Here is a 57,671-nt window from a genome sequence, read left to right on the forward strand (position 1 = left end):
GCTACAACCTTGGCGCTATCAAGAAAAACGGCAAGTCCAAGAGCTGGCATTTCATTACCAAGACCCACAGCGCCCTATTGATACCGTCAGTCATTTGGTAATGAACATGCAGCATTATGCGCCAACCGATCTTCTGTACGGCGACTACATGATGACAGGGTTCGATCGCCACCAGATTCAAGCCATGCTGCAACATATGAGCGTCGATAACCTTCGCGTGATGCTGGTTGCCAAAGGGCAACATTACGATCAGCGCGCCGATTGGTATCACACGCCTTACGCGGTGAAACGGTTTTCTGCGCAACAAATTGCCAAATGGAAAACGGATTACATTTCACCGGCACTGACACTGCCTGACCCCAACCCGTATATTGCTGATGCCCTGCACCCAATAGCTATCGAGCAAGACGCCAGTGAGGAACCAAGCTTAATTGAAGAGCTGCCTGGCTTTCGCCTCTGGCATGGCCAAGAGTCACACTTTAGCGTGCCCAAAGGCCATATCTATATCGCCATCGATAGCCCACATGCCGTGGCGACGGTGAAAAACATTGTCATGACCCGCTTAAGTGTCGAAATGTTACTCGAAGCCCTGAATGAGCAAGCCTATCAGGCTGAAATTGCGGGAATAAATTACAATTTATACGCGCACCAAGGTGGGGTGACGCTGACACTTAGTGGCTTCAATGACAAACAGCCGCTATTGCTCGAACTTATCTTGAAAACCTTCTCTCAGCGCAGTTTCAACCCTGAGCGCTTCGAGACCATAAAAGCGCAGCTGCAACGCAGCTGGGAAAACGCAGAAAAGAACAAGCCGCTGAGCCAATTATATAACAGCATGACCGGGCTACTTCAGCCTAATAACCCACCGTACCACGCCCTTTTAGCGGCATTGGACACGGTGACCCTGAGTGACTTACCTGACTTTGTCGATGCCATGCTCGCCACCTTGCATGTCGATATGTTTGTGTATGGTAATTGGCACCGCCATCATGCCAAAGCCTTAGCGGAAACAGTGAAAGATAGCCTGCGTGTTAAGAACCAAGTGTATCAAGAATCTGTGCGCCCACTGATGTTGCTCAAAGATGTTGGCACCGTGAGTGTGGAACGAGCACTCTCCCACCCCGAATCGGCACTGTTGGTCTATTACCAAAGTCCATCCACCGATCCTCAGGCAGTGGCAACCTACACATTGGCCAACCACCTGATGTCCGCAACCTTTTTTAACGAGTTGCGCACCAAGCAGCAACTAGGTTACATGGTCGGTGCCAACAACTTACCGCTAAACCGCCACCCTGGACTCATTTTTTATGTCCAGTCCCCCATGGCAGGTCCTAACCAGTTAATGGCAGCGATTGATGATTTTCTGAATGCCTTTTTCATGGTGCTGTTGGAAATGACAGAAGCGCGCTGGCAAAGCAGTAAACAAAGCTTATTGGCGCAAGTGAGAGAGCCGGATAATAACCTGCGCGCCCGCGCTCAACGTTACTGGATCAGTATTGGCAACAAAGACTATCAATACCAACGTCGCGAGCAGGTTGCGGAGGCGATGGCGACACTCAGCCGCGCGGATATGGTGCGGTTTGTGGTCAACACACTCAAACCGAGAACCGCAGATAGGTTAGTGATGCACAGTTGCGGGACCGACCATCAACAAGACGCGCACTTAGATGGGACCTATCCGATTGCGGACATCGCAGCCTTCCGCGCGTTATGTCAGCGTAGTGAAGACTGAGCGCCCCGCAAACAGAAAGGGCAGCCACTGGCTGCCCTTGTATCTTCCACTTGCGTTGCCTTACCCCTCGGGATAAAACACCTGTCCCTCTTTGGCCATCACGGTTAAACGCTCACAGGGTGCAAAGCGCTCACCATAACGATTTTGATGCTCGTTGAGCAAGTTGACCACACGGTCGATGCCGATATGGTCCATATAGCGGAAAGGTCCACCCAAGAACGGCGGGAAACCGATACCAAAAATCGCACCGATATCACCGTCACGCGCAGAGCGAATCACGCCCTCATCGAGGCAGCGAGCCGCTTCATTGAGCATCATTAACGCACAACGTTGCGCCACCTCATGACCGGACAACTGGGCGTTTAGGGTGATATTCAGCAAGCTATAAACTTTCTTATCCACCTGCTTGGCCTTGCTGCCTTTTTTGCTGGCATCGTAGCGATAGAAGCCCTTACCTGTTTTACGTCCTTTGCGGTCGTCATTCAGCAGCACATTGAAGACATCTGGCGCTTCAAAACGCTCACCCAGCTCTTGCGTCAGGATAGGCGCTATCTTAGCGCCAATATCAATGCCCACCTCATCAAGCAAAGTGATTGGCCCAACAGGGAAACCAAAGTCCAATAGCGCGGTATCGATATGTTCAATCGTTTCGCCTGCCAACAACACACGCGCGGCCTCATTCATATAAGGGGCAAGGATCCGGTTAACGTAAAAGCCTGCGCTATCACCCACTACAATCGGCGTTTTACCTTGCTGACGCGCCAGCTTAACCACAGTCGAAATCGTCTGATCACTGGTGTTTTTATGGGGGATCACCTCCACCAGCGGCATTTTTTCGACCGGGCTAAAATAGTGCAAGCCCACAATGTTTTCTGGACGCTGGCTTCCTTCAGCGATTTGATGAATCGGTAATGACGAGGTATTGGTAGCAAAAATAGCGTCGTTACCTGTGATTGATTCCATCTCCTCGACCATGCGGTGTTTGAGCGATAAATCTTCAAATACCGCTTCGATCACCACATCCGAGTTAGAGAGGGTTGTCGCCTGTGTATCACCCGATAGCTGCATCATGGTGGCTTGCAACTCGGCTTTGCTAAGCTGTTTGCGCTTGCGCTTTTTGTTCAGCAATTTGTAGCTATACCGCAGCGCATTCAATATGCCATCTTCGCTCACATCTTTCACGCGTACCGGGTAACCGGCCTTCGCGACCGAAACATGCGCGATCCCGGCGCCCATCAAACCACCGCCAAGCACACCAATACGACTGATCTCACCCGGCTCAGCATCAGCCCCGTTTTCTTTTTTCATCGCGGTGGTGGCGAAGAAGATGCTACGTAGCGCTTTAGACTCCGGCGTCATCACCAGCTCACCAAACTGGCGTGCTTCTTCCTCAAATCCGGCTTTCAAGCCTTTATCGAGCCCCTTTTTCACCACAGATAAAATGGCATCAGCGGCGGGATAATTACCACGGGTTTTCGCTCGCGCTTTTTTGCCCGCTTGATCAAAGACGATATTACGCCCGACCGCATTGCCATTCAGCATCCAACTTTGCCAGCTACGGTGGCGTTTTGGTTTCGATTTCTGCGCCAGCTGCTCGGCCACGTCGAGCAAAACGGTATCCGGCACACAATCATCCACCACACCCAGCTTTTTCGCTTTTTTGGCGCGTAACTGTTTGCCGGTTAGCATCATATCCAGTGCGTCTGGCACGCCGATAAGACGTGGCAGTCGCTGTGTACCGCCCGACCCGGGCAATAAGCCTAATTGTACTTCTGGCAGACCAAGGCGAGTTTTATCCCAGTCGGTGGCCACACGGCTGTGACAGGCCAGCGCGAGTTCAAGCCCACCACCTAAGCAAGGACCATGAATCGCCGCCACCACGTGAAATGGCAGCGTCTCAATGCGTGAAAATAAAGCCTGACCTTGCGCGGCAATATCGCGGGCTTGCTCGGCGCTGTCACAGGCTTCAAGCATGCGCACGTCCGCACCGGCCACAAAGTTATCGGGTTTACCCGAGTGAATCACTAGCCCTTTGACGTTTTTATCATTTTCGAGTTGGTCTAATACCGCGGAAACGCCCTCGACAAAGCTTGCCTGCAGGGTATTCATGCTCTCACCCGGCACATCTATGGTCAGCCAGGCGATTTGGTTATCAGCAACCGTTAAATGAAAGGCTTGTTGGGTTTCTGTGGTCATTATTCTGCCTCCAAGATCATTGCTGCGCCTAGACCACCTGCTGCACAGGCTGTGTTCAATGCTAAACCGCCGCCACGACGTTTTAATTCACGTAAGGTTTGGGTGATCATCCGTGCACCTGTCGCGGCAAAGGGGTGACCATAGGCGATTGACCCCCCTAACACGTTGAATTTATCCATATCGATGTCACCAATCGCACGGTCACGGTTTAAATGCTCACGCGCAAAGGTATCAGAGGCGAACATTTTCACATTAGACAAGGTTTGCGCGGCGAACGCCTCGTGCATATCAATCAAGGTTAAATCCGCGAGAGAAATACCCGCGCGGTCAAGCGCAAGTGGTGTGGCATAAGAAGGGCCCATCAGCATGTCTTTTTCCACCCCGATGGCGGAGAACGCATACGAGCGAATGTAACCGAGCACCTCAAGCCCTAATGCTTTCGCACGACTTTCTGGCATCATCAATACCGCAGCTGCACCGTCGGTAAGCGGCGTGCTATTCGCTGCCGTGACCGAGCCATGCTTGCGGTCGAAAGCAGGCCGCAGCTTGGCGTAGTCTTCTAGCGTGGAGTCAGGACGCAGGTTATTATCTTGTGCAATCCAGGCTTTGTAGGGCTCGGGATAGGCAGTCATCACTTCATCACTGAGCAGGCCTTCATCCCAGGCTTTGCTCGCCAGTTGGTGCGAGCGCAGCGCCAGCGCATCTTGCTCTTTACGTGGGATCTGATGCGACTTTGCCATTTGCTCGGCCGTTTGCCCCATGCTCAGCCCCGTCGAATATTCAGCCACCGCAGGCGGAACCGGTGCCAGATCTTTCACTGAAAGCTTACTGAGCAGCTTTAATCGCTTGCTCATGGTTTTCGCTTTGCTTAAATCCAATAATGTCCGCGCCAGTTTTTTGCTGACGCCGATGGGTAATACAGATGATGAATCCGCGCCACCAGCAATCCCCACCTGAATGTTGCCTGCGACCATGCTCTCTGCCACATTGGCGACCGCTTGAAAGCTGGTCGCACAGGCACGTGTGACACTGTAGGCATCGGTGTGGATATCCATGCCGGTACCCAGCACGATTTCGCGAGCGATGTTTGGCGCTTCAGGCATTTGCACTACCTGTCCAAACACCACTTGATCAATTTCTTTCGGGGAAATACTGCTTCGGTTGAGCATCTCTTGTACCACCATTTTGCCGAGATCGACCGCTGGCACATCAGTATAAGCGGTTGATTGGCGGGCAAAGGGTGTGCGTAGCCCAGACACAATAGCAATGCGATCACCATTGCTGGTTTTGAGGTGTTGCTGAGACGTCATCACTGCTCCTTAGGATGTTCTACAGGTCTGACCACGAGTGTAACCAAATTGTTACCAGCTTAAAACATCCGTTTTAATTGAATGGTAAGATTGCCAACAGGCGCACAGATCCGCTCCCCGTGTCACCACAATGGTTCATGGTAAACAAACGAAGAAGCAAAAAGAAAAATAAAAAAAAGGGGCCTTGCGCGAACGCAGGCCCCAAAATATTGGAAAGCAAAACGATAATCTGGGAAGTGTGCAGTGCTTTTCCCGCACCCAGATCCGAACAGAAAGTCATATCATTCAAAAAGGAAACGCCGTTCACTCAACCTCACGAGTGTCGACACATGGCCGATAACGACAGGAGTCACTTTACCGACTTGCGGTGTTTTAATATTGAAACAGATCAAACTTGTGCCGATTTTTCACCTAAGATGAAATAAAGTGACAAATCACTCGGTCTCTATAGACTGATGCAATCCATGGATAAAGGCTCATCCGGTATGACCCGACAAGCACGATACGAGGCATTGGTGCGCGCATGGCATCGTGACCTCTACCGCTATGCCTACTGGTTAGCAAAAGATCCGCATATCGCGGAAGATTTGGTGCAAGAAACCTGCTTACGCGCTTGGCGCTCGTTAGACAGCTTGCAAGATGACAAGGCAGCCAAAGCCTGGCTCATCACCATTTTGCGCCGAGAGAATGCAAGACGCTTCGAACGTAAGCAGTTTGACCATGTGGACGTTGACGATGGCGAACTGGAAGACAAAACCCGCCCCAGCGAAGAAGCGTCCATGGAGCAGCGCTGGCTACACCGACAAATTGCCGCGTTATCACCGGAATATCGTGAGCCCTTGGTCTTGCAGGTGATTGCCGGCTTTAGTGGCGACGAAATCGCCCAAATCTTGGACTTAAACAAAAACACGGTGATGACTCGCCTCTTTCGCGCTCGCGCTCAACTTAAAGAAGCACTGGACACCACCGCAACTTCAGGAGGCCAACAGTATGGACGATCTTGAATTTCGCCGCCGCCTACTTGCAGACCCTTATGATACCGATCCTGAGTTGCAAGCCGCCAAGGCCGAGTCTGAACGTCACCAAAGCTATGCGGACGATATCGCAGAGTTGGACAGCAAAATCGACCAGGCGCTTCGTGTGGAGGTACCGGAAGATTTGGCCGATAAAATTTTGTTTTCGCAAACCACCGATGTGGAACAAGGAGTCAAACGCCCGCGCTGGCATCTCGCCATTGCCGCCTCGATTGCCTTTGTGTTTGGTATTGCACTTGGTCAGTTTAACTGGGGGCACGCGACGCTGGACCTTAATCAAACGGCATTAGCGCACTATTATCACGAACATGCCTTTATAGAAGGCATTAACGAAGGGGCAACCATTGAGCAAGTCAATGCTAAACTACAGCCGTTTGGCAAAGCTTTTAATGCGCTCCCCGGCGAGGTCACTTACATCAACCATTGTAGTTTTGGGGATCAACATGCGTTGCACATGGTCATGGAGAGTGATGGACAAGCGTATACAGTGTTTGTAGTCCCGTCTGCCAGTCAGGCGCCCGCGCAGAAAAGTGACGGAAAAATGCAAGCCGTCAGCCGCCCCGTGCAATCGGCGAGCGTGATTGTGGTCGGTGAGGCGAAAAGCCCCGCCGCCCCCATTGCCGAGCAACTGCAACAGCAACTCACGCCCCAAGCGATCTAGCCACTCATTGTGCGCCCTCTCGGTAGACAGAGAGGGCGCGCGCTGCGATTTTTCCTTCCGTACCAATGACTTTTCGCCTAGTAATGTGTAACAGCTGTTCGCTGAATTCATCCCTCGTCGCTTAAATGCTCGCCAACCCAATAGATAAAAATACTAATAATTCTATTTTTATTGTTTCATTATTTTGTTTTTACCCTTTATCGTAGCGATAAATTGATTTACGCACGCGAGCTTTTACTCTAGGCCTCCCTTTATACAGCGAACAAGTAAGCAGATGAAAAATAATAAGATCGTTTATCTTGCCGTCGCCACCGCGCTCGGCTCTCTTTCCACCACCGCACACAGTGCCGGTTTTCAGCTCGCAGAAACCTCAGCAACCGGCCTTGGCCGCGCTTTCGCAGGGGAAGCAGCAATGGCGGATAACGCCAGTGCGCAATTTCGTAACCCTGCGCTATTAAGCTACCTTGCCGATACGCAAGTATCAGCCGGTGGCATCTACGTGAACCCCAATGTTGATATTGATGGCGAAAACTCTCAGCACGGCCAAACCTCAACCAATGATGTTGCCCATGATGCCGTGATCCCTAATTTCTATTTTGCCCATCAAATCGACGATCGCTTTACCGCAGGCCTGGCTCTCGCGACCAACTTTGGCATGGAAACCGATTTGGGCAATGACTTTACCGGTACCCAGTTTGGTAACGAAGCGGCGGTGACCACCTTTGAAATCAACCCTAATGTCGCTTGGAAAGCCACCGAGCAATTACGCCTCGGCGCCGGTATCCGCTATGTGTTGGGAGAAGGGAGTATTGGCGCGCAAGCGAACACAATGGGCTCTATCAAGCCTATTCCGGCGGGATCGACTTTAAAATATATGGAAGGGGATGATCGTGCATGGGGTTGGCAATTAGGTGCCGTGTACGACATCAATGACAAGCACCGTATCGGCATTAACTATCGCTCTGAAGTCGACCTTACACTTGACGGTCACGCGGAAGGAAAGAGCTTTGATCAAATAGCAAAAAAGACACTGAAGCAACCAACAAAGTCGACCTATGGCGGAAGCATGGATCTCACCCTCCCCGCGACGGCTGAGCTATCATCCCTGCATCAACTCACTGAGCAGTGGGCGGTACACACCAGCATCAACTGGACCAAATGGAGCAGCTTTGACAAGTTAGAAGCCGATATCCCCTACCTCAATGGCGCTCAAGAGGTGAAAGTAGAAAACTGGGAAGATAACTATCGCTTGGCCATCGGCACCACTTATCAGTGGGATCAAAAACTGACGTTGCGCTCAGGCGTTGCCTATGACACCTCGGCAGTAAGCGATAAAAACCGTACCCTGACCATCCCAGAAACTGACCGTACCTGGTTAAGCGTGGGTGCCGGCTATGAGGTAACCCCCAAACTCACCCTAGATGCGGCTTTTACCTATGTGTTTGCCAAAGATGCCCCGGTGAAAGAGCCGCGTGATGGCATCAACTCTGAGTCAGAGAAAAAAGCAGAAGCTAACTTTGGTAATTTTGAAGGCGAGACCACAGGTAATGTGTGGTTAGTTGGCGTACAAGCCAGCTATCGTTTCTAAGCATCACGCCTTGTCTAACAAAAACACCACGGCTTTGGCCGTGGTGTTTTTTTATCGCGTTTTACCCGACCCGTTTACGCTGATTTACGGGGCGGCATCGATATCATCGATAAAGTCATCGAGAAACGCATCATCCAAAGCGGGTTGTTGCTCCAATGCCTCGTCCCCTTTGGCGCGATAGCGGCGATTTTGCAGATAAGCCTCACGCGCAAACGCATAAGGGTCTGGCGAGTTGTCCAATTGCGACTCCTGAGACACTAACGCGGCGCGCGACTCCATCCCATCAAACATCCATTTTAAAACCGACTGCGGCAGGGTAAGTAACGCCAGCGGCGGGTACAGGCCATCAACGACTTCGCCCGCGCCTTCTCGCACTGAGGTAGGCCCATAACCAGGCAGCATAATATACGCGCCCGTGCCCACATCATAGTGACCGATGGCATCACCAAATTCGCGCTGATCATATTTTTGAATATCAGCCGCTGACGCGATGTCAATCAAGCCACCCAACCCAAACAAGGTGTTGATCCAAAAGCGGTTAAAATGGGTCGCGGCTTTCTCGCCTTCCAGCATGATCAAACTATTCAACATGCTGGCGGGCTCTTCGAGGTTGCCCAAAAAATTAGAAATCCCAGTGCGCATGGGGCTTGGCACGTAATCAACATAAGCGATTGAAACAGGACGCGCCACATAGGGATCCAGATAGTCGTAGTTGACCGTCCACATTGCACGGTTAAAGCCTTCTAGCGGGWCTTCTGGGTGCGGCTCGGCACCTGGCGGACGTGATACACAACCAGATAACAGGCCGAGTACCGCCACCATCAAACACAGACGTTTCCACATCAAATGGGATTCCTCTATACAATGAAAGGCTGGGAATGCCCAGCCTTGTTAACAATGATAACTATTTTGTCTTGGTTATTGCTGTTTGTCGATAACCAGTTCTGCGTGGCTGCCTAGACGCACCGCATCACTTTGCCCGACCCAGTCACCTTCTTTGGTGCCCACGTCGCCATCTTGGTCAATCCGCGCCCGAATCACTACCTTATCGTGCGAGGATAACGCCTGGTTAGGATTCAAGCTGTCAGTGTCTGCCAAGTCCACAGATAAGGGAAACTTAGATAACGGTAGGCGCTTAGCCGCGATTGGCATCGGTGAGTCGGCCGAGGCATGCGCGGAAATAATCACCACACCATCCTCGGGTAACTGCACTTGCTGATCCAATACCACTGTTACCGCGACTTTCGCGCCATCGGCGCTGTTGAGGGCTAGGTTGGCGCGCGCAATCGACTGATCTAACGTTTGATTACGCGGATCGTCACTGCCTATCAAAGTTTTCATCGCCTTCCACGTGGCAATAGCATCTTGATATCGCCCTTGCTCGAACGCTTGATAAGCGAGCAAAGACATCGCCTGTAGATTAAAGGGATCCGCTTTCACCACAGATTTTAATAAATTCTGCGCCCGGGCACTGTCTGCTTCATCACCGGCAAACAACAAGGCTTGCGCCAGCCCGACTTGAATATCAGGCTGTGAAGGTGCCAAGGCATAGGCTTTCTCCATCGCCCCTTTTGCGGTCTCTCCGTCTCGGTTTGCTAGCCCAATTCGTCCCAGCAACAACCAACCGGTGCTGTCTTGCGGCTCATGCTGCAACCGGGTCCGCAACGCCAAAGTAAGATCTTGCATCTCTTGTTTGGTTAATGGCTTCTCACCCTCAAGTAGTCGCTTTGATAGCTCTGGCAACTGTTTGGCGGTTTGCTGCCACTGCGCCACTTGATTGGCACTGCCCTCAATGCCATACAAGCCAAAGCTGACCACGGCTAACACAACCAAACCTGGCACCCACTGCATCGGGGTCAGACGCAAATGACGCGCTTGCTTGGCTTTCTCTTTTTCTGGGATATCATCCAGCAATGACTGCTGCAGATCCTGCCTCAGATCACGCGTGTTATCGATTAAGCCTTCGGCACTTTCCGCTTCAATTTCTTCTACACGATCAAAGTAAAAGGCTTTGTTGAGTGCATCACGGCTACCTTGATGATCGTGCTCACTTTTTTGCCAAAGGGGCCACAAAAACATCATTGCGCCAAGGACAAAAAACACCAAGGTCGCGCCCCAAAACTCAATCATTTTGGCTCCTTATCTTGCTGGGTTGACGCATGCTCAGATGACGCCGGTTGTTCCGCTTGTTCATCGATGCTCGTCGCTGACGAGCCGTTTGACGACGCATCGGTTTGTTCTGGCGATGACAACAGCGCATCGAGTCGTTGCTGCTCTTCATCGCTCAGGGCGTGATTGACGGTCTGCTTAGCGCGACGGCTGCGCACTATCACCACCCCCACGCCAGAAATCAGCACCAACGCCGGCGCAAGCCACAAAATGAGCGTTGATGCGGTGACAGGCGGGTTGTACGTTACAAAGTTGCCGTAACGCGCAACCATAAAGCTGCGAATTTCCTCATCCGTCCGCCCTTGCTGCAGCATTTGGTGCACTTTTTGGCGTAAATCCTGCGCAAGCTCCGCGTTGGAGTCGGCAATGCTGTTATTTTGACACTTGGGGCAACGCAGCTCACTGGTCAGGGTGCGAAAACGGGCTTCTTGCTCGGCAGAGTCGAACTTATAAACGTCAATCGCGTTGGCAAATGCCAAGCTTGCGGTCAGCCACAACGCGCCAAGCAGGATCAGTCGCTTCATTTGTCAGCCCCCTTCAATGCATCAAATTTTGGCTTGAGGGTCTCTTGCCAATTACGTGCATTCACATCACCCACGTGTCGGTACTGAATCACGCCGTTGGCATCAATCAAAAAGGTTTCCGGTGCGCCATAGACACCGAGATCCAGCCCTAACATCCCATCACCATCATATAAACTGATCTGGTAAGGGTTACCCAGGTTGTTTAGCCATTTGATTGCTTTTTGCCGATCATCTTTGTAATTGAGTCCGATGATTTTCACCCCTTGCGCCGCCAGTTTGTTCAAAAACTGGTGCTCTGCATAGCAGGTCGGACACCAGGTGGCCCATACGTTGAGCAGCAGTGGCTCGCCCGCGAAAATGGCTTGGTCATACTCCTTGCTCGGGGTTTGTAGATCCTCAAGGTGAAAAGCGGGCACAGGCTTGCCCACTAATACTGACTCTAACTTGGTCGGATCATCCCCTTTGGCGTTGTTGTCGAGTTGAGCGACAAAAAAGCCCGCCAGTGCCGCAAACGCCAAGAGTGGCAGAAACCAAAGTAACTTCTTCATACGCTGGCCTCCTGCTTGGGTGCCTGCTTGCGACGAAACCGGTAGCGCTTATCGCTGATCGCTAACGCACCACCCAATGCCATGACAATGGCACCGAACCAAATCCAGCGCACAAAGGGTTTGTAGTAAAGTCGCATTGCCCATGAGCCATCAGGCAGCTCTTCTCCCATGGCAATATAGAGATCACGGGTGAAGCCGCGATCAATCGTGGCTTCTGTCATCATCGAGCGCTGCACGGAATAGAACCGCTTTTCGGCATCCAAATGGTTGATAAAGGTATCACCACGGTATACATCAAACGAGGCCACGTAACCTTGGTAGTTGGGCCCTTGCTTGTCTGATAAGTCGGTAAACTCAAAGGTATACCCTTGCAAAGTCACACTGCTGCCCGGCGCCATTTTGACATCTCGCTCAATGTCATAATTCTCAACCATTGCCACCCCGATAATGGTGATCGCAAGGCCGATATGACCCAGCACCATGGCCCAATGGCTGCGCCCCAGTTTTTTAATCCCTACCGTAAAGGCATGACGATGGGTAGCACGCAAGTGAAGCTCATAGCCATGCAGGAAGGTGATCCATAGCGCCATGGTTACGCCCATTGCCGCCATCGCTTTGAAACTGTCCGCTAAGATTGCGATGGCACCGACGCCTAGAGTAACAGCCGCAATCCCACTCACGAGCATCGGTTTGGCTAAGGTTGACAGCTTGTCGCGCTTCCAGCGAATCAAAGGTCCAATGCCGAGGAAAAAGGCAAACGGTAGCATCAGCCACGCAAACAGGAAGTTAAAGAAGGGCTCGCCAATCGACACTGAGCCAAGGCCCAACTGCTTGTGCACAAGCGGCAATAAGGTACCAATCAAGACAATCACAAGCGCGGTCATCAACAAGGTATTGTTAACCAACAAGGCGTTCTCACGAGAAATGAACGACACTTTGGTTCGCCCTTTGATCTCGGAGGCACGCAGTGCATAGAGCAACAGTGAGCCACCAATCACCACCACAAGAAAGCCAAGAATGAACAGGCCACGCGCCGGATCGGAGGCGAACGAATGCACCGATACCAGCACCCCGGAGCGCACCAAGAATGTCCCTAATAAGCTAAGAGAGAACGCAGAAATGGCGAGTAGTACCGTCCACGCTTTAAAGGTGCCACGCTTTTCTGTCACCGCTAAAGAGTGCATCAAAGCGGTTCCCGCCAGCCAAGGCATAAATGAGGCGTTTTCGACCGGATCCCAGAACCACCAGCCGCCCCAGCCAAGCTCGTAATAGGCCCACCAAGAGCCGAGCGCAATGCCTAAGGTTAAAAAAAGCCATGCAGCCGTGGTCCAAGGACGCGACCAACGCGCCCACGCGGTATCTAAGCGTCCCGCGAGCAATGAGCCAATGGCGAAAGCAAAGGCGACCGAAAAACCTACATACCCCATGTACAAAATAGGTGGATGCACAATGAGCCCAGGATCTTGCAACAATGGGTTCAAATCACGGCCATCAACAGGGAAGTATGGCAGAGTGCGGTCAAACGGGTTCGAAGTCAGGATAATAAACAACAAAAAGCCGACCGATATCATGCCCATCACGGCGAGCACACGCGCGACTGACGATAACGGCATACCGCGGCTAAATACCGCCACCGCCACGGTCCAAAGCGCCTGAATCAGCACCCACAGTAACAGTGAGCCCTCGTGCGCCCCCCAAACTGCGGTTAAGCGATAGTACCAAGGCAAGGCACTATTGGAATTACTGGCGACATAGGCCACCGTAAAGTCATTGGTATAAAACGCCCAACTTAACGCAATAAAAGAAAACAGCAGCATGGCAAACATCCCTAAAGAAAGAGGACGCGCCATTTTCATCATTCCTTCATGGCCCTGATTGGCACCATAAAGCGGATAAAAACTCAATAACAGCGCTAATCCCAACGCCAGGATCAACGCGTAATGCCCGAGCTCAACAATCATAACTGACTACCTTGTTTTTGCTCCTCTGTGTATTCAAGCGGCTGATGATTCTTTTCCATCGCCTCGGCAATTTCGGGCGGCATATACTCTTCATCATGCTTAGCCAGTACCTCACTGGCTTTTACCGTGCGTGAGTCAACCAATACCCCCTGAGCCACAATACCTTGCCCCTCGCGAAAAAGGTCCGGCAAAATGCCCTCGTAGGTCACGGTGACCGCTGGGCCCACATCAGCGACGTCAAACTGAATAAGCAACGACTCTTGGTCGCGTTTCACCGAGCCTTCCACCACCATGCCGCCAATTCTTAAGCGCTGACCGACTTCCGGCTTGCTTCCATCCGGCTTACCTTGCACGATTTCGGTCGGTGTGTAGAACAGATCCATATTTTGGTTTAAGGCATACAAGACCAGGCCGATAGTGGTCGAGACACCAATTAGCAACGCTAAAGTGATCCACAACCGTTTTTTGCGTCGAGGCGTCATAATGTGTTCTCCAGTGCTTGTGCATCTTTTATTCGCTGCTCACGGGCGATTTGTTGTTTGACCGCTTGCAGGCGTTTTTTATGTGTACGCCGGTAACCCATGATGAGGGCCAACATGGCCGCCGCGGTGATACCGAATGCGCTCCATACATAGGCGGCATAGCCTCCCATCGCTAAAAACGCACTAAAACTCTCAAAATGCATTAGTTACCCTCCGCCAAAGCGCGCACCCAAGGCCGATGAGACTCTCTTAAGAGAATTTGATTTCGCAGTCCCATCAAGGTCAAGGCGACAAAAAAGCACGCAAAGCCGAGTAAGCACACCAGTAGGGGCCAAAGCATGCCAGGATCGATTGAAGGTCGAGCGAATTTGGTAATAGTGGCGCCTTGATGCAAGGTGTTCCACCACTCAACAGAGAAATGGATGATAGGCAGGTTAATCACGCCCACCATCGCTAAGATCCCCGCGGCTTGTGAGGCCGTGCGCGCATCGTCAAACGCGTTATACAAAGCCATGACGCCAATATAGAGGAACAATAGAATTAACTCAGACGTGAGGCGTGCATCCCACACCCACCAAGCGCCCCACATCGGCTTACCCCAAATCGCGCCTGTCACTAGGGCAATAAAGGTAAACACCGCACCGACCGGCGCGATCGCTCCCACCGCCCAATCGGCCATCTTTAACTGCCAAACACGGCCAATAAATGCGGAGATCGCCATCGACATATAGGCGCCCATCGACCAAATGGCGGCGGGAACATGAATATAGATAATGCGAAAACTATCGCCTTGTTGGTAGTCTGCTGGCGCGAAGGCTAAGCCCCAAACCATGCCCACAACCAAGCTCAGGCCTGCTAACACAGCAAACCAAGGGAGGAGTTTTCCACACAGCCGGTAGCTCACTTCCGGCTTTGCGTAAGGGTGAAGCCACTTCCACATGACAATTGCTCTACTTCCTGATTAATTATTAGTTCACGCTCACACGCAACGCGGCGGCGATAGCAAAGGGGGCCAAGGTGACGGACCCAGCCAACATGGCACCAAGGATCGCCAGCTGTCCATTGATGTCTGCACCGAATCCCGCCATATCAATCGCTGAGGTGGCAAAAATCAGTACAGGAATATAAAGCGGGAGGATCAGCAAGCTCAGAAGAACGCCTCCCTTCCGCAGCCCTACTGTCAGAGCAACCCCAATCGCACCGACAAAACTTAATGTTGGGGTACCCAACAATAAAGTCATGACCACCGCTTGATACTGGGTGGCATCGAGTGACAGTAATAACGCCAACACCGGGCTGACTAACAATAAAGGCAAACCGGTCAGTAACCAGTGTGCGATGACTTTCGCGATCACTAACAGTGGTAAGGGGACGGGCATCAGCATCATTTGCTCAAGTGACCCATCCAGGTAATCGTCCCGGAACAAACGCTCCAATGACAGCAGCGCAGAGAGTAACGCCGCGACCCAAATAATGCCGGGAGCGATGGTCTGCAATAACTGGGGACCTGGCCCAACACCGAGCGGAAACAAGGTGATCACAATAATAAAAAACCACAAAGGATTCAGACTATCAGCCGGCTGGCGAAAAGCGACTTTTAGCTCTCGGCGAACAATCAACCACATTGCTTTGATCATTGCGCCCCCAACTGAATACGACGTAATAGCGGGTGATCCACAAACATGTCTTGGTGAGTGGTAAATAGCACCATCCCGCCTTGTTGCACATGCCGCTCAAACACAGCTTCAAGCACCTTTACCCCTTGTTTATCAATCGCTGTCAGCGGCTCATCGAGAATCCACAATCGCCGCTCACTTAACCAAAGTCGCGCGAGGGCAACGCGCCGATTTTGTCCCGCAGATAGCTGCCCCGCAGGAATATCCTCTCGCCCCGCCAAACCGACTTTGGCAAGCGCTTGCCAAATGGCATCATGATCACACCGCCCATGCATTTGCAGATAGTAAGCCAGGTTTTCGAAGGCAGTAAGCTCGCGCTTAACCCCTGTGGTGTGGCCTAAAAATAGGAGATCGCGATAAAATGCGTCGCGTTGTTGGGTGATCGCCTGCTGCTGCCAACAGACCTCGCCACTGTCCGCGAGCCCCAGACCCGCGATAATTCGCAATAACGTGGTTTTGCCTGCTCCGTTTGGGCCTTCTACCTGAACAAGATCACCGGGAGACAGAGAGAATGTCAGCGCATCAAACAACACTCGGTCATCACGAACACAGCAAAGCTGTTTCACTTCCAACATGACAAATGTTGCATCCTGCTTGTGTTACAAAAGTGGACGCATAGTACCACAATGGTCAAAATGACTGTTAGTTACTACAGGGTTGCAAAGTGTGACTCGCGTAAATAATTGTGAGAAACCATGAAGATTGCCCCAACGAATCCACAACAACTGGTGATAAAACCGGCTAGCTTAGCCTCACAGTCCCCGTCACCCATCGATGGACGTGCGCTGTTGCAGGCACAATTCACTCTGATACATACCAAGGCCAGCACGGGGTTGACCGATGTGTTAGCCCAGTTACATTTGTTGCCTGCATTGACTGCCACCATGAGACAACAACCCGCGTCGACGCAAACGTTAATGCAATCACTGCTTAGCGCTTGGACGCTCCCCACTTCCGGTCAGCAACAGGCACCCCATTCAGACACCATTACCCAATGGCTCGCGCAGCGCCCCGCCGATAAGTTGCTTACCACATTGCTCAAGCAATGGCTTTCGTCTCAGTCAGAGGGGGATAATATGACGGGTGCCTTAAGACTGATGGCCGAGCAAAGAGTCGCTGAGTCATCACGCCCCGGCGAGTGGCAATGGGTTTTACCCTTTTCTGATCCACAGCGTCCGCCCGTTCGCGTCACAGCACGCAAACAAACCGGACAATCGGCGTCTCCCTCGGCGGATAGGGTGCAGTGGCAAGTTCGACTTTACCTTCCTGTCGGCCATCAGTTTGTCCGCGCAGATTTATCGCTATCAAAGGAGGAAAGGGCGCTGACACTGACCGCACCGACCGCTAGGCTTAAACAACGGATTCATCAAACACTTGATTGGCTCAATGAACGGCTTACCCATCAAGCGATTGCCTTAGATATCGACATCAATGAAGACATCGACGAAACCGGGCCCGTGTCTGAGGGTGACGTGCCAGCCGCTGGTATTTCCATGAGGGTTTAATGATGAAAGATAAAAAACGCGCGGTCGCGCTTGGGTATGATGGCTACCATGCCCCCAAAGTCAAAGCGAAAGCCACGGATCAACTGGCGATGGAGCTGATTGAGGCCTTGAGTGAGCAAGGTGCACTGATTCATCAAGATGCCCATTTGCTCGCCTGGCTAGAGCGACTGGATAAAGATGATGAGATCCCACCTGAACTCTATCGAGTGATTGCCGAGTTAATTGCTTACGCTTGGGTATTGGAGGGAAAGACCCCACCAGGTTGGCAGGGACACACACCGATAGATACGTTGGTGTAGGATAGCTTAGCGGTTAGCGCTGCTGGTTGGCAGCTTGTCGCTTACGCAGATTAAGCAGCAATTCAGCCTCTGCTTTGGGAAGATCACACTCTTGCATTAACTCGTCAACATCCGCACCTAAATCAACCATTTTACTGGCTCGACTATAGAGGCGGCTTTCCGAATCTTGCATTTCCAGCTCAACATGCTTTTCTAACAGCTCATCCACACTGGCAGATAAATCGGCGAGCTTCTGCCCCATCCCCATGCTACCCGCTCGCAATTCATTGAATTGCTTCGCCAGACTGTCATGGCGTTGGCGCGCACTTTTGAGCACGGTTTCCATTGCTTGGAGTTTATTCTCTAGCCGCTGTCTGGCACGCTTTTCTGCGCGAAGGCACCATAAAGCAACGATGGCAAACACCACCGTCACAGCAACGGGCGACCACGTCAGCACAAGCTCCATCATTACAGCATGGCCATCTCATTCCACTCTTCGTCGGTCAACAGCTTGTTGAGATCAACCAAGATTAGCAGTTCGCCATTGCGGTTACTGACGCCTTGAATAAATTTAGCGCTTTCTTCTGTTCCCACACTTGGCGTGGTATCAATTTCCGATGTTTTTAGATACACCACTTCCGCGACGCTATCGACCATAATACCGATCACCTGCGTCTCAGCTTCGATAACTATCACGCGCGTGTTGTCAGTGACGTCGGCTGACGCCAAACCAAAACGTGAACGCGTATCAATCACAGTGACGACATTGCCACGCAAGTTAATGATACCCAATACATAGTCAGGGGCGCCCGGAACGGGTGCAATTTCGGTGTAACGCAGCACTTCACGCACCTGCATCACATTAATGCCGTAGGTCTCTTCTTCAAGCTGAAAAGTAACCCACTGCAACACCTCGTCATTGACGCCTTCTTTTTGAATTTCAGCTACCTGAGACATTGATTTTCCTCTTTACGCGCTGTGTAACTAGTTATTACGCCATCGCCTTGGCGTCAATCCCCTGATTTAACATAGCAATAAATGCTTGAACATGGATCAGAGCACACATTTTTTCTTTGACCATGCCTGCGAGCCAAGGCCGCTTTCCCGCTTGTTTTCGCCAGCGAATCGCTTTACCACTGAGCGCTTGGGTACCGAGCAATTGATCACATGCCAGTCCCCACTTACTATCGCCCAGAATCACAATATAATTATAGTCGTCCCTGTGCTGATTATCTGCCAGTTTTTCTGGCATCACCCAGCGTGCTGTATCGACGACATCAAGCTGTTGTTGCTTTTCTGTCTGTAATCCTAGATACCAATCTGGTCGACCGATAAGACGGTTGCATTCGCCAAGCTGATGGATACCGCCCAATTCGGCCAAAGGCACCGCATAGGTTACCCCCATACTCTCGAAGAATAATACCTGAAACTCTGCCTCGGTTTCAGCATTTTCCCATTGAGTGGGGGGCAGATCGTCACCGGCTTGCGTGTCGGCTTCAGCCTCGTCGTGAATCTGCTCTGCTTGTACCGTCTCTTCAACGGCCTCAGTATCAAGTTCGGGGACAGCTTGTTCTGCTTCTACCGCGACATCGACGTACGCCTCGGTCTCGGTCTCGGTCTCGGTCTCGGTCTCGGTCTCGGTCTCGGTCTCGGTCTCGGTCTCGGTCTCGGTCTCGGTCTCGGTCTCGGTCTCGGTCTCGGTCTCGGTCTCGGTAAGAGTTTCTACCTCTGGGACCGCCTCGTCTACCTCAACCTGCTCCTCAACATCCAGGCCCCAATCTGCCAGGGTATAGGTTTCAGTGGTTGGCTCCTGTGCTTGATCCACAACAGGATCAACAACCTGCTCGACCGTCTCTTGGCCTACGTCTTCCTGGGTCTGAGTGGCTGTTTTCGCTTCCAGCTCCGCCTCTTCATCCACTTTCAGTTGCGCAAGCAACCGCTCGACTTCCGCCAAGTCACGTTCCGGCTCAGCATACGCGACCGGCTCAGGTGTTCCCGCGTCCATAACAGGCTGTGGCTGCAGCTGCGGCGCCTGCTCATCAAGATACGATGCAGACGACACCTGCGGTTTATCGTGCTCAGGCTCTCCAAGCTGCTCGCTTGGTTGTGCCACTTCGCCTAAATCATCCAGCAGAGCCTCAAAGTAATCGTCGAGCGCTTGACCACTGGATAGGGCGTTATGCTTGTTCATCCTGCTCCAGTCGCTCCAAATAGGTTAATAGAGTTTTGTAGGCAAACACACCGCGGCAATTTTTCGCGTAGAATGATGCGGGCATATGCTTTAAGCTCGCATCCCGAAACTTGGTGTCGATGGGCACGGCTGACGCCCAGACCTGGTCGCTATAGCGAATTTTAAGCTCCTGCAGCGTTTCCAACGATGCCCGCGTACGCTTGTCATACATGGTTGGAATGATAGTAAGATTAAAGTCAGCGCTACGAGACTTTTGCATGATCTGTAACGTGCGCATCATACGCTCTAACCCTTTCATCGCCAAAAACTCGGTCTGAACCGGGATCAGCACACGGTGGCTGGCCGCTAGGGCATTGACCATCATCACGCCCAAAATCGGTGGGCAGTCGATCAACACATAGTCATAATCATCGGCCAACGCATCCAGCGCTTTTTTCAATACCAGTCCCATGCCACCCCGGTTGCCCATTACACGGTCCAAGGTAGCCAGCGACATATGCGCTGGAATTAAGTCCATGTTTTCAAACTGCGTTTTGACGATAAGTGGCTGCACCGTCTCTTTATTGACGGTCTGTAATTGAAACAAATCAAATAAGCTAGCGGGTAACTGCTCTGAATCAAAGTTCAAATAGGTCGAGAGCGAGGCGTGTGGATCCGTATCCACCAGCAGGACACGTTTCTTACGCTCACTGATCAATCCTGCCAATGTCACCGTGGTGGTTGTCTTACCAACACCGCCCTTTTGGTTGGCGATACTCCAGACTATCAAGCCCCACTCCTTATTTTAAATTTAGCTCAACCAATATGCGTTCAGCGATCCTCTCCAGCGGTAAGTCTTCCGACGATATCCCCGCTTTCGCCACGGCTTGCGGCATGCCATAAACCACGCAGCTTTCCTCATCTTGCGCCCAGATGGTGGCACCGGCGCTTTTTAGCATCCGCGCCCCTTCTCGGCCATCCGCTCCCATCCCCGTTAACACCATGGACAAGACTTTATCGCCATATATTTTGGCGGCAGAGCCAAAGGTCACATCAACACAGGGTTTGTAATTCATTCGCTCGCCGCCATCTAAAATTTTTAGGCGTGCGGCCCCCGGCCTGCCATCAATCATCATCTGCATCCCACCTGGCGCCAAGTACGCGTGCCCGGGCTTGAGGGTGTCACCATCTTTCGCTTCGACGACCGTAATTTTGCTCAGCCCATTGAGGCGCTGTGCAAATGCCGATGTAAATGTCGCCGGCATGTGTTGAATCAAAATAATCGGCAGCGGAAAGTTAGCGGGCAATTTGGTGAGTACTTTTTGCAGCGCAACAGGCCCCCCAGTCGACGTGCCAATTGCCATCACTTGGTAACGTTTCCCTGTCGCGGTAAATCGCGCTGGCGCCTTGGACGACGAACTCGTCCCCACCGCGGGGCGTGACGCTGGGCGCGCGGGCGTACGTACACCGCCCGCTGGCGACACTGTTTGCCCAGTACTGCTAGTGGACGCTGGACGTGTGGCGCGTCGAAGTACCGGCCGTTTACGCGCAATTTCGAGTACGCGCTGTTGCAGTAAACTGGTCGCTTCTTCGCGGTTACGAGCGATATCCTCGAACTTTTTAGGAAGAAAATCGAGCGCGCCGGCCTCAAGCGCATCCAACGTGGCTTTCGCCCCGTCATGCGTCAGCGATGAAAACATTAGAATCGGTGTTGGCGTTTGCGCCATGATTTGACGCACCGCCGAGATACCATCGAGTACTGGCATCTCCACATCCATAGTGACTACATCTGGCTTCAGTTGCGCGGTTTTTTCTACAGCCTCTTTACCATTTACCGCGCTATCAATGACCTCCATTCTCGGGTCGGCATTGATGATTTCACTCACGCGGCGACGGAAGAAGCTGGAGTCATCTACCACCAATACTTTTACTGCCATGGGCGTCCTTTTCTCAAATTAACCTGCGTAGTGTTTCAACAGGTTGGGCACATCCAGAATTAATGCAATGTGGCCATCACTGGTGATGGTGGCCCCTGCCATTCCGGGTGTTCCTTGAAGTAGTTCGTCAAGCGGCTTGATGACCACTTCCTCTTGACCAAACAAGGTGTCTACTACAAACGCAATGCGTTGATGCGCGATTTGCACGATCACCACGTGGCCTTTGGTTTTATCGATATCGGTTGCGCTTCTGCACAACCAATCTTGCAAGAAGAAAATCGGGATGGCTTTGTCTCGAACAATCAAGGTAAGCTGCCCATCCACCGTGTTGGTTTTGGACATGTCCAAGCTGATAATTTCACTGACATTCGACAGCGGGAAGGCAAACGGATTTTCACCAACGCCTACCATCAAGGTTGGCAATATCGCCAGCGTCAATGGCACCTTGATTTCCAAGACTGTCCCTCGACCTAACTCAGAGTCGATATTAATGGAACCGTTGAGCTTGGTGATGCCAGTTTTAACCACATCCATTCCCACACCCCGGCCAGAGATATCAGAGACTTCTGTCTTGGTCGAGAACCCGGGCGCAAAAATCAGGTTGTAGGCTTCATTATTCGTGAGGCGTGCCGCCGCTTCTGCATCAAGTACACCGCGCTCAACCGCGATGCTCTTTAACTTCTCAGCATCCATGCCTCCCCCATCATCAGCGATGGTGAGGAGAATATGGTCCCCTTCCTGCGACGCTTTTAGGGTGATAGTACCGACTCGAGGTTTGCCTGCTTTCTCGCGTTCATCAGGCATTTCAATACCGTGATCCACCGAGTTACGCACTAAGTGGACCATAGGATCCGCTAGGGCCTCGACCAGGTTTTTATCTAGATCGGTCTCTTCGCCCTGCATTTCCAAGACAATTTCTTTTTTCAAGCTACGCGATAAATCACGCACCACTCGGGGAAAGCGGCCAAATACTTTTTTGATTGGCTGCATACGCGTTTTCATCACCGCGCCTTGCAAGTCGGCGGTGACCACGTCTAGGTTGGTGACCGCTTTGGCCATGCTTTCATCATTGCTGCTTTGCCCCAGACTCACTAAGCGGTTACGCACCAATACCAATTCACCGACCATATTCATAATGCCGTCAAGCGTGGAGGTATTGACTCGCACGGTTTGCTCTTGCTGAGGCGCGGCTGGTGGCTTTTTCTCTGGCGCTTTTTCTGCCGCCGCAGGGGCTTTGCCGCCTGCGCCTGCACTTTTCGGTGTGCTTTCTTTGGCTGGTTCTGGCTTGCTCGCTTTTTTAGCTGGGGCGGCAGGTTCAGGTTTAGGCTCAGGCTTAGCTTGCGCATCTACCTTGTCGGCATCCGCTTTCGCTTTATCCGCTTCTGCAGCGGGCCCTTTGCCTTTACCATGCAAATCATCCAAGAGCTTTTCAAACTCGTCATCATCAATCAGCTCATCACTACCTGACTGTGAGGCCGACGTTGACGCATCAGACGCCGCGGGGGCCGCGGGGGCCGATTCCTCTCCCTCACTTGGCGAGGCAGCAGGCCCTTTACCTGCACCGTGCAAGTCATCTAGCAGCTTTTCGAACTCATCGTCGGTAATATCGCCGCTGTCAGCCTCGGTACTTTCTACCACTTCAGGCTTTTCTGATGATTGGGTGTCAGACGCTGTGGGGGCTTTTCCCTCACCATGGAGCTGATCGAGCAGTTTGTCGAATTCATCTTGGGTGATCTCATCCACGGAGTCGCCACTGATCGCACCGTCATCCTGACTCGCTGCGTCACTGGCGGGCGTCTCAGGTTCTGGCTCGGGATCGGGTTCAGGGGCTGACGCTTCTGCCGCCGCTTCATCTTCACTGGCAGGCTTGGCATAGCGGTGAAGAGCTTCGAGCAAGGCGCCATCGGCTGGCACAGGCTCTTCGCGGTTTTGTACCGCAGCGAATTGATCATTCACGGTATCCAGTGCCTGCAAAATGGTATCCATCACATCCGATGTCAACTCACGTCCGTGATTACGCAAGTTATCAAAGACGTTTTCAGCACCGTGGCACGTATCGACCAACGCATTTAAGCCAAGAAAGCCCGCGCCACCTTTTACGGTGTGGAAGCCGCGAAAAATACTATTTAGTAAGTCTGCGTCATCAGGGGCACGCTCCAAATCGACCAGCTGCTCAGACATCTGCTCGAGGATCTCTCCCGCTTCAATCAAAAAGTCCTGAAGGATTTCTTCATCCATCTCAAAGCTCATAGCGCACCTCTAAAAACCCAAACTCGATAATAAATCGTCAACATCATCTTGGCTGTGAACCACGTCATCGCGCTCTTCAGGGTGAATCACAGGACCCTCAGGGGCTGACTTATCGGTGGTATCATCTACTTTTTTCGCCGATGCTGCGTCAATCGCAGCGCTCTCCATGCCAAAGGCCGTCAGTATTTCAACCAGCTGTTGCTCAACTTCTTGCACCAATTCAATCACGCGCCGAATCACTTGGCCGGTTAAGTCTTGAAAGTCTTGTGCCATGAGGATTTCAGTCAGGTGCGCGTGCAATTCCGTCGCGCCCCCTTCTACTTGGGTCAATAGTTCGTCAATGTTGTGGCACAATGACTTGAACTCATCCAAGGCAATCTCACCGCGCATCAGGCTGTTCCAGTTGGGGCGAACGGCTTGCAAGTTGTCTTGTAGCTCGCTCGCGATTGGCATGGTTCGTTCAACCGAATCCATGGTTTTGTTGGCGGCCAATTCGGTTTTCTGCATGACATACGTGAGCCTGTCGCGAGCGTCAGGGATATCCACGTTGGCCAAATCACTCACTCTTGGATCCAAACGAAAGTCAGTAATCGAGTCATGTAATTGGCGGGTGAGCTTTCCCACTTCATTAAACAGTGGGTCACGCGCTTCTTTCGCTATCTCGGTAAGAAGCGTATTAGCGTTATCTTGCTCTCCGTTTTCAAGATACGCGACCAATTGTTTCGCTTGGTCCAGATTGATCATGGCGGTTCCTTCTTACTGTGCGCTTACTGTCTACATACGCTCGAAAATTTTGTCGAGCTTCTCTTTCAACGTAGCGGCAGTAAAAGGTTTAACAATGTAACCATTCACCCCTGCTTGCGCGGCTTCTACAATCTGCTCGCGCTTCGCCTCAGCGGTGATCATCAATACAGGCAGGTGCTTAAGATCGCCGTCTTTACGGATTTCTTTAAGCAAATCGATCCCCTGCATACCAGGCATATTCCAATCGGTCACGACAAAATCAATACCGCCTTTTTTGAGGATTGGCAGCGCGGTTAAGCCGTCATCCGCTTCAACGGTATTGTTGAAACCTAAGTCACGAAGAAGATTCTTTACGATACGGCGCATTGTTGAAAAATCATCAACAACGAGAATTTTCATGTTTTTATCCAAGGTTGCCTCCGGTGAGGTCTCGTTTTATTGTCGAAACAGTTACTTACTCACTATGCCAAGCGGATAGCTTAGCTCTCAAACGTTGCGTAGCCTGACTTTGAATCTGACAGACCCGGGATTCGCTGACCCCTATCACTGCGCCTATCTCTTTGAGGTTTAATTCCTCATCATAATAAAGAGATAGCACTAGTGCCTCTCTTTCAGGAAGACTTTTGATCGCCGCCGCTAATGCAGCTTTGAAACTGTCTTCCGCAACACCCTGAAAGGGAGTGTTGTCGTTACGATGGCTCTCTGTTGTGAATGCATCTTCAGAGACGCCCAGATCATCCATCCCGATCAAACGCCCACAGTTTACATCGTTAAGCGCCTGATGATACTGCTCTAAGCTCATATCAAGCTTTTCAGCCACCTCCACGTCGGTTGGATCCCGACCTAACGCTTTTTCTAGTGATGCGATGGCATCACTGATTGAACGACTCGCCTTGTGGACAGACCGTGGCACCCAGTCACCGCGGCGCATATCATCCAGCATAGCACCGCGAATTCGAATACCGGCATAAGTTTCAAAACTCGCCCCTTTAGAAGGGTCATAATTTTGCTGTGCCTCAAGGAGGCCGACCATACCAGCTTGGATCAAATCTTCTACTTGAACACTCGGTGGCAAGCGCCCCATCAAGTGATGCGCGATGCGCTTGACCAAACTCGAATAACGCTCAAGTACCGCTTGGCGATCTGCCCCTGTGCGGCTATACGTGAGCGCTCTATTCACGAATTAACTCTCCTGCGTCATCATTTTTGATCAGCAACCGCTCAACAAAAAACTCCAGATGGCCTCCCGGATTTCGCGGCACCGGCCAAGTCAGCGCTTTGTTCGCCAACGCACTCATCGCCAATGATGCGGGCGAGCGAGGAAATGCGTCAATGACAACTTTTTGTTTTCTCACTGCTTGCCTCACCCTTTCGTCAACGGGAACACATGCTACTAATTCTAGATTAGCATTGAGAAACCTTTCAGTGACTCGCGTTAATTTTGTGAACAAGTCTCGTCCTTCACGGTAGCTTCTGACCATATTTGCAACAACTTTAAAGCGTGTCACACCATGCTCACGGCTTAGTACTTTAATCAATGCATACGCATCAGTAATTGATGTAGGTTCATCACAGACCACAATGACGACATCTTGTGCGGCGCGCGAAAAGCTCAGTACCATGTCTGAAATCCCCGCGGCAGTATCCACTAAGAGTACATCAACCTCTTCTTCGAGTGTACCAAAAGCGCGAATTAAACCAGCATGTTGCGCCGGTGTTAGCTCTGTCATACCTTGAAGGCCAGACGATGCAGGTACGATTTTCATACCGTGCGGACCTTCGAGAATGATATCTTTCAGATCACAGACGCCTTGAAGCACATGAGACAGATTCTTACCCGCTCTTAGGCCAAGTAACACATCCACATTAGCGAGACCAAGGTCGGCATCTAGCACCATGACCTTTTTACCTTGGCGGGCCATAGACGCGGCCATTCCCAGTGTGACATTGGTTTTCCCTACGCCACCTTTTCCCCCGGTTACGGTAATAACCTTGGTGCGTGACGGATTGGTTAAACGGCGCAGGCCGCTTGCTTGATCTTGCATGCTTGTCTCAATCATAAAAGTCCGCCCCATTCGACTCTGGGACATCACTGTTCCAGAAGTGACTGTGCTGATCCGCACCTGATTCCAACATGTCGCTGGCTTTTGCAACCAGGAACTGTCCCGTGGCTTGGCGGATATCTTCTGGCACACGTTGCCCGTCGGCTAAATAGGCCACAGGCAGGGCATTTTCGATGGTGACACACAACAGTTCACCGAGGCTGAGCGATTCATCGAGTTTGGTCAGAACACATCCCGATAACGGGATACGGCGAAAATGTTCAATGGTTTCTTGTAAAACGCGGCGTTGTGACGTCGCCGGTAACACCAGCAGGCTACGGATATGGGAGCCACTGTTTTGCATCAGGGTATCGAGCTGTTCCGACAAGCGAAGATCACGCTGCCCCATTCCAGCGGTATCTAGCAATATCAAGCGTCTATGACGCAGCTGATAAAGGATGTCGGCAAGTTCATCAGCATCTTTAGCCACTTTAACAGGACAGCCAAGGATACGGCCGTATGTGGCTAACTGCTCATGGGCACCGATACGGAATGTGTCTGTGGTCACCAAGGCAATATCTTCAGGGCCAAACTCCATCGCGGCTCGCGCCGCCAGCTTGGCAATTGTGGTGGTTTTTCCTACCCCAGTCGGACCCAGCAGTGCAATCACCCCGCCACTTTCTAGCATATTCTCATCAACCGTGATCACCTGATCCGCCACTAGGTCAAGGAGCGCTTGCCACGCCTCATTCGGTGGTGTCTCTTCTGGAATATAACAGGCCAATTGATCCGCTAGCTCGGACGAGAGTCCCATGCGCTCTAGGCGTTTGATGAGCATGGCGCGCAGCGGCTCTCGCCGCTCTACCTCTTGCCACATCAGCCCCGACAATTGATGCTCTAACAGGCTTCTAATGGAGGCCATTTCTTGACGCATTGCATCAATTTCTTGATGCGAAGCCTGAGATTGACGCCCCTCAAACCGAGAGGGATCAAGCTTCGGTTTTGGTGGAGAAGCGGCCCCGCCATTGGGTTTGGTGGTGGTATTTTGCCAGTCCGAGCGGTTGTTGCTTTTTAGCTGGCGACGCGGCTCATAACCGCGCCCTAGCGCGGCAGGCCGATCGTCAGCCCCTGATGGCGATGAGCGCCGTGCTGGCTGCTTTTGTTGACGTTGTAGCAAGGCGCTCAGCGAGTCAGCTTCTGTTTCTAGTTCGGCTGGCTGAGATTGTTCACGGTACTCGTCCAGCATCGCGGAAAAGCGAGGTGGGCGCTTAGTATGACTGTTTTGACGACTACCTGCCTGTTGCCGTTGACGCAGTTGCACTTGATCATCCGCCAGTTGGCGGTGCGCCTGAGAATAAGCCTGAGCAGATTGTTGCTGCGCGTTTGGGGCGGGCTTATCAGGCATTGGCTCTGTATCCGCATCAACCGCCGCGACAATTTCTACGCCGCCAGTCACTTTTTTGTTAGACATGATCACCGCATCAGCGCCAAGTTCTTCTTTCACTTGGCTTAATGCTGCTCTCATATCCTTTGCAAAAAAACGTTTTATTTTCAAAGCACTGCCCTACTCATAAACGATGTTAATTGTTGCCAACCGCATTGACGATACGAATTTGTTTTTCATCAGGCACTTCTTGATAAGACAAGACGCGTAGCGTCGGTATTGTGTTTTTTACAAATTTCGCCAATGTCGCTCTTAGCACGCCAGACGTTAGCAATACGGCTGGCTCGCCTTGCAACTCTTGCTGCTGTGTCGCGTCAGCCAATGAGGATTGCAATCGCTCAGCCAAACCCGGCTCAATCCCGGTCGACTCGCCACCCGATGCCTGCATGGTTTTATGCAACATCTGTTCCAGTTCAGGAACAAGGGTGATCACTGGCAGTTCAGGGGCGCTGCCATTGATTTCTTGAACGATCAGACGCCGCAGTGCAATCCTGACTGCAGCGGTTAAAATGTCAGGATCTTGACTCTTGCCGGTATACTCGGCCATGGTTTGCACGATAGTGCGAATATCACGGATAGGGATCGCTTCACTGAGTAAATTCTGCAGCACTTTGACTAACACACTGAGCGGGATTTGATCCGGGACCAGTCCTTCAACCAAGCGCGGTACCTGCTTACCTAACATATCCACCAAGTTTTGCGCTTCCTCGTGACCCAATAAACGCTCGGCGTTGTTGGTCAACATCTGGCTAAGGTGGGTGGCCAACACAGTGGCAGCGTCGACCACGGTGTAACCAAGTGCTTGCGCATGCTCTCGTTGGCTGGGTTCAATCCAAACCGCTTCAAGACCGAAAGCCGGATCTTGGGTGGGCTCACCGTCAATAGGGCCGAACACTTGCCCAGGGTTAATGGCAAGTTCATGTTGAGGGTGGACGTCGGCCTCTCCAACCGCGACCCCCATTAAGGTGATGCGATAGTTATGGGGTGGCAGCTCAAGGTTGTCGCGAATGTGTACGGGTGGGATCAAAAAACCAAAATCTTGCGACAGTTTTTTGCGTACACCTTTGACTCGATCGAGCAGCTCGCCGCCCTGATCACGATCGACCATGGCAATCAGACGATATCCTACCTCTAGCCCGATAACATCCACCGGCTGCACATCGTCCCACGATAGCTCTTTCGGCGTAGCGGGGGCGGCCTCAGGAAGATCGGTTTGCTCCGGTGCTTGCTGCGCTTTTTGATATTGTTTGTATTTCCAGTACGCTATGCCACCACAAATCAATGCCAGCAGTAAGAAAGGCAAGTGCGGCATGCCCGGCACTAACCCCATCACCGTCAAAATACTGGTGGCAATCATCAACGCACGCGGATTATCAAACAGCTGGAACACCACCTGCTGTCCCATGTCTTCTTCGGTGTTTTGTCGCGTCACCATAATGGCGGCGCCTATCGACAGCAGCAACGACGGTATTTGTGCAACCAGACCATCACCAATGGTCAATAAGGTATAGACCTCGAGTGCTTCGGAAAACCCTAAGTCATGCTGCCCCATCCCGATCGACAAACCACCCACAATGTTGATGAAAWGGATCAAAATACCGGCGATGGCATCGCCTTTGACGAATTTGGACGCACCATCCATCGAGCCGTAGAAATCCGCTTCTTGCGTGACTTCTTGGCGTCGTGACCGGGCTTGCTCTTGGTCGATAAGCCCCGCATTTAAGTCGGCATCAATCGCCATTTGTTTACCCGGCAAGGCATCCAAGGTAAAACGCGCGGTCACTTCTGAAATCCGGCCCGCACCTTTGGTGACAACCATGAAGTTAATGATCATCAAGATAAGAAACACCACCAAGCCCACGGCATAGTTGCCGCCAATGACCACCGAGCCAAAGGCGCCAATCACTTGGCCTGCCGCATCCGGGCCCTCGTGCCCATAAAGCAAAACTACGCGCGTGGAAGCAACGTTAAGAGCCAGCCGCATTAACGTTGCGATCAGCAGCACCGCCGGGAAAGCCGCAAATTCAAGTGGACGCCTTGTATAAATAGTGACCAGCAGTACCACCAGCGACAATGCAATGTTAAACGAGAACATTAAATCGAGCAGTATTGGCGGGACAGGAAGCACCACCATCGCTAAGGTCGCTAATACCAGTGCTGGCGCACCGATAGCCGGCATCGCTCCTAACCTGTGGTAAGGCACTTTGTCAGAAAATGGCAATCGCCAGTTGGCTTTTAACATGTTAAGCGTTCAAATCCATGATTGGTGAACGCGGGCCTGGTGCCGCGTATACTCAAAACGGGAATGCAGAGGAAGCAAGTTTTACGCCAAAAAAAGCCCGTAAAGTGTCAGCATTTTGGCACTGCGCTGACATTGTCGCGCTCGGTGACGCTTAGTCATGTTGTAAATCGGTAGGGATAGGTAAATAAGCGTCATCAGGACGCGTGGGCCGTCGACCCCGTCCTTTTTGGTATTGTTTTAACTGGAAGACATACGCAAGAACCTGAGCGACGGCGGTAAACAAACCGTCAGGGATCTGTTGCTCAAGCTCGGTGCTAAAATATAATGCCCGCGCCAGCGGGGGAGCAGGAACGATGGCAATATCATACTCAGCGGCAATTTCTCGTATTTTCAATGCGGTAAAGTCCGATCCTTTGGCGATCACCACGGGCGCGCTATCCATATCACTGTTGTAGCGCAACGCCACGGAATAATGTTCAGGGTTAGTGACCACCACATCCGCTTGGGGCACGTCAGCCATCATTCGGCGCTGGGCCATTTCCCGCTGCAACATGCGCATTCGCCCTTTCACTTCTGGGCTCCCCTCGGTTTCTTTATTCTCGTCTTTGACCTCCTGTTTGGTCATTTTGAGCTGCTCATTGTGTTGCCAAATTTGAAATGGCACATCAATGACTACCACCACCAACAGGGAGCAGCACACCAACAGAACGAAGTTAAGTAATATATCGAGCGCGTGATAGAGGTTGCTGGGGAAGGTATCAATGGTCAGCTCGAAGAAGTCCTCTAGGTTGATATAAACCAAGTATGCGGCCACACCCGCCACCAACAACACTTTGAGAATCGACTTTAATAATTCGACTAATCCCTGGGTACCAAACATGCGTTTAAAGCCAGAAAGCGGACTCATTTTCGACAGTTTAGGTCGTGCAGCCTCCCACGAGAAACTCACCCCACCGAGCCCGGCCGCCCCTACGAGGCCGGAGATAAATAGCACAATCAAGATCAGCCCAAGTGGCAGAATCAAATGCAGTAGCTCACCGACCACCACCCGCATCAGCTCTGAGCTGTCAAAGATCTCGGCGCGTGACAGGGAAAATAGGCGCGTCATCAATGCCATCAAGGCTTCGCCCAGCGCTTGCCCGAACCACATCAAACTGATGGCACCAACAACCAGTACGGAAACCGAAGCCAGTTCTCTTGAGCGCGGTACTTGGCCCTTTTCCCGCGCCTGCTCCTGCCTTCGGGGCGTAGCGTCTTCTGTTCTTTCCTGACCTTCGCTCTCTGCCATGCCTCTACTCGCAATTAATTCGAATCAGCGAACAAATTTGGTTCAACCCTGTTTCCCAATGATTGTTGTAGTGCGTCAACATACCGAACAGCAGATACCAGCTGATCAGTAGCCCCATCAACAATGCAAAAGCGAAGCCAAGAGAGAAAATATTCAACTGCGGCGCGGCGCGCGTCATCACACCAAATGACAAGTTGACCACCAGCAAGGCGATCACGCCTGCCAGGGAAATACTGAGGGCAACTTTAAACATGATCCCGAACCACTGCGCCAAACTGCGGTAGTCGGCAGCACCAATCATCTCGCCAATCGGTAAGGTATCAAAGCTCATCACCACTAAGTTAAGCATTTTTAAATGCCCATCCGTGGCGAGAAACAACATCAGCGCCAAAAATAAGTAAAACTGTCCCAGCAAGGGGGTATTCTGGCCATTGGCCGGATCGACCATGGACGCAAAACCCAAGCTCGATTGCATCCCCAAAATCTGTCCCAACACCACAAAGGTTTGCGTAATAAATTGGGTGACCATTCCCATCGCCACACCGATGACCACTTGCTGCGCAAGCACGGTAAAGCCGGCAAAGGAGACCAGCTCAATACTCTCGGGGACGGCCGGTAACGCGGGCATCACCGCGAAGGTAATCGCCAGTGACAGGTAGAGACGGATCCTCACTGGCACAAATCGCGCGCCAAAGAAAGTCATCGCCATCATCATCGAAGAGATACGGGTAAAGGGCCAAAAGTAGTTAGCCATCCAAGACAGGAGCACTGAGGCTGGATATTCCATGGCTTGCCTCGTCAGTAAAGGATGTTAGGGATGTGATCAATCAAGCGATAGAAATACTCCATCAACATCCGCGTCATCCAGTGGCCAAAGAACATTAAGGCAATAAAGGTGGCGATCAAACGTGGCAAAAAGCTCAGTGTTTGCTCGTTAATTGAGGTCGCGGCTTGAAAGATGGCCACGATTAGACCCACCAACAAGCCGGGTACTACAATGGCTGAAACCAGTAGCAACACCAGATAGAGCGCATCTTGGAAAAGCTCGACAAACGCTTCTGGGGCCATCACTGCCTCCTTTAGCCGAAACTGGCTGCCAAGGTGGAGAGGATAAGATTCCACCCATCAACCAAGACAAAAAGCATTAACTTGAAGGGTAATGACACTATCATGGGCGATAGCATCATCATACCCATCGCCATCAAGACTGATGCCACCACCAAGTCAATCACCAAAAATGGCAAGAACAACATAAAACCAATTTGGAACGCGGTTTTCAGCTCCGACGTCACAAACGCAGGGATCAGCACCGTCATTGGGACTTGCTCAGGCTCATCCACTTGCGCCCCCGACATATTGACAAAGGTTTCCAAATCTTTCACCCGCGTTTGCCGAAGCATAAACTCACGCAGCGGCACTTGTGCCTGATCAAAGGCTTCTCGCGCAGTGACTTGTTCATTAATATAGGGCTGAATCGCTTCTGTATTCATTCGGTCAATCACCGGTGACATGATAAACAAGGTCAAAAACATCGCGATGCCAATGATCACTTGGTTAGATGGCGTTTGCTGTAACCCCATGGCTTGACGCAAAATCGCCATCACCACCACGATTCGGGTAAACGACGTCATTAAAATGACAACCGCTGGCAAAAAGCCCAACGCGGTCATGATTGCCAGAATTTGCAACGTGACCGAGTAGTCTTCACTGCCATCCGGGTTGACACTCATGGTCACCGCCGGGATCCCACCGCCCGTATTACGGCCCACTTCTAAACGCGCCGCTTCACCGCTTTCGCTAATCGATTCGGTGGTGATGCTTTCTTGTGCTGGCGTCGCTTCTTGTTCGGCAACAGCAAACGGCGTAAATAAGGTGGCTGCCACCCAGACCCAAGCGGCCAATAACATTCGTATCGTCATTTTCGATTCAACAGTTGGCTTAACTGATTGGCAAAGCGAGAAGGCTTATCAGATGCTGGTGTCGCAGTTGGAATGGGGTTATCCAGTGTTTTTAACACGTTCACGCTGTTTGCTGTCACGCCGACAACCAACTGTTCACCGTGGATATCAACCACCAAAATGCGCTCCTTCTGACCCACAGCCAATTGGCTAACGATCGTGATGCCATCACTTTGCTGTGCCAGCCCCGGCACTTTTAACCGTCGCAGCAACCAAGCCAGAGCAAAGATAAGCCCTAGCACTAATCCTAGCGACAACAGCATTGTCACTATACTGACATCGGGCGCCGCCGCCCAAACAGGCATGGGCACCAGGAGTAGACTCCAAATGCGTCGGTTCACCGTCATCCCTATCGTAGTTTCTTAATCCGCTCAGTTTGGCTAATCACATCCGTGAGGCGGATACCAAACTTGTCGTTTACGACCACCACTTCGCCATGAGCAATCAAGGTGCCGTTCACCAGCACATCGAGCGACTCCCCAGCTAACCTATCTAACTCCACCACCGAGCCTTGGTTGAGCTGAAGCAGGTTACGGATGTTAATTTGCGTATGCCCCACTTCCATGGAAATGGTCACTGGAATATCAAGGATCGCGTCCAGTTTCCGCTGTTCATCCGCCCCCATTTTTTGCTCGCTGTCATCAGTGAGCTCTTCAAGTGGTGCCGCTTGCACATCATCTGAGCCCTCGGTGTCAGATTGCTCAGCCAGGGCTGCAGCCCAATCATCGTCTACATCATTTTGATCCATGACGTCTTACCCTTGTTTACTGGTTCTGATCACTGAGCATTACCTTGTTTATCATCGATGGGTAGATCTTCCTCGAGATCATCGAGTAGCTCAGGTTTATCCTGTAACAACGAAATATCCGATTTCGCCATTTCAGGACGCTTAAGTTTTTCTACAATTTTAAGTGCCAACTTATCGTTAGATTGCCCCATTTTCGCGCGATAGGTGGGCAAGTCTTCCACGAACACGGTGCACGCATCCGGCATTTCCACCGGAATCACATCCCCTTTTTGTAACTCCATTAAGTCGCGCAACGATAAGGTGACATCCAATAGCTTGGCACTCAATTCAACATTGACATCCAAGATCTCATCCCGTAGCGCTTTACTCCAGCGCACATCGGTATCCATCTTGTCACTTTGTACCCCGGCATCGAGCAGCTCGCGAATCGGCTCTAGCATCGAGTAAGGCATGACCATGTGAATATCGCCGCCACCACCATCAAGCTCAATGTGGAATGAACTCACCACAATCACTTCTGAGGGGCTGACAATGTTGGCCATCGCCGGGTTTACTTCCGAGTCTAAATACTCAAAAGCGACTTCCATCACGGGCGCCCAGGCGTCTTTGTAATCCTCAAACATCAACTTAAGCAGCATCTGGATCACACGTCGCTCGGTTGGCGTAAACTCTCGCCCTTCAATACGCGCATGAAAGCGCCCATCACCACCAAAAAAGTTTTCTACCAAAATGAACACCAGACGGGCTTCCATGGTGATCAAGCTGGTGCCTTTTAAGGGGCGAAAACGCACCATATTCAAACTGGTCGGCACGTACAAGGTATTTTGATACTCGCCAAACTTCATCATCTGCACGCCGTTAATTGACACTTCGGCAGTTTTACGCAGCATGTTAAACAAGCTAATGCGCATATGGCGGGCAAAGCGCTCATTAATAAGCTCGAGCGTCGGCATCCGCCCACGTACAATGCGATCTTGCGAAGAGAAATCAAACTGAACCGCACCGTCTTGATCGGCTTCGGGCTCATTATCTTCCTCTTCAACGTCATCAACACCGTGAAGCAGCGCATCAATTTCGTCTTGGCTGAGTAAGTCAGTCACGTCATCACCTATTGCATCACAAATCCAGTGAAGAGCACACGCTCCACCACCGGCTCGCCCGTTACTTTGATTAAGGCCGCGCGCACATTCTCTGCCGATTGGCGGCGAATTTCGAGCWGCCCCTGCGGTGTACGCAGTTGCTCGACCGTTGCCGCACCAAACGTATTAAGAAGCGAGTGCTCAATCAGCGGCAAGTTTTCTTTGGCCAAGGCTTCCATTTCACTGCCACGCACTAACAACTGGGTATTGACTTGCACCAGTCGCTGCCGCTCATCCCCGGTGACATTAAAAACAAACGGTTTAGGCAAGGTGACATAAATCGCGGGCACGGCATTGTTTTGTTCCTCGAGGACAATGTCTTCTTGGCTGTCATCATCACCGGACAGGAAAAAGAACGCCGCGCCACCGGCCGCCGCGAGCAATACAACGGCGGCGACAATGATAATAATCAGCTTTTTTTTGCTCCCGCCTTGTTCTGGGGTTGCGTTATCATCTGCCATGGCTGTGCTTGCTCCTTATTATCTAAGCGTAGTAATCAACGGCCCGATCACTGTGTGAGACGTTCAGCGTCTGCCCGGTTAGCATGGTATCATCACTATCATCCGGCCCAGAGGTGCCGAGTGATGCGCCACCGGCATGACCGCCGCCGGTACCGGCACCATGCTGGCCTGAGGCCATCTGTTGTGCACCACTCTCTTGTTGTTGAACCGATCCTTGGGCTAACTGTAGCCCTTGTTGCTGCAACATATCACGCAGTCTTGGCATCGCTTGCTCGACCGCATCACGCGCTTGCTGGTTGGCAACCGTTATATGCACGGAAGCTTGGTCGTTGTTGATCCCCAGCTTAATTTGCATGCGCCCAAGCTCGGGTGGATCGAGACGAATATCCACTTGCTTCAGGTTTTTAGACAACATGACATTGATTCGCTCGGTCAATGCCACACCCGCTTCGCTAGGCGTTTGCCCTAAAGGTAGCGGGGCCTGCGCACTTTGAGCGACCTGGATATCTTGTCGTGCTGTCGCCGCGTTCGCGGTTGGTGTGCCTAGACTGCTTGCCAGCTGCTGGGCCAAGTTTTCGCCTCGTGAGGCACCTTCCGCTGCGCTTGCTGTGTTGCCTGCCGCCAAGGCTGCGTCAGTTTGAACCGCCTGCTCTGCCATCGCTTTTAACGCCGCTTTACTCAGATCATCTGACTGACTGTGTTGCCCTGCCAGCAGCGAAGCGGCATTCGGGTTGCCTGCTGCGCCAGCTTTTACGTCAGGGTTTGCCATATTCTGTTGTAGGCCCGACGCCTGTCGCAGCTTATCAGCCAATTCATTCGTTTTCGTCGTCGCCCCTTCTTTGCCTAACCAATCTTTAAGCGCAGACTCTTTATTGGCTGCCGCACGGTCGCCTAAGGCAGGATCGCCGGACGCCATCTTAGCAGATCCATGTTGACTCTCCTGCTGTGCCTTCATCGCCGCCCACTTTATCGCCGGCCCATCCGCTGAGAGAGATTGCCCCCCTTTAGCCGCCTCACCACTGCTATCAAGCGCAATTTGGCGTCCGGCACCTTGTTCCAAGGCACCTGTGCCACGATCTTGCGTGGCTTTAACCTGAGCGACTAATACGGCGAGTTGTTCGGGCGATAACTGTGCCAATACCTCCTCCGCAGACACCTCATCCGGCAACGCTTCAGAAAGCTCCGCAAGCAGTGCTTGTTTGTCTACTTCATCCTCTTGAATTTGGCGGTCTACTCGCGCGTTACTGTCAGTGTCGCTTATCGGTAATACATCGGCAGACGATGCCAGTGCGTCGTCATCGGCAGGCAAGGTTTTGCCAGTTAACATTTCAGCGGCTTGGTTCAACCGCATTAATAAGGATTGGCTTTCTTCCATTGCCGTCATATCGGCAATTTTTTCCATCTCAGCCTCGCTGAAAATACCGTCAGCCAACATGGCCTCCGCATCAATGGCTTGACCATCAACGAGTAAGGTTTTGCCATCAGAGGTCAGCTTGATCGCCCCCGCTTGTCCTTCACTTCCATCGAGGGATTGATGCAAGGCGGACAAAAAGCCGGCACTTTTCTCTCCTTTCACCTCGCTGGACGCGCCTTCACTCGGCGCAGACAGGGTTTTACTCGAAACATTGGAAAGTGTCAGCATTGACTGCGTCATAAGTGTCTCATCATTACCTATGGTTACCTATGCGCCAACTTGGCATCAACTGGCGCGTCGGTAATGAGAAAGCAATTATCGCGCCATTTTACTATGAAGAGAAGGGTGAGGGGCGTCGACGTGCGATAATCGCTGCCATTTCATCCATTTGTCGTTGTTCTTGATAGCGAGCACGCTCTGCTTCCTCTCGTTCTCGTTTTTCTATCAGCCATTCTAATGACTGTCGGTGCTGGCGAGTTTGTTGCCATGTTTCACGGCATTGCGCTAAATGATCTTTAAATTGATGCTCTGCATCTCTTTGTTTTGCCAATGTTTCATCAAGCTGAACAATGAATTTATTTAAATGACCAAACGCACTGGCCGATAGCCCTGACTGACCACGATCTGACATCTGACGGCAATATTCGAGCCGGTACTGTTCGATTTGCTCCAACTGGCGATAGTAATCATCAAGTGATTGCTGAGCCGCGCTCACACTAAGCTGGGCCTGCTTTTCATCCTCTTGAGCTTTTTCTAACAGCAACTGAAGCGCGTGATCGGCCATCGGTTACCCCTGCAAGGTTGAGCGCAACATATTGACACACATATCAAAAGGAACCACTTCTTTGATCCCTTGCTGCAAATAATCGTCGAGTTTGGGCTTCAAGCTAAACGCCTGATCAACCGCCGCATCACTGCCCGGTTTATAAGCGCCTATCGAGACCAGATCTTGGTTTTTTCGGCACACGGACAACACTTGCCGCACCGCTTTCGACATCAGAATTTGCTCATCGCTGGTAATATTGGGCATCACTCGACTGACCGAACGCTCAACATCAATCGCCGGGTAATGACCGCTATCCGCTAACTCGCGCGATAGCACAATATGACCATCGAGTATCGCTCGTGCTGCATCGGCAATTGGGTCTTGTAAATCATCCCCCTCGGTCAGCACGGTAAAAAAGGCCGTGATCGACCCCTGTCCAACGGCACCGTTCCCCGCGCGCTCAACCAGTGAGGGTAAACGCGCAAACACCGAGGGCGGATACCCTTTGGTCGCCGGTGGCTCGCCCACCGACAACGCAATTTCGCGCTGAGCCTGGGCAAACCGCGTCAATGAATCCATCAACAAAAGAACATCAAGACCGAGGTCGCGGAAATATTCGGCAATGGTTAATGCCGTTTGGCAGCCTTTAAGCCTCACCAAGGGTGATGAGTCAGCTGGCGCAGCGACAACCACCGCCCGTGCACGGCCTTCTTCTCCGAGGATATCATCGATAAACTCTTTCACTTCTCGGCCACGCTCACCAATCAATCCGACGACCACCACTTGCGCAGTGGTACCGCGTGTCATCATCCCCAAGGTGACAGATTTACCCACCCCAGAGCCAGCAAACAAGCCGATGCGCTGGCCTTTCCCCACCGTCAAAAGACCATTGATCGACTTGATGCCAACATCGAGCGGCTCACGGATCGGTTGCCGTGATAAGGGGTTGATCGGTATACCCTCTAGGCTTGCTTGCTTATCCGTATAGATATCGCCTTTACCATCCAGTGGATTGCCCATACCATCGATAACGCGCCCCAACAGCTCCATCCCCACCGAGAGTTGACTGCGTTCAGACAAGGGCGTGACGCTTGCCCCTGGCAACACACCTGAAACTTGCTCGTTAGGCATCAAGTACAAAAGTTCATCGGCAAAGCCCACGACTTCAGCTTCAATGGTGCCATTAAGGGTTTCAACCGAGCACACAGACCCAATGGGCGCACGACAGCCTATCGCTTCAAGTGTCAGCCCAACCATACGCACCAATTTTCCCGACGCCACTGGCTTGGGGGCTAAATTATCAAGCTGACATTGTTTTAACCGCTCAGCGAGTTGGCTCATTATGATTGCCCTGGCTCCTCAGTCGATGTGGCTTCATCTTCAGGCGTTGCCGTGGTGTCTTGCTCAACGGGTTCGTCACTCGCCACCGCGCGCTCGGTGGTCGCCGGTTCGTTGGCATAGGCACCGGTATCAACAGGCTCTACCGTTGCCGGGTCTGATGGCGAAGCGTGTCGGGGTTGATTCTGTCCTTGAAACTCTCTAAGTAACGCGTCCACGCGCTCAGCATAGCGATAGTCGACCACTGAATCTTTGGCTTTTACATGGACGTCTCCACGCGAAAGGGCCGGCTCGGATTGCAAGGTCCAGTCGCGAGCCGCGAGCATATCGTCATCATACGCGTCGGTGACAATGGCATAGTCATCTGGATGCAACGCCGCAGTAACCGAGTGATCGGCCACTGGCAAAGCGGCAATGGCGGCTCGTAAGGTGTGCAGAATCACCTGAGGATTCGTGTCTAGCTCCACACCTGTCAATGACTTGGTCAAGGTCTGGACCATCACCAACAGCTGTTGCTCGACATCCACCTCCAACTTTTCTAATGGATGAGTTAACTGATTGAGTATACTATCGAGCTGCTGACAACGTGCTTCAATCAGCGCTTGCCCATCAGCGACGCCTTGCTCAAACCCGGCCTTTTTTCCTTCTTCATGGCCTTTTTCATGCCCTTGCTCTAAACCGGCCTCAAGTCCCTCGGCATGCCCCAGCTGCTTGCCCTCTTCATACCCTTCGTCGTAGCCCTGTTGGCGAATAGCGTCAAGGGCGTCAGCGGTTAAAGGTTCGGGGGCAGGCTCGTTTTCCTCCGGCTCTACCTCAACGTCTGGCTCCCAACTGGGATCGTAATTAAGTGCCGTGTCTTTGGGCAGGTTTTCGCCTTCGTGGTAAGGGGGCAATGCCCACCTATCAATGGTTTCCGCATCGGCCTCATCGGCGCGAATATAGCCACGACGTTTTTCTAAACTCATCAGTGCCCCTTACAAATACGGCTAGACGAAGTCATCGCCGCCGCCTGCGGCAAGCATAATTTCACCGGCATCGGCAAGACGACGCGCAACCGATAAGATTTCTTTTTGCGCCCCTTCCACATCAGAGACCCGGATAGGCCCCATGGCCTCGATATCGTCTTGCAACATCTCGGCCGCACGTTTGGACATATTGCGATAGATTTTCTCGCGCAAGTTATCTTCCGCGCCTTTAAGCGCTTTTTGCAACACTTCTTGTGGCACATCACGGAGTAAGGTCTGCACCCCGCGGTCATCCACATCAATCAAGTTATCAAACACGAACATCAAGTCTTGGATTTGTGAGGCCATCTCTTCGTCTTGATCGCGAATCGAGTCCATCAGTACCCCTTCGACACTGTTGTCCATGTAGTTCATGATTTCCGCTGCCGCTTTCAAGCCACCAATCTTGGCCGCTTGTGCCCCGGCTTGGCCAGCAAATTGCTTTTCCATGATCTCGTTTAACTCGTGCAGTGCTGCCGGTTGCACCTCTTCTAAGTTGGCAATCCGCATCATCAAGTCCAGTCGATCTCGCTCAACAAACTGTGACAAAATCTCGGCCGAGTGCTCGGGATCCAAATAGGATAAGACGATGGTTTGGATTTGCGGGTGCTCGTTGATAATAATGCTGGCGACTTGGCGCGGATCCATCCATTTGAGTGAATCCAAGCCTTTGGAGCCGCTGCCAAGCAATATTTGGTCCACCAAGTTATTCGCTTTGTCTTCACCCAAGGCAGTCACGAGGGCGTTGCGTACAAAGTCTTCACTCCCCATCCCAATAGAGGTGTATTTTTGGATCTCCTCTAAAAAGGCACGGTGGACGGCGGCCACTTTGTCCGAATTAAGATCGGTCATCGAGGTCATGGCCGAACCCACCCGTTGAACCTGTTTCGGCTCAAGGTGACGAATGATACTCGCGGCATCTTGTTCACTTAAACTGAGCAGCAAAATGGCGGCTTTTTCAATCCCACTCAACGAGCTGATATCGACGTTTGAGCCAGCTTGCTCATCACCGCCTGTGGTTGCGACTTCATTTGCCATCTTCGGTTACCCAATTTTTCACCGCTTGTGCGGCCAAGTCTGGCTCATTGGCAACCAGCGCCCGCACCGCTTTTAACAAGTCTTCATCTTTATGTAAGTTTGGCAGCTCAACATCCGACGCTGACATCGCAAAGTTGCTAGAACCGTCAAGCTCAGAGCCTATCAAGCCGACATCATCCCCATCAGGGGTAACTGGCAAGCCATCTGGGCCAAGGATTTCGCCATTGGGGCCCACGGTATTGCCATCTTCGTCGGTATTTGGATAAAGCAGCTTTTTCATCGCTGGACGCACCAAGACCACGATAATAACAATGATCACCAAGGCCGCTGCTAACCAACGAATCCAGTCATTAAAGTTGGGATGATCCCAAATCGGCACATCTTGCTCTGCCGCTTGCTCTGGCTCAACAAAGGGGACGGCGATCACTTCGAGCACATCACCACGCTGCTCACTAAAGCCGACCCCGCCCATTAAAAGACGGCGGATTTTGGCCAATTCATCATCTGACAAAGGCTGCTTAACCGTTTCCCCAGTTTCAGGATCGACACTTTGTTTAAAATTCACCGCCACTGAGACGGTTTGCCTATCGATGACGCCTGACTGCGCGCGTCGGTGACGAATGGTGGTGTCGAGCTCAAAGTTACGTGTCGATTCACGACTCACCGACCCGGTACCGCCTGCACCATTTTTAAGATCCCTGACGTCTTCCGGAATAGAGGCATCGGCCGGCGGTTGGTTGCTTAAGGCCCCTGGAATACCTGCGACACGATCCGAGCCATTATAGTCTTCGCGCGTGTATTCGCTGCGTGTTGCCGGTGTGTTGGGATTATACTGACGCTGCGTTTCTTCCAGTGAGCTAAAATCTAATGCCACGTCGACTTGTGAAGTATAGTTGCCCAACCCTAGTACGGGGATCAGTATTGAGTCGATTTTTTCGCGCAATTGGCGCTCTTGCTTACGCTCCAATTCGTACTCTTTGCGCCGCGCCGCAGAGGCTGGATCTTCACTGCCAGAGTTTAGCAAGCGACCATTTTGGTCGGTGACGGTGACGCGCGTGGGTTTTAGCGACGGGACGGCAGAGGCCACCATATCAACAATCGAGTCCACTTCCTCTTGACCTAGGGTATTTGTGCCTCCCAAAGTCAAGAATACCGTGGCCGATGCCTCTTGGTTGTGGCGTACAAAGACGCTCTGTTTGGGCATCGCTAACAAGACACGGGCGTTTCTCACTTGCCGCACTTCTTCAATCGCGGCGGCTAGCTGTCGCTCACGACTGAGTTTTAATCGCTCTTGCTCGAGTTTTTGCGAGACGCCAAAGCCCATGTCATTGAGCAAGATATCATCGCCCTCAACCGTGCTGGTATTCAGCCCCACCCGCGTTAAACCGAGGCGAATGGAGGAGTAATCGCTTGAAGGGACGCGGATGGTATTCCCGTCCAACTGATATTCAACTTTGTTCTGGTCAAGGTGATCCAAAACAGGGATAAGTTCTTCTGTTTCGTACGTACCCAGTGGCCGCATTTCGGGTTCCTGCACCCAAAAAAACAGCATAATGATCAGCGCGACACAAATCGCAACCGCTAACACCAAGATCAACTGGCGCACCATGTCGAGATCGCCAAATATCGAGTTTGACGATGCTGACTGTTCTGATGCGTCCGGATCTTGCGTGTCTTGCTCTGCGTCTAATGCCGCATCGGTTGATGGCAGTGCTGCTGCGCTATCTGAAACCGCCAGATCGGTGTTTTGGTTCTCTTCAGCCACTGATTAATTCCTACATTAAACAGGCATATTCATAAGTTCTTTATACGCCTCAACTAACTTGTTGCGGGTTTGCACGGTGGCATCAAACGCCACACTCGACTTATTTCGAGCAATCATCACATCCGATAAGCTTACATTACGGTCACCTTCATCGAACCGCGTGGCAAGCTCGCCCGAGGTCTTTTGCAATCCATTTACATGATTAATCGCACTGGCAAGCATATCGCCAAATTCTTGGCTGACTTGTTGACCGGTTGCAGGCTGAGAGACATTTTTCGCGGCTGCCGTCATAGCTTGCATTTCTTGCGTCAGGGCATTGGCTTTCATCGTCGATCCTTCCTGTGTCAATATTTTGTCAATTCAGTCAGATTACTATCCGTCATCTTACTATCTGCAACTTTGAGACCACTTTCGCAAAAGCTGACGACGCTGGGTCACTACTGAGGAATATCAATCCCGGCATCACGCATTTTGGCCAGCTTATAGCGCAGTGTCCTAGGGCTGATCCCTAAGCGCTCGGCGACATCTTTGCGCCGCCCCTCACACGCACGGATGGTATCGAGTATGATAGAAAACTCTTGGTCGCGTAATTCGTTGCCCAAGCCTACTCCGTTCGGTGAGGGCTCTATCGTTTCTTGGACTGGCTCGGTCGGTGGCGTCGCAGCGGCTGCATGCGATTGACTATCCATCACCTTGTTTTGTAAGCCAGACGCATCTTGCCAGTCTTGCCCCTCGAGTAAAATATCTGTTGCTTGAATATGAGATTGGGTGGCCAGTATCAAGGCACGCTGCATGACGTTATCAAGCTCCCGCACATTGCCAGGCCAGGTGTAATTCAACAGCTTTTGCTCGGCGTTAGGCTGTATGCTGGGACAAGGCAGACCTTGTTTTTGACAATGCCGTGATAATAAATAATTTGCCAGCGGGATAATGTCACCTGGGCGTTCATATAACGCGGGCCAAGTGATGGGAAACACATTCAAACGGTAGTACAAGTCTTCGCGAAAGTGTCCTTGCGCCACATAGTCTTTTAGATCGCGGTTACTGGTGGCAAGCACCCGCAAGTCAAGCTGAATACTTTTGCGCCCCCCGAGGCGTTCCACCTCTCGCTCTTGTAATACGCGGAGCAGCTTGGCTTGCAGCCCCAAATCCATCTCACTGATTTCATCCAATAAGATAGTGCCACCTTGGGCTTGCTCAAATTTTCCCGGACATGCTTGCACCGCACCAGTAAACGCCCCTTTCTCATAGCCGAAAAGGGTGGCTTCCAGCATGTTTTCGGGAATCGCGGCACAGTTAATCGCGACAAAGGGGGCATTCGCGCGCGCAGAGTGGTCATGAATATAGCGCGCCATCACTTCTTTACCCGACCCTGACGGCCCAAGGATCATTACATTGGCGTCAGTATTGGCGACTTTATCGGCCAAGGCTAACAAGGCGACACTTTTCGGATCTTCTGCAATCGCATCCGAGTCATCGTTTTTAACCGGTGCATAGCGACTGACCATATTGAGGAGCACTTCTGGCGCAAAAGGTTTGGCCATGTAATCAATGGCCCCCTCTTTCATGGCGGCCACCGCATCCTCGATGTTGGCATAAGCGGTCATGAGCAATACCGGTAAATTTGGCGTATGCGTTTTGATTGATCGCAGAAGCGCCAAGCCATCCATCCCAGCCATCTGTACATCTGAAACAACAATATCAATTGGCTCGGCTTTTAATGTCACGAGCGCTTGCTCTGCACTGTCCGCTTCGCGCCAATGGTATCCCGCTAAGGCTAAAGTATCGACCAGCGCCTCGCGCAAACCTTCATCATCTTCAACGATTAGCACTATGGTTTGGCTCATTGTGTTTCTCCTACGCTCTTACCCTGCTCTGCCGCTCCCCCCTTGGCAAGCGGCAAACACAATGTAAAACAGGCCCCTTTTTCAGGTTCCGATTGTAAGGTGAGTTTGCCCTCATGGGCATGACACACCATTTGCACAACGGCGAGGCCAAGACCTGTACCTTGCTGTCGTGTGGTAAAAAAAGGCTCTAAAACTTTCGCTTGCAGCTCAGGCGCAATGCCTGGACCACTATCGGCAACAGACAGCAATAAACTATCGCCTTGTTGGCGCGAATCAACCACTACTTGGCAGCCCTTGCCCGCGACTTGAACAGCATTGACAACCAAGTTACTCAGCGCGCTGGCCAATGCATTGGGGTTACCGAGCAAGGGGAGGCTTTCATCATCGCTGTTAATGGAAAAATCAACATCGTGGCCTTGAATCACCGCATTCACCATGGGCTCAAGCTCATTAAACAACTGCTCAACGGTAAATACTTTCACCACCTTGTTGTCGCCACCTTTAGCAAACAACAACATATCGTTCACTTGCTTTTCTAAGTCATGTAGCCGGTCTAACAGTTTGAATTGAAACCGCTGCCGTGTCGCATCATTGAGGTTGGGCGCGCCAAGATTCGACGCATATAAAATCGCGCTAGATAGCGGCGTGCGCACTTGGTGAGCCAGCGACGCCACCATTTTACCCAACGACGACAACCGTTGCAGATCACTCACGCGCGACTGCAATAAGCGGGTTTCTGTCATGTCGGTGATCAAGATAAGTTGCCCTGAGTCAGACGCTGAAATGGCCAGCTTCACCCGACGGCCATCTTTAAGAGAGACCTCGTGTCCATCATCGTCTCGCGGCGAGAAAGCGCGTTGAATCACATCAAACCAGCGCTGCTGAGTGAGCGGTTCCCCAAGAAGGCGATGCGCCTCTGGATTGGCTTCAGCGACACGGCCATTAGCATCAAGCAAAATAACGCCTGCTGGCATCACATCGAGAACTTGCTTATACCGAGTGACTTGTTGATCCACTGATCCCAGTGGCGAAGATTGGGTTTCCATTTAGGCAACACACATTTCGATCAAGGTTTTACTCACTTAAGCAGAGATTATGCCATAAAAATAGCTAATATTATCAGCTAGTTGAAGACAAAAAAGCGAAGTCATTTTTTTGACTCCGCTTTTTGACGCCTCGTCGATCTAGATTAATTCTTCCTTATTCAATCCGTACTTTCGCATCTTTTCTACCAGTGTCGTTCGCCGCATACTCAGCATATCAGCGGCTCTGGCAACCACACCAGACTGCGCCTCTAGCGCCTGCTTAATCAAATCAATCTCAACCTCGGCGAGGGTTTCTTTTAAATTCACGCCCTCAGGCGGCAAGCTTGTGAATCCAGGACTATCCGCAAAGCCAGGCATATCCTCCTCGAAAGCAGGCTCATCCGGCTCATGAAACATCGCGGTAAGAGCCTCGCGTTCAGCCATCTCGGTATCTTCAACCGAATAGGCCTCAGGCTGAAATTCAGGAATATCACTGTAGCGATATTTGGCAGGCAAATGATTCACATCGACCATTCGCCCTGGGTACAAGATAACTAAACGCTCAATCAGATTCGCCAGCTCGCGAACATTGCCTGGCCACTCATGCTCCATCAGCGAATTAATCGCACGAGGGGAAATATGGATCCGACCATTACCTTCCACATCAAGGCGAGACATTAGCTCATGAATCAATAGCGGGATATCATCAATTCGCTCGCGCAGCGCTGGCATTTCGATCGGAAAAACATTGAGCCGATAATACAAATCTTCTCGAAACTCACCGTCTTTGATCATGGTTTCTAGCGTACGGTGGGTCGCGGCAACGACACGAACATTGGCGCGAATGCTTTTGTTGCCGCCTACGCGCTCAAACGTACGTTCTTGCAACACACGTAACAATTTAACTTGCATCGGCATCGGCATGTCGCCGATCTCATCCAAAAACAATGTTCCGCCTTCCGCCAACTCGAAGCGCCCTTTACGCGCTGAAATCGCCCCTGTGAAGGCACCTTTCTCGTGACCGAAGAGCTCGCTTTCTAGCAACTCGCCTGGAATCGCCCCGCAATTGACGGGGACAAAGGGGCCAGACGCGCGTGATGAGGCATGGTGAATATGACGCGCCACCACTTCTTTTCCGGTGCCAGATTCACCAAGGATCAAAACACTGGCTTCGGTAGACGCGACCTGCTCAATGAGATGACGAATCTGTTCGATAGCATCGCTTTTACCCACCATGTTATGAAAGGCGGTATTATCACCAGACAACTGTGGAATACTGAAAGCCTGTTTACCGGCAAACTCGCGACAGTGATGGAGTGCATCGAATAATTGCGGATAGTTCAAAGGTAGCCCAAGTTCACCCACATAGTTGGGTAACCCTGAAAGCTCACGATCGTGGCGTCGAATCGCAATCACAGGCACGTGATGATAGGTCGCAAGCTGCTCAAGTACTTTTTCAAGTAACGGTGTCGAGCGGACGTGGCCAAGAAAACATGCGCCCCAGTTTTGCTCCCAAAGTGCATCACTGACATCCGCGGTCGAGTGAAGCGCGTAACGCTCGCCGATAAAGTCGAGTATCACGCCGAGATCGTGACGAAACTGGTCATCGTCATCGATAACGAGGATCTTTGCTAAATCTTGCATGTGTGAGATACGTCTGCCCTGATAACTTTTTATAATCGTGTCGCTYTTCAGCAACAACAATCTCAATTTTAATCAAGACATTGTAATAGAGAACGCGCATAAGGCAACCGGAGACACAGTAAACCTGTGACTCCAGTGCCATGTCAGTAGTTTGATAGGCAGTTTAACTGGTCGCTTGAGTCATATTATGGTATTCGGAAGGGATCTGGTCCCAAGCGGATTTTATTTCTCTTAATAGTTCAATCACATCGTCGATGGGTTCCGGTTTATTTTCCAAATTCGCGCTACTCACCTGACGAATCATAAAGTCATAGATGGCGTCTAAGTTATCAGCGATATCGCCGCCATCATCCATTGATAGACATGCACGTAGATTAATAATGATATCTAACGCTTTACCTAACCGCTCACCTTTGACGGATAAGTCGCCTTGTGCCATGGCAGCTTTGCCTTGAATTAAGCGCTCAATCGCGCCGGCCATCAGCATTTGGATAACCTTATGAGGCGACGCAGCGCTTAATTGACTGTCAACCGAGACCTTCTTGTAGGCCTGTAGTGAGCCTCTCATAGTCTTCCTCACTTATTGAAATTTCTTATACAGCTGCACAGACTGCTTCCCCTTGCGCTGCTGTAACAAGCGCTTGGCAGCATCGGCTTTCTGCCCCTCGAGTGCATCAATGAGCGTTTCTGTTCTTGTTAACGCCTGAGACCATTGCTGTTGATTCGGCGCTTGCGGCGACGCTGCAATCTGGTCAAGTAACGCCTGTCTGTCATGCAATTGCTGAGCCAGCTTTTCTGAATCAATGTCACTCATGTTCAATTGCTGCGCAATAGTCTCATCAATCTGTTCGAGTGCGTCGAGCCATTCGGATACCTGGGTCATTATCAACCCGGCATAATGTTTTGCATAGCTTGTAACTGTGAACGCATTTGCGAGGTGGCTTCTTCCATCGCAGAAAAGCGCTGCATGGTCCGCGACTCTAAGTTTTCCATGCGGCGGTCTAGTTCTCGCTGGTCATCACGAAGGCGAAGTTTTTGCTCTGACAATGTGCTTTCACGATTACTGATCGCGCCTCCCGCGCCGGTAAAGCCGCCAACCACCTGTTCAAGCTGACGCGCAAAACCATCATTGCCACCAAAAAAACCTTCCAGTGCGTTAAAGTTTTGACGCAGTTGTCGGTCAAGTACCTTGTTGTCAACTTCTAGACGACCGTCCATGGTGGTAGTGACGCCAAGCTCACTCAGGGTTTTCATTCCCTCAGGCGCTTGCTCAATCGGTGACGAGAAAAGGTTACGCAATCGACTGGTTGCCGTTCGAATGACACTTTCCCCCACCAAAGGGCCGCCTTGCTGGCTCTCGGGGTCATACTGACTGACCGCTTGCGAGACACGGAAAAACGCATTGTAATTATCCACGAACGACGTAATGGTCGAACGCACTGACTCTCGGTCATGCTCAACGGCGAGTGACAGCGGCTTATCACTGGTTTGCGCCACTTCCAGAGATACGCCTTCGATGGCATTATCAAAGGTGTTGGTCGCACTCGAGACTGACGCGATACCATCAATCAGTATCTTGGCATCTTGTGCGGCTTGCATTTGTGCCATGCCATTATTGGCTTGTCCGGCTTTGAAGCCTAACTGATGAAGCGCACTGCCCACTTGCGCATCAACACTGACTTCCATCTGATTGTCCGCCCCCGTTTTATTGCCATTCAACACCATGCGTGCACCGCTATCATCCTGGATCAGCGACGCTTGCACACCAGGGTTTTTCGGATCGCTATTAATCGCCCGCACAACGTCAGCCAAGCTGTCTTTGCCTTGGGGAACATCAATCACACTGGTGCGATTACCCATGGTGATAGTGAGCTTGCCACTACCTAAAGACGCCTCAGCATCAACGCCTGGTGACACAAGCTTGTGTGCACCCGCGAGTTGCTGAACATCGATTTGATAACGACCGGGAATGGCATCTGGCGTCGCGCTGGCGCCAAGTGCGTCTGGATTGCTAACGGATGTGGTTCTCGCCGCAAAACCTTCATTGCGACGAAAATCGTACATTTGGGTTTTGAGTTTATCGAGAGATTCTTTTAAACGGCCAAACGCACTGATGTCGGTTTCAACCTCATTAGTGCGTTTGACAATGCGCTCTTGCTTGGGTGCACGTTCAGCATCCACGATTTTAGTGACCATGGCATTAATATCCATGCCACCGCCCATGCCTGCTGCCTTAACACTCATAACGACTCTCTCACCTCGTTATACCTTTTCTGTGACAAGCCCTCGCGCGTGTTGCGACAATTGCTTAGCAAGCTCTAACATTTCCTGCTCTGGGATCTGACGGATGATGTCACCACTGTTCATTTCATAAACGGTGATCACACTGCGTCCTGTGTCTTCATCCAAACGAAATGCGAGCCCTTTGTTAAAGTCGGACATAAACTCATCGAGCCGCTCTACCAACTTCTCCAGTTGTTGTCGTTGTAGTTGGCGATTTTCCTCAATGCGCTGTGACTGCTCTACACGGCGTTGTTGCATTGATTCTCTCACCTCACGACGATCTGCCTGCTGATGCTGGCTGACCGGATCTGGGCGTACTTTTCCAACTCTTACATCTCTAGCAACCTTTGTGCCATCAGAGTGTGCTGAGTGCGGCAGGGATGAATTTGTAACGGATGAAATGTCCATCGCTATTCACCTCCCAAAACGTAGCGGCGGCGATTAAGCCGCCACTCGTGAATGGTTTAACCGAGCAAGCTCAGTGCGGCTTGTGGTGCCTGCTTGGCTTGCGCCAAAATAGAGGTACCAGATTGCTGCAAGATTTGTGACTTGGTCAAGTTGGTTGTTTCTTTGGCAAAATCAACATCACGGATCTGGCTGTTAGAGGCCGAGACGTTTTCATTAACGTTATCCAAGTTGGCAATGGTGTGACTCAAGCGGTTTTGCTTCGCACCCAATTCTGCACGGTGAGAGTCGATAAACTGCATCGCGTTATCAATCATACCCACGGCTTTTTGCGCACCACCCATAGACGAAACATCAACATCTTTAATGGTTTCATCCACTTTGGTACCCATGGATAGCGATGCTGCCAACGCACCCGTGAAGGTAGCATCAGTGCCAGCACCGGTCACGATTTGCAGCTCGCCATCTTCCGTCACAGACGCGCTCAATTTGTCATCCGCTTGACCATTGATGTAAGTCGCGATCTCTTCGATATCATCGCCACCTTTGGCCGCCACGTTGATAGACGTAGACGTGCCGTCAGCGTTAGTGATATTGATTGCCATGGTGGCACCGGCAGCCGCCGTCCAACCTGCTGATTTGGCGTTAGTCGCCGTAAAGCTTGCCCCACCCATTTCACTGTGGTCTGCACGGATGTTTTTAAACTCCATCATCACCGCTTCACCGGCATCTGCCCCCACTTGGAAAGAGCGGGTACCGAAAGTACCGTTGAGCAGTTTCGCCCCACCGAACGAGGTGGTTTCTGCAATACGGTTCAGTTCGTCTTTCAGCGCGACAACCTCTTCTTGAATTGCGCTACGTTCAGAGTCACCGTTTGCACCGTTAGCGGATTGCAGTGACAAGTCACGCATACGTTGCAAGATGTTGCTTGATTCTTCCATCGCACCTTCAGCGGTTTGCGCCATTGAGATGCCGTCGTTCGCATTTCGAACAGCCACGCCCAAGCCACTGCTTTGCGCCATCAAACGGTTAGAAATCTGAAGGCCTGCCGCGTCGTCTTTAGCACTGTTAATGCGAGAACCGGATGACAAACGCTCCATCGAGTTGTTCAGCGCATCGGTTGAATTATTCAAATAACGCTGAGACGTCATCGCAGGGACGTTAGTGTTAACAGTAATAGCCATAACTATTCTCCTTTGGTTCTAGGTCCGGCTTCGCCCAGCTGACCAGGGAAAACCAGTATCAAAATTGTTCACAACCCATTTAGCGGCGCACGTAGAGAAAGCTTTAGCTTTTTTATCGGTGCTTGGCGGTGCATTTACACCACTGCCGTAAGGCGTTATGAAGGTTAACGCCCAAAGGAGAAATATCTTTAGGAAGATTTTTGGAAAAATAGCATAAAAAAAAGCGGCAACCGATTGCCGCTTTTAGTGTGCTGATATGCAGGTATTATTGTAGGAGGTTTAGTGCCGCTTGCGGCATCTGTTTCGCTTGCGCCAACATCGAAGTGCCCGCCTGTTGCAGGATTTGCCCCTTGGTCATTGCCGTGGTTTCTCGGGCAAAGTCGGTATCACGGATCCGGCTGTTAGACGCAGACACGTTCTCCTGGATATTCGACAAGTTACTGATGGTGTGACTGAGTCGGTTTTGCTTAGCACCCAAGTCCGCCCGTTGGCTATCGATATAACGCATTGCAGAGTCAATGACCCCAACGGCCATTTGCGCGCCACCCACATCCGACACATCAAGGTCGGCGGCGGTGACCAAATCACCATTGCCAGACACCATCCCCAAAGAGGTCGCCAACCCGCCACCAAAGTTCACCGCACCTTCAACTTTGTGCTCTTCGATAAAGATTTGAAGTTGACCCTCTTCATCTACCGAGGCGGTTAACATTTCATCAGACTGACCATTGATGTAACTAGCCAGCTCTTCAACATCATCGCCCGCTTTTGCATTAATACTCAAACTAATGTTTTCACCATCTTTGGTGGTGAACTGCAGTTGTAATGTCGAGGCTGCGCCATCCACTTCCCACCCAGCTGATTTGGGTTGACCGCCAACAAATTCTACGCCACCCATGCGGAAATCATCAGCGCGAATACTCGATAGTCCCATGATGATCGCCTCACCGGCATCCGCACCAATTTGGAACGAGGCCTCACCAAACGAGCCATTAAGCAATCGACGGCCACCAAACGCCGTGGTTTCAGCAATCCGATTAAGCTCATCTTTCAGTGCTTCCACCTCTTCTTGAATCGCCACGCGCTCAGATTTACCATTGGCACCGTTTGCAGACTGGAGGGAAAGATCCCGCATACGCTGCAAAATATTGGTCGATTCCTGCATGGCCCCTTCGGCGGTCTGCGCAATAGAAATACCATCATTGGCGTTTCGCATTGCCACATCAAGGCCACGTGTTTGGGCAACCAAACGGTTAGAGATCTGCAAACCCGCCGCGTCGTCTTTAGCGCTGTTAATTCGGCTACCTGACGACAGACGTTCCATTGAATTATTCAACTCATCGGTCGCTTTATTCAGGTAACGCTGCGCAGTCATCGCAGACACGTTGGTGTTAACGGTTACACCCATTTTGCTCTCCTTTGACTTTCGCTTGCTTTGCGAAACAGCCTACCCGCGACGTGTTGCACTGTGTTTGGCGGTGCTGCGGGAACAGCTTGTTAATCAGTTTCAAAATCAGCCGGTCAAAAACTGGCCGCTTGAACAAACAAATACAATATGTGTGCCAACTTTTATAAACCACTTATAATCAATCACTTAAATGAAATATTCGTACTCACAGCCAAGATTTACTCGAAAAATTCTGCCGTTTTTCTGTGCTTAGCGGCAAGGTACGGCAATGCCTCGCCTAGCTTTTTGCCGTCTGTATGAAAGTTAGCCTGCAAGTTAGCGGCCAACTTCTTTCAACAGCCGGACGCAAGGCATATTTTTTGCTAAATTATTGGTTTATCGATGCTCGCCAGCCTCACGCTGTGATGGACGAGACTTTCACGGATAACAGGACGATGTAACCGATGACGCAAGACAATGACGGCCACACCAATATGACGCTGGATGACGCCTTTCAGCTCGGGATTCGTCTTTACCAAGAAGGGAAGAAACCCGATGCGCGGCAAGTATTCGAGCAAATACTGAGCCATGCCCCCGATACGGTTCAAGTGCGGCAAGTGCTGGCCGTACTGGATGCGGAAGTGGGGCAATACGTGCAAGCAATGGCTCACCTTGACCACGCGCTTGAGCATGCCCCTGACGATCTGTCTTTGTTGTTCGATAAGGCACAGTTATTGACGCAACAAGGGCATAACCACGCGGCCATGGAAATCGTTGAAGCACTGTTTGCCGCCGCCCCCACCAACCAAGACATCCTTAATTTGCGTGAGCAGTTGACGGCCAAACTCGGCCTACAAGGAGAAAATCGTCGAACGCATGCTTTGCGTGACGAGCTCCACCAGCTGAAGAACCAAGGGCTGGCGGATGAAATTAACAAAACCTTGTCAGTGGCAGCTGATTTGGTCGCTGATGGACACAGTGACCAAGCCGAACAGCTTTATCAAACCATACTCACCCTGGAGCCTGATTATCCACCTGCGCTAATGGCATTGGCACAGCAAGCACTGGAGCAGAAAGCGTTCGGCAAAGCACAACAATTGCTACTACGCGGCAGTGACAAAGCACAGGCTCATCCAATTTGGCAACTGTTACTCATCCGTGCAGAAGCCGGGCTGGGTGAGTATGCTAGCGCGCGCCAGCGCTGCTTAACGACCTATAAGCAGACACAAGACACGGCATTTATGCGTCAACTCCTGGTGGTTTATCTCAATGAAGCAAACTGGTTAGAAGCAAGCAAACTGGCCAAACAATGTTTGCGTGATGAGCCTGAGCGCGGTGAGTTACATTATGCTTATGCCCGTGCCACCTTCGAACTGCTCAAGCAGCACCATCAATTTACCCAAGATAAATTAACCGATTGCTACCAGATCCACGAGAAGGCGCTCAATCATGTCAAGGATAAGCAAGCCAATACACTACAAGCACAATTGGGCGAGCTTGATTGGTATATGGGCGATATTGACCAAGCTCAGCAGCGCCTCGAGACCCTGCTAGCTTCTCAGCCTGACGATCACGCACTGCGATTCAATCTGGCGTTTGTCTATCGCACGCAAATGGCATGGGAGAAATTCTATCAAGCCAATGAGGCGGGGATTGAGTGCGGTCGCCGCCTCAAATATCACGGCAACTTACCTTGTTGGGACTTGTTTCGGCCTGAGACGGATGCCGTGCTTATCATGCCCGAGCAAGGGGTCGGCGATGAACTGGCTTATTTACATAACGTCGCCATGGTGGTTGAGCGCGCCCGTCAAGTCTATGTCGGCTGTGATCCTCGCTTGGAGCCGGTGTTGCGTCAGGCTTTTCCCAGCACGGAGRTTGTGCCCATTTCTCGTACTGACGGAAAAGATATTTTTGTGCCAGAACATGTCCTGGCCGATATTGATAGCTGGATTGCCGGAGGGTCGTTAGCGGGCCTGTGCTACCACCACTTTGGGCGTCACCTCTATCAACAAACCTATATCGTTCCGGATGTCGCCGCCGATGCGCCTTGGATCGCTCCGTTAGCCGAGCTACATCAACACGGGCCTGTGTTTGGTGTGTGTTGGCGAAGTGGCCTCGCCGCCGCCACGCGTAACATTCACTATTTGGTGGCAGATGAATTAGCAGGCTGGATAAAAGCCGTTCGCCAGCTTTGTCCTAACGCCCAGTTTGTCAATTTACAATACGGTGAGTGTGAAAAAGAGCTGAGTAAAATCAAAAAACAAACGGGCGTTGAGATCGTATCACTGCCGGGATTAGATCTTAAAAATGATTTTATGGGGACCGCGCATGCGATCAAACAGCTCTCGGGGGTATTTACCGCGGGGACAGCGGTGCATCGGCTGACGGTTGCCGTCGGCACACCTTGCTATGTGTTTTTTGCCGGCCATAAAGAGAGCGATATACAAACGCCAGAGTCGATGCCGGGCTACGCAGAGTATGCGTTTAGTTACCCGCCTATGCTCAAAGACAAGCAACCTCTGCTTGATGCCATGGCACGCCGTATAGTGAGTGATCTCTGCCCCTAAAGGGCGAGCCCGCAAGCCTAACCGGAGACAAAACGGGGCCGCTGATGCGACCCCGTTTTCTTCTTATCCTCGGCACCTTGTGACAATCAAACGCTGACACTTTGGATTAGATATAATTAAACAGGGAGAGATCTTTAGTTTTGGCAAAGGCCTGCTGAGAGGCTTGCAGCGCGAGCATGTCCTCGTTCATATCGATGGCCGCTTGGGTATAGTCCAAGTCTTCCATGGTGCCCAGTGAGCGATTGAGGACCAACTTGAAGTCTTTGTGCATACTTTCTTGTCGATCGAGTGTGGTCAACCGTGTGCCGACCTCTGAGCGTGCCTTGTTCAAGTGCTTGAAGGCCGCCGCAAACTGTTCAGTCACTTGGTGGAGTTCTGCCGTAGCAGACGCATCATCAATATCGGCATATGATAGCGCGGCACCATTTTTAAACGAATCGAAAATATTGAAGCTGTCTTGTCTTTCTAAATTGATGGTATCACCTGGCTTCATCTCACCTTCGAAGGTCATTTTCAACGTGTTCCATTCAACGCCGTTTTGCGGGTCATACAGCCCAGCACTGACTTCAGTGCCATCTTGCATCAACGAGTAGGTGGTATCGCCATTGGCATTAACATCAAAGGAAACCGAATAGTTAGAGGTATCCGCATCATTGGTATTTTCCGCTTTCGCCATCAGCAATAAAGAGCCATCTTCGAGATCATATTCGGGCTGATAGTCACCAAAGGGATTATCAATTTCCATAAACAGTTTATCGCCTGGATCAGACGTCGGCACTTCCACCGCAGGGGCCACTTGGGCGGTACGAAAGTAACTATCTCCCGCATAACGCACATTGCCTTGACTATCACGATAAAACGGCTGTGTACTGGTCTGGGTACCGGAAAACAGAAAGTTACCTGACTCATCCTTGGTGTTTACCAAGTCCATAAAATTATCAAACATCCCTTGCAAGTCTTGCCGGTGCGCGGTGCGATCTTCCACCGATAATGAGCCGTTGATCATCGCCATCACTTTGCGTTTGGCGCCGTCCATGATTTGCTCGGACTCATCAATCGCGATTTCTTCGCGGGTTTGCCGGTTTCGCGCTAACGTAATCGAGTCRACAAATTGGTCGATTTGCTCATCTTGTTGACGAAAGTTTTGAATGTAGATCGACGACACCGGATCATCACCGGATGTAATAACACGTTTCCCCGTCGCCATCTGCTCTTGGTTATCCTGTACCTTCACATTCTGGCGCATAATGTCGTTAGAGACAGACTGGTAATTGTGAAAGCTGGCAATACGACTAATCATACTGTCCTACCTTATCGCGTTGCATTGAGCAGAGAATCAAAGGTTTCATTGGCGGCGGTCATGATCCGTGACGCGGCCATATACGCGCGCTGAAACTTCATCATGTTGGACGCTTCTTCATCCAGGTTCACCCCAGACACTTCCGCCACGCGACTTTCTGCGGCATCGTGTTCAACCATGCTCACATCTTGTAGACGCTTAAAGGAGGCTTTTTGTACCCCAAGATCGGTGCTTAGCCCCTCATAAACATCGAGCACGGTCGAACGACCGTTGTCCATCAGCTTTTCCGTTTGCAGCTCTTGCATGCGGATCAGGTTACTGTTGTCACCATCCGCCGGGTTCAAGCTGACCGCCAAGACATCATCGGGGGCCGCTTTATCGTTGACCTCAATGATGGTGCCGTTGACATCAACGGGTCCACCTGGCGGATAGGTCTGTGGCGCGACCAAGACTTGCCCCTTAGGATCGGTCACCGCAAATTGACTGCCATCGGGGGAGAGCCGAACTTGAAACTCTTTTTGTCCACCGGCTTGTAAAATTCGTACATCACCGTCGCCGTTACTCACCGAGCTTGCACTGACATAGCTTTGTGCCGCGATATCCGCCGGATCATCCAT

56 protein-coding genes and 1 pseudogene (1 of these 57 running past the window's edge) are annotated in these 57,671 nt (G+C 51.5%); 7 read left to right on the forward strand and 50 right to left on the reverse strand.

Features of this window, described 5'->3' with window-relative positions; genetic code table 11:
* The coding region (locus tag BZG14_RS01120; RefSeq protein ID WP_198531994.1) for an insulinase family protein at positions 1-1,732 on the forward strand (1,732 nt) is incomplete at its 5' end.
* A 60-nt stretch (positions 1,733-1,792) separates the two neighbouring features.
* Here the strand turns inward: BZG14_RS01120 and fadJ are convergent.
* The gene (fadJ, locus tag BZG14_RS01125) at positions 1,793-3,928 is read right to left on the reverse strand and encodes a fatty acid oxidation complex subunit alpha FadJ (protein WP_077607727.1); all 2,136 of its coding nucleotides are present in this window, start codon (positions 3,926-3,928) and stop codon (positions 1,793-1,795) included.
* On the reverse strand, positions 3,928-5,238 hold the full coding sequence (gene fadI, locus BZG14_RS01130) for an acetyl-CoA C-acyltransferase FadI (RefSeq protein ID WP_069360728.1): 1,311 nt from the start codon (positions 5,236-5,238) through the stop codon (positions 3,928-3,930). Before fadI ends, fadJ begins: the two co-directional genes overlap by 1 nt.
* 464 nt (positions 5,239-5,702) lie before the next feature.
* Here fadI and BZG14_RS01135 point away from each other — a divergent pair, with 464 nt between their 5' ends.
* The 3 genes from BZG14_RS01135 (at position 5,703) to BZG14_RS01145 (ending at position 8,521) form a co-directional block, all read left to right on the forward strand.
* On the forward strand, positions 5,703-6,242 hold the full coding sequence (locus tag BZG14_RS01135; protein ID WP_077650170.1) for a sigma-70 family RNA polymerase sigma factor: 540 nt from the start codon (positions 5,703-5,705) through the stop codon (positions 6,240-6,242).
* Positions 6,229-6,933, forward strand: a complete 705-nt coding sequence (locus BZG14_RS01140) for a DUF3379 family protein (protein ID WP_077607728.1) — start codon at positions 6,229-6,231, stop codon at positions 6,931-6,933. The genes BZG14_RS01135 and BZG14_RS01140 overlap by 14 nt, the downstream gene beginning before the upstream one ends.
* Positions 6,934-7,207: 274 nt before the next feature.
* Positions 7,208-8,521: an outer membrane protein transport protein gene (locus BZG14_RS01145; RefSeq protein WP_077607729.1), complete on the forward strand. Its 1,314-nt coding sequence runs from the start codon at positions 7,208-7,210 to the stop codon at positions 8,519-8,521.
* 84 nt (positions 8,522-8,605) lie between these two features.
* Here BZG14_RS01145 and BZG14_RS01150 read toward each other — a convergent pair whose 3' ends face one another.
* The 10 genes and pseudogenes from BZG14_RS01150 to ccmA form a co-directional block, all read right to left on the reverse strand.
* Positions 8,606-9,364 (reverse strand): MlaA family lipoprotein, encoded by a 759-nt coding sequence (locus tag BZG14_RS01150; protein WP_077607730.1) that lies wholly within the window; start codon positions 9,362-9,364, stop codon positions 8,606-8,608.
* A 75-nt stretch (positions 9,365-9,439) separates the two neighbouring features.
* Positions 9,440-10,651 (reverse strand): c-type cytochrome biogenesis protein CcmI, encoded by a 1,212-nt coding sequence (ccmI, locus tag BZG14_RS01155; protein ID WP_077607731.1) that lies wholly within the window; start codon positions 10,649-10,651, stop codon positions 9,440-9,442.
* 89 nt (positions 10,652-10,740) lie between these two features.
* Positions 10,741-11,214: pseudogene (locus tag BZG14_RS01160) on the reverse strand (cytochrome c-type biogenesis protein); the annotation flags it as partial.
* On the reverse strand, positions 11,211-11,762 hold the full coding sequence (locus BZG14_RS01165; protein ID WP_077607733.1) for a DsbE family thiol:disulfide interchange protein: 552 nt from the start codon (positions 11,760-11,762) through the stop codon (positions 11,211-11,213). The gene BZG14_RS01165 and the pseudogene BZG14_RS01160, both read right to left, overlap by 4 nt.
* Complete coding sequence (locus tag BZG14_RS01170) at positions 11,759-13,723, reverse strand: heme lyase CcmF/NrfE family subunit (protein ID WP_077607734.1); 1,965 nt, start codon at positions 13,721-13,723, stop codon at positions 11,759-11,761. The genes BZG14_RS01165 and BZG14_RS01170 overlap by 4 nt, the downstream gene beginning before the upstream one ends.
* Entirely contained in the window at positions 13,720-14,205 is a 486-nt protein-coding gene (gene ccmE, locus BZG14_RS01175; RefSeq protein ID WP_069360737.1) for a cytochrome c maturation protein CcmE, read from the reverse strand. Before ccmE ends, BZG14_RS01170 begins: the two co-directional genes overlap by 4 nt.
* Positions 14,202-14,408 (reverse strand): heme exporter protein CcmD, encoded by a 207-nt coding sequence (gene ccmD / locus BZG14_RS01180; RefSeq protein ID WP_069360738.1) that lies wholly within the window; start codon positions 14,406-14,408, stop codon positions 14,202-14,204. The genes ccmE and ccmD overlap by 4 nt, the downstream gene beginning before the upstream one ends.
* Positions 14,408-15,145, reverse strand: a complete 738-nt coding sequence (locus tag BZG14_RS01185; protein ID WP_077484669.1) for a heme ABC transporter permease — start codon at positions 15,143-15,145, stop codon at positions 14,408-14,410. Before BZG14_RS01185 ends, ccmD begins: the two co-directional genes overlap by 1 nt.
* A gap of 28 nt (positions 15,146-15,173) precedes the next feature.
* A complete protein-coding gene (gene ccmB, locus BZG14_RS01190; RefSeq protein WP_069360740.1) occupies positions 15,174-15,842 on the reverse strand; it encodes a heme exporter protein CcmB in 669 nt (222 codons plus the stop codon).
* A complete protein-coding gene (gene ccmA / locus BZG14_RS01195; RefSeq protein WP_077484667.1) occupies positions 15,839-16,456 on the reverse strand; it encodes a cytochrome c biogenesis heme-transporting ATPase CcmA in 618 nt (205 codons plus the stop codon). The genes ccmB and ccmA overlap by 4 nt, the downstream gene beginning before the upstream one ends.
* 120 nt (positions 16,457-16,576) lie before the next feature.
* Here ccmA and BZG14_RS01200 point away from each other — a divergent pair, with 120 nt between their 5' ends.
* Both BZG14_RS01200 and BZG14_RS01205 read left to right on the forward strand, forming a co-directional pair.
* Complete coding sequence (locus BZG14_RS01200) at positions 16,577-17,386, forward strand: hypothetical protein (protein ID WP_077607735.1); 810 nt, start codon at positions 16,577-16,579, stop codon at positions 17,384-17,386.
* A complete protein-coding gene (locus BZG14_RS01205) occupies positions 17,386-17,685 on the forward strand; it encodes an EscU/YscU/HrcU family type III secretion system export apparatus switch protein (RefSeq protein WP_338012765.1) in 300 nt (99 codons plus the stop codon). Before BZG14_RS01200 ends, BZG14_RS01205 begins: the two co-directional genes overlap by 1 nt.
* Before the next feature lie 13 nt (positions 17,686-17,698).
* Here the strand turns inward: BZG14_RS01205 and BZG14_RS01210 are convergent, their stop codons facing one another.
* The 36 genes from BZG14_RS01210 to BZG14_RS01385 all read right to left on the reverse strand — a co-directional run bounded on the left by BZG14_RS01210 (position 17,699) and on the right by BZG14_RS01385 (position 53,208).
* A complete protein-coding gene (locus BZG14_RS01210) occupies positions 17,699-18,133 on the reverse strand; it encodes a DUF2802 domain-containing protein (RefSeq protein ID WP_069360744.1) in 435 nt (144 codons plus the stop codon).
* On the reverse strand, positions 18,133-18,621 hold the full coding sequence (locus tag BZG14_RS01215) for a chemotaxis protein CheW (RefSeq protein ID WP_077484663.1): 489 nt from the start codon (positions 18,619-18,621) through the stop codon (positions 18,133-18,135). Before BZG14_RS01215 ends, BZG14_RS01210 begins: the two co-directional genes overlap by 1 nt.
* Before the next feature lie 34 nt (positions 18,622-18,655).
* Entirely contained in the window at positions 18,656-19,855 is a 1,200-nt protein-coding gene (locus BZG14_RS01220) for a chemotaxis protein CheW (RefSeq protein ID WP_077607736.1), read from the reverse strand.
* Positions 19,842-20,624 carry a ParA family protein gene (locus BZG14_RS01225; protein WP_069363177.1) on the reverse strand — a complete coding sequence of 261 codons (783 nt, stop codon included), beginning with the start codon at positions 20,622-20,624 and terminating at the stop codon, positions 19,842-19,844. The genes BZG14_RS01220 and BZG14_RS01225 overlap by 14 nt, the downstream gene beginning before the upstream one ends.
* Before the next feature lie 10 nt (positions 20,625-20,634).
* Positions 20,635-21,771: a protein-glutamate methylesterase/protein-glutamine glutaminase gene (locus BZG14_RS01230; RefSeq protein ID WP_077607737.1), complete on the reverse strand. Its 1,137-nt coding sequence runs from the start codon at positions 21,769-21,771 to the stop codon at positions 20,635-20,637.
* 18 nt (positions 21,772-21,789) lie between these two features.
* Complete coding sequence (locus tag BZG14_RS01235) at positions 21,790-24,021, reverse strand: chemotaxis protein CheA (RefSeq protein WP_077607738.1); 2,232 nt, start codon at positions 24,019-24,021, stop codon at positions 21,790-21,792.
* A gap of 9 nt (positions 24,022-24,030) precedes the next feature.
* Positions 24,031-24,765 (reverse strand): protein phosphatase CheZ, encoded by a 735-nt coding sequence (locus tag BZG14_RS01240; RefSeq protein WP_077456365.1) that lies wholly within the window; start codon positions 24,763-24,765, stop codon positions 24,031-24,033.
* A 30-nt stretch (positions 24,766-24,795) separates the two neighbouring features.
* Positions 24,796-25,164 carry a chemotaxis response regulator CheY gene (cheY, locus tag BZG14_RS01245; RefSeq protein WP_046074931.1) on the reverse strand — a complete coding sequence of 123 codons (369 nt, stop codon included), beginning with the start codon at positions 25,162-25,164 and terminating at the stop codon, positions 24,796-24,798.
* A gap of 55 nt (positions 25,165-25,219) precedes the next feature.
* Positions 25,220-25,945, reverse strand: coding sequence for an RNA polymerase sigma factor FliA (locus tag BZG14_RS01250; protein WP_069363181.1), 726 nt, complete (start codon positions 25,943-25,945; stop codon positions 25,220-25,222).
* Positions 25,938-26,825 carry a MinD/ParA family protein gene (locus BZG14_RS01255; RefSeq protein ID WP_069363182.1) on the reverse strand — a complete coding sequence of 296 codons (888 nt, stop codon included), beginning with the start codon at positions 26,823-26,825 and terminating at the stop codon, positions 25,938-25,940. The genes BZG14_RS01250 and BZG14_RS01255 overlap by 8 nt, the downstream gene beginning before the upstream one ends.
* The gene (flhF, locus tag BZG14_RS01260; protein WP_077607739.1) at positions 26,818-28,362 is read right to left on the reverse strand and encodes a flagellar biosynthesis protein FlhF; all 1,545 of its coding nucleotides are present in this window, start codon (positions 28,360-28,362) and stop codon (positions 26,818-26,820) included. Before flhF ends, BZG14_RS01255 begins: the two co-directional genes overlap by 8 nt.
* 25 nt (positions 28,363-28,387) lie before the next feature.
* Positions 28,388-30,493 (reverse strand): flagellar biosynthesis protein FlhA, encoded by a 2,106-nt coding sequence (gene flhA / locus BZG14_RS01265; RefSeq protein ID WP_077607740.1) that lies wholly within the window; start codon positions 30,491-30,493, stop codon positions 28,388-28,390.
* A 151-nt stretch (positions 30,494-30,644) separates the two neighbouring features.
* Entirely contained in the window at positions 30,645-31,781 is a 1,137-nt protein-coding gene (flhB, locus tag BZG14_RS01270; RefSeq protein WP_077607741.1) for a flagellar biosynthesis protein FlhB, read from the reverse strand.
* Positions 31,782-31,785: 4 nt separating this feature from the next.
* Entirely contained in the window at positions 31,786-32,568 is a 783-nt protein-coding gene (fliR, locus tag BZG14_RS01275; protein ID WP_077607742.1) for a flagellar biosynthetic protein FliR, read from the reverse strand.
* Between the two features lie 11 nt (positions 32,569-32,579).
* The gene (gene fliQ / locus BZG14_RS01280) at positions 32,580-32,849 is read right to left on the reverse strand and encodes a flagellar biosynthesis protein FliQ (RefSeq protein ID WP_046074938.1); all 270 of its coding nucleotides are present in this window, start codon (positions 32,847-32,849) and stop codon (positions 32,580-32,582) included.
* 11 nt (positions 32,850-32,860) lie between these two features.
* Positions 32,861-33,700, reverse strand: coding sequence for a flagellar type III secretion system pore protein FliP (gene fliP, locus BZG14_RS01285; protein ID WP_077607743.1), 840 nt, complete (start codon positions 33,698-33,700; stop codon positions 32,861-32,863).
* Entirely contained in the window at positions 33,697-34,086 is a 390-nt protein-coding gene (gene fliO / locus BZG14_RS01290) for a flagellar biosynthetic protein FliO (RefSeq protein WP_077607744.1), read from the reverse strand. Before fliO ends, fliP begins: the two co-directional genes overlap by 4 nt.
* Positions 34,087-34,088: 2 nt before the next feature.
* Positions 34,089-34,487: a flagellar motor switch protein FliN gene (gene fliN / locus BZG14_RS01295; RefSeq protein WP_077607745.1), complete on the reverse strand. Its 399-nt coding sequence runs from the start codon at positions 34,485-34,487 to the stop codon at positions 34,089-34,091.
* A gap of 29 nt (positions 34,488-34,516) precedes the next feature.
* The gene (gene fliM / locus BZG14_RS01300) at positions 34,517-35,587 is read right to left on the reverse strand and encodes a flagellar motor switch protein FliM (protein ID WP_077607746.1); all 1,071 of its coding nucleotides are present in this window, start codon (positions 35,585-35,587) and stop codon (positions 34,517-34,519) included.
* Between the two features lie 8 nt (positions 35,588-35,595).
* Positions 35,596-36,087: a flagellar basal body-associated protein FliL gene (gene fliL, locus BZG14_RS01305; protein ID WP_077607747.1), complete on the reverse strand. Its 492-nt coding sequence runs from the start codon at positions 36,085-36,087 to the stop codon at positions 35,596-35,598.
* Positions 36,088-36,109: 22 nt separating this feature from the next.
* Positions 36,110-37,741, reverse strand: coding sequence for a flagellar hook-length control protein FliK (locus BZG14_RS01310; protein ID WP_077607748.1), 1,632 nt, complete (start codon positions 37,739-37,741; stop codon positions 36,110-36,112).
* 91 nt (positions 37,742-37,832) lie between these two features.
* Positions 37,833-38,285, reverse strand: coding sequence for a flagellar export protein FliJ (fliJ, locus tag BZG14_RS01315; RefSeq protein ID WP_077484638.1), 453 nt, complete (start codon positions 38,283-38,285; stop codon positions 37,833-37,835).
* A 3-nt stretch (positions 38,286-38,288) separates the two neighbouring features.
* On the reverse strand, positions 38,289-39,608 hold the full coding sequence (gene fliI / locus BZG14_RS01320) for a flagellar protein export ATPase FliI (RefSeq protein ID WP_077607749.1): 1,320 nt from the start codon (positions 39,606-39,608) through the stop codon (positions 38,289-38,291).
* Positions 39,608-40,570: a flagellar assembly protein FliH gene (locus BZG14_RS01325; RefSeq protein WP_077607750.1), complete on the reverse strand. Its 963-nt coding sequence runs from the start codon at positions 40,568-40,570 to the stop codon at positions 39,608-39,610. The genes fliI and BZG14_RS01325 overlap by 1 nt, the downstream gene beginning before the upstream one ends.
* Positions 40,571-40,591: 21 nt before the next feature.
* The gene (gene fliG / locus BZG14_RS01330) at positions 40,592-41,647 is read right to left on the reverse strand and encodes a flagellar motor switch protein FliG (RefSeq protein WP_077607751.1); all 1,056 of its coding nucleotides are present in this window, start codon (positions 41,645-41,647) and stop codon (positions 40,592-40,594) included.
* The gene (gene fliF / locus BZG14_RS01335; protein ID WP_077607752.1) at positions 41,637-43,412 is read right to left on the reverse strand and encodes a flagellar basal-body MS-ring/collar protein FliF; all 1,776 of its coding nucleotides are present in this window, start codon (positions 43,410-43,412) and stop codon (positions 41,637-41,639) included. The genes fliG and fliF overlap by 11 nt, the downstream gene beginning before the upstream one ends.
* 15 nt (positions 43,413-43,427) lie before the next feature.
* A complete protein-coding gene (gene fliE, locus BZG14_RS01340; protein ID WP_077607753.1) occupies positions 43,428-43,739 on the reverse strand; it encodes a flagellar hook-basal body complex protein FliE in 312 nt (103 codons plus the stop codon).
* A gap of 110 nt (positions 43,740-43,849) precedes the next feature.
* Positions 43,850-45,259: a sigma-54-dependent transcriptional regulator gene (locus BZG14_RS01345; protein WP_077607754.1), complete on the reverse strand. Its 1,410-nt coding sequence runs from the start codon at positions 45,257-45,259 to the stop codon at positions 43,850-43,852.
* The gene (locus BZG14_RS01350) at positions 45,256-46,305 is read right to left on the reverse strand and encodes a sensor histidine kinase (protein WP_077607755.1); all 1,050 of its coding nucleotides are present in this window, start codon (positions 46,303-46,305) and stop codon (positions 45,256-45,258) included. Before BZG14_RS01350 ends, BZG14_RS01345 begins: the two co-directional genes overlap by 4 nt.
* A 138-nt stretch (positions 46,306-46,443) precedes the next feature.
* Positions 46,444-47,928, reverse strand: coding sequence for a sigma-54 dependent transcriptional regulator (locus BZG14_RS01355; RefSeq protein WP_077607791.1), 1,485 nt, complete (start codon positions 47,926-47,928; stop codon positions 46,444-46,446).
* Positions 47,929-48,091: 163 nt separating this feature from the next.
* Positions 48,092-48,496, reverse strand: a complete 405-nt coding sequence (fliS, locus tag BZG14_RS01360; RefSeq protein WP_077607756.1) for a flagellar export chaperone FliS — start codon at positions 48,494-48,496, stop codon at positions 48,092-48,094.
* Between the two features lie 12 nt (positions 48,497-48,508).
* Positions 48,509-48,811: a hypothetical protein gene (locus BZG14_RS01365; RefSeq protein WP_077607757.1), complete on the reverse strand. Its 303-nt coding sequence runs from the start codon at positions 48,809-48,811 to the stop codon at positions 48,509-48,511.
* A 2-nt stretch (positions 48,812-48,813) separates the two neighbouring features.
* The gene (fliD, locus tag BZG14_RS01370; RefSeq protein WP_077607758.1) at positions 48,814-50,172 is read right to left on the reverse strand and encodes a flagellar filament capping protein FliD; all 1,359 of its coding nucleotides are present in this window, start codon (positions 50,170-50,172) and stop codon (positions 48,814-48,816) included.
* Between the two features lie 18 nt (positions 50,173-50,190).
* Positions 50,191-50,589, reverse strand: coding sequence for a flagellar protein FlaG (locus BZG14_RS01375; RefSeq protein WP_443508368.1), 399 nt, complete (start codon positions 50,587-50,589; stop codon positions 50,191-50,193).
* Positions 50,590-50,675: 86 nt separating this feature from the next.
* A complete protein-coding gene (locus BZG14_RS01380; RefSeq protein WP_077607760.1) occupies positions 50,676-51,800 on the reverse strand; it encodes a flagellin in 1,125 nt (374 codons plus the stop codon).
* Positions 51,801-52,065: 265 nt separating this feature from the next.
* On the reverse strand, positions 52,066-53,208 hold the full coding sequence (locus BZG14_RS01385) for a flagellin (RefSeq protein WP_077607761.1): 1,143 nt from the start codon (positions 53,206-53,208) through the stop codon (positions 52,066-52,068).
* Positions 53,209-53,651: 443 nt separating this feature from the next.
* Between BZG14_RS01385 and BZG14_RS01390 the strand changes: the two genes are divergently transcribed.
* Entirely contained in the window at positions 53,652-55,754 is a 2,103-nt protein-coding gene (locus BZG14_RS01390) for a tetratricopeptide repeat protein (RefSeq protein ID WP_077607762.1), read from the forward strand.
* Between the two features lie 106 nt (positions 55,755-55,860).
* Here the strand turns inward: BZG14_RS01390 and flgL are convergent, their stop codons facing one another.
* Positions 55,861-57,054: a flagellar hook-associated protein FlgL gene (gene flgL, locus BZG14_RS01395; protein ID WP_077456389.1), complete on the reverse strand. Its 1,194-nt coding sequence runs from the start codon at positions 57,052-57,054 to the stop codon at positions 55,861-55,863.
* Positions 57,055-57,065: 11 nt separating this feature from the next.
* Positions 57,066-57,671: the final stretch of a flagellar hook-associated protein FlgK gene (gene flgK / locus BZG14_RS01400; RefSeq protein WP_077607763.1), read on the reverse strand. The gene runs 1,272 nt beyond the window's last position; the window shows 606 of its 1,878 coding nt (coding positions 1,273-1,878); its start codon lies beyond the right edge, outside the window — the gene reads right to left on this strand; it ends in the stop codon at positions 57,066-57,068.

It is taken from the genome of Salinivibrio sp. IB282 (genome assembly GCF_001995685.1).
Classification (GTDB): domain Bacteria; phylum Pseudomonadota; class Gammaproteobacteria; order Enterobacterales; family Vibrionaceae; genus Salinivibrio; species Salinivibrio kushneri.

What these genes read in the sequence shown, in the direction of transcription:
- BZG14_RS01230 (WP_077607737.1), bottom strand. Translation starts at nt 21,771, where the DNA reads ATGGCAGTAAAAGTATTGGTGGTAGATGACTCCAGCTTCTTCCGTCGC.
- fliP (WP_077607743.1), bottom strand. Translation starts at nt 33,700, where the DNA reads ATGACGATACGAATGTTATTGGCCGCTTGGGTCTGGGTGGCAGCCACC.
- BZG14_RS01350 (WP_077607755.1), bottom strand. Translation starts at nt 46,305, where the DNA reads ATGGAAACCCAATCTTCGCCACTGGGATCAGTGGATCAACAAGTCACT.
- BZG14_RS01185 (WP_077484669.1), bottom strand. Translation starts at nt 15,145, where the DNA reads ATGTGGAAGTGGCTTCACCCTTACGCAAAGCCGGAAGTGAGCTACCGG.
- BZG14_RS01365 (WP_077607757.1), bottom strand. Translation starts at nt 48,811, where the DNA reads ATGACCCAGGTATCCGAATGGCTCGACGCACTCGAACAGATTGATGAG.
- BZG14_RS01220 (WP_077607736.1), bottom strand. Translation starts at nt 19,855, where the DNA reads ATGAACAAGCATAACGCCCTATCCAGTGGTCAAGCGCTCGACGATTAC.
- fliS (WP_077607756.1), bottom strand. Translation starts at nt 48,496, where the DNA reads ATGAGAGGCTCACTACAGGCCTACAAGAAGGTCTCGGTTGACAGTCAA.
- BZG14_RS01200 (WP_077607735.1), top strand. Translation starts at nt 16,577, where the DNA reads ATGAAGATTGCCCCAACGAATCCACAACAACTGGTGATAAAACCGGCT.
- BZG14_RS01385 (WP_077607761.1), bottom strand. Translation starts at nt 53,208, where the DNA reads ATGGGTGTAACCGTTAACACCAACGTGTCTGCGATGACTGCGCAGCGT.
- BZG14_RS01140 (WP_077607728.1), top strand. Translation starts at nt 6,229, where the DNA reads ATGGACGATCTTGAATTTCGCCGCCGCCTACTTGCAGACCCTTATGAT.
- BZG14_RS01145 (WP_077607729.1), top strand. Translation starts at nt 7,208, where the DNA reads ATGAAAAATAATAAGATCGTTTATCTTGCCGTCGCCACCGCGCTCGGC.
- BZG14_RS01210 (WP_069360744.1), bottom strand. Translation starts at nt 18,133, where the DNA reads ATGATGGAGCTTGTGCTGACGTGGTCGCCCGTTGCTGTGACGGTGGTG.
- BZG14_RS01170 (WP_077607734.1), bottom strand. Translation starts at nt 13,723, where the DNA reads ATGATTGTTGAGCTCGGGCATTACGCGTTGATCCTGGCGTTGGGATTA.
- fadJ (WP_077607727.1), bottom strand. Translation starts at nt 3,928, where the DNA reads ATGACCACAGAAACCCAACAAGCCTTTCATTTAACGGTTGCTGATAAC.
- fliD (WP_077607758.1), bottom strand. Translation starts at nt 50,172, where the DNA reads ATGAGTGTTAAGGCAGCAGGCATGGGCGGTGGCATGGATATTAATGCC.
- ccmA (WP_077484667.1), bottom strand. Translation starts at nt 16,456, where the DNA reads ATGTTGGAAGTGAAACAGCTTTGCTGTGTTCGTGATGACCGAGTGTTG.
- BZG14_RS01310 (WP_077607748.1), bottom strand. Translation starts at nt 37,741, where the DNA reads ATGACGCAGTCAATGCTGACACTTTCCAATGTTTCGAGTAAAACCCTG.
- ccmD (WP_069360738.1), bottom strand. Translation starts at nt 14,408, where the DNA reads ATGCATTTTGAGAGTTTTAGTGCGTTTTTAGCGATGGGAGGCTATGCC.
- fliE (WP_077607753.1), bottom strand. Translation starts at nt 43,739, where the DNA reads ATGAAAGCCAATGCCCTGACGCAAGAAATGCAAGCTATGACGGCAGCC.
- fliG (WP_077607751.1), bottom strand. Translation starts at nt 41,647, where the DNA reads ATGGCAAATGAAGTCGCAACCACAGGCGGTGATGAGCAAGCTGGCTCA.
- cheY (WP_046074931.1), bottom strand. Translation starts at nt 25,164, where the DNA reads ATGAAAATTCTCGTTGTTGATGATTTTTCAACAATGCGCCGTATCGTA.
- BZG14_RS01325 (WP_077607750.1), bottom strand. Translation starts at nt 40,570, where the DNA reads ATGAGTTTAGAAAAACGTCGTGGCTATATTCGCGCCGATGAGGCCGAT.
- fliR (WP_077607742.1), bottom strand. Translation starts at nt 32,568, where the DNA reads ATGGAATATCCAGCCTCAGTGCTCCTGTCTTGGATGGCTAACTACTTT.
- BZG14_RS01255 (WP_069363182.1), bottom strand. Translation starts at nt 26,825, where the DNA reads ATGATTGAGACAAGCATGCAAGATCAAGCAAGCGGCCTGCGCCGTTTA.
- fliJ (WP_077484638.1), bottom strand. Translation starts at nt 38,285, where the DNA reads ATGGCCGATCACGCGCTTCAGTTGCTGTTAGAAAAAGCTCAAGAGGAT.
- fadI (WP_069360728.1), bottom strand. Translation starts at nt 5,238, where the DNA reads ATGACGTCTCAGCAACACCTCAAAACCAGCAATGGTGATCGCATTGCT.
- BZG14_RS01135 (WP_077650170.1), top strand. Translation starts at nt 5,703, where the DNA reads ATGGATAAAGGCTCATCCGGTATGACCCGACAAGCACGATACGAGGCA.
- BZG14_RS01165 (WP_077607733.1), bottom strand. Translation starts at nt 11,762, where the DNA reads ATGAAGAAGTTACTTTGGTTTCTGCCACTCTTGGCGTTTGCGGCACTG.
- fliI (WP_077607749.1), bottom strand. Translation starts at nt 39,608, where the DNA reads ATGAGCCAACTCGCTGAGCGGTTAAAACAATGTCAGCTTGATAATTTA.
- BZG14_RS01380 (WP_077607760.1), bottom strand. Translation starts at nt 51,800, where the DNA reads ATGGCTATTACTGTTAACACTAACGTCCCTGCGATGACGTCTCAGCGT.
- fliQ (WP_046074938.1), bottom strand. Translation starts at nt 32,849, where the DNA reads ATGGCCCCAGAAGCGTTTGTCGAGCTTTTCCAAGATGCGCTCTATCTG.
- ccmI (WP_077607731.1), bottom strand. Translation starts at nt 10,651, where the DNA reads ATGATTGAGTTTTGGGGCGCGACCTTGGTGTTTTTTGTCCTTGGCGCA.
- fliO (WP_077607744.1), bottom strand. Translation starts at nt 34,086, where the DNA reads ATGACGGTGAACCGACGCATTTGGAGTCTACTCCTGGTGCCCATGCCT.
- ccmB (WP_069360740.1), bottom strand. Translation starts at nt 15,842, where the DNA reads ATGATCAAAGCAATGTGGTTGATTGTTCGCCGAGAGCTAAAAGTCGCT.
- flhB (WP_077607741.1), bottom strand. Translation starts at nt 31,781, where the DNA reads ATGGCAGAGAGCGAAGGTCAGGAAAGAACAGAAGACGCTACGCCCCGA.
- BZG14_RS01235 (WP_077607738.1), bottom strand. Translation starts at nt 24,021, where the DNA reads ATGAGCTTTGAGATGGATGAAGAAATCCTTCAGGACTTTTTGATTGAA.
- BZG14_RS01345 (WP_077607754.1), bottom strand. Translation starts at nt 45,259, where the DNA reads ATGAGCCAAACCATAGTGCTAATCGTTGAAGATGATGAAGGTTTGCGC.
- BZG14_RS01355 (WP_077607791.1), bottom strand. Translation starts at nt 47,928, where the DNA reads ATGCAAGATTTAGCAAAGATCCTCGTTATCGATGACGATGACCAGTTT.
- BZG14_RS01240 (WP_077456365.1), bottom strand. Translation starts at nt 24,765, where the DNA reads ATGATCAATCTGGACCAAGCGAAACAATTGGTCGCGTATCTTGAAAAC.
- BZG14_RS01205 (WP_338012765.1), top strand. Translation starts at nt 17,386, where the DNA reads ATGATGAAAGATAAAAAACGCGCGGTCGCGCTTGGGTATGATGGCTAC.
- fliN (WP_077607745.1), bottom strand. Translation starts at nt 34,487, where the DNA reads ATGGATCAAAATGATGTAGACGATGATTGGGCTGCAGCCCTGGCTGAG.
- ccmE (WP_069360737.1), bottom strand. Translation starts at nt 14,205, where the DNA reads ATGACGCCTCGACGCAAAAAACGGTTGTGGATCACTTTAGCGTTGCTA.
- BZG14_RS01215 (WP_077484663.1), bottom strand. Translation starts at nt 18,621, where the DNA reads ATGTCTCAGGTAGCTGAAATTCAAAAAGAAGGCGTCAATGACGAGGTG.